This is a genomic window from Otariodibacter sp. (genome assembly GCF_029256985.1).
GTDB lineage: Bacteria > Pseudomonadota > Gammaproteobacteria > Enterobacterales > Pasteurellaceae > Otariodibacter.
Window position 1 is genome coordinate 1 of sequence record NZ_JARIDQ010000046.1, and the last position, 47,821, is coordinate 47,821.

At 33.8% G+C, this 47,821-nt stretch carries 55 protein-coding genes; 18 read left to right on the forward strand and 37 right to left on the reverse strand.

Features of this window, described 5'->3' with window-relative positions:
- The first annotated feature begins 157 nt into the window (after window positions 1-157).
- The 4 genes from Q1J40_RS04920 to Q1J40_RS04935 all read left to right on the forward strand — a co-directional run bounded on the left by Q1J40_RS04920 (window position 158) and on the right by Q1J40_RS04935 (window position 2,140).
- Entirely contained in the window at window positions 158-778 is a 621-nt protein-coding gene (locus Q1J40_RS04920) for an HNH endonuclease (protein WP_301098932.1), read from the forward strand.
- A gap of 9 nt (window positions 779-787) precedes the next feature.
- Window positions 788-1,159, forward strand: coding sequence for a DUF6985 domain-containing protein (locus Q1J40_RS04925; RefSeq protein ID WP_301098933.1), 372 nt, complete (start codon window positions 788-790; stop codon window positions 1,157-1,159).
- Between the two features lie 96 nt (window positions 1,160-1,255).
- Window positions 1,256-1,903: a HEPN domain-containing protein gene (locus Q1J40_RS04930; RefSeq protein ID WP_301098934.1), complete on the forward strand. Its 648-nt coding sequence runs from the start codon at window positions 1,256-1,258 to the stop codon at window positions 1,901-1,903.
- 36 nt (window positions 1,904-1,939) lie between these two features.
- Entirely contained in the window at window positions 1,940-2,140 is a 201-nt protein-coding gene (locus Q1J40_RS04935; protein WP_301098935.1) for a hypothetical protein, read from the forward strand.
- Window positions 2,141-2,198: 58 nt separating this feature from the next.
- Here Q1J40_RS04935 and fadD read toward each other — a convergent pair whose 3' ends face one another.
- The 10 genes from fadD to Q1J40_RS04985 form a co-directional block, all read right to left on the reverse strand.
- Window positions 2,199-3,896, reverse strand: coding sequence for a long-chain-fatty-acid--CoA ligase FadD (fadD, locus tag Q1J40_RS04940; RefSeq protein ID WP_301098936.1), 1,698 nt, complete (start codon window positions 3,894-3,896; stop codon window positions 2,199-2,201).
- Between the two features lie 11 nt (window positions 3,897-3,907).
- The gene (locus Q1J40_RS04945) at window positions 3,908-4,336 is read right to left on the reverse strand and encodes a SoxR reducing system RseC family protein (RefSeq protein ID WP_301098937.1); all 429 of its coding nucleotides are present in this window, start codon (window positions 4,334-4,336) and stop codon (window positions 3,908-3,910) included.
- Window positions 4,333-5,310 (reverse strand): MucB/RseB C-terminal domain-containing protein, encoded by a 978-nt coding sequence (locus Q1J40_RS04950; protein WP_301098938.1) that lies wholly within the window; start codon window positions 5,308-5,310, stop codon window positions 4,333-4,335. The genes Q1J40_RS04945 and Q1J40_RS04950 overlap by 4 nt, the downstream gene beginning before the upstream one ends.
- A gap of 84 nt (window positions 5,311-5,394) precedes the next feature.
- Window positions 5,395-5,781, reverse strand: a complete 387-nt coding sequence (locus tag Q1J40_RS04955; protein WP_301098939.1) for a hypothetical protein — start codon at window positions 5,779-5,781, stop codon at window positions 5,395-5,397.
- Window positions 5,782-5,797: 16 nt separating this feature from the next.
- The gene (locus Q1J40_RS04960) at window positions 5,798-6,532 is read right to left on the reverse strand and encodes a copper homeostasis protein CutC (RefSeq protein WP_301098940.1); all 735 of its coding nucleotides are present in this window, start codon (window positions 6,530-6,532) and stop codon (window positions 5,798-5,800) included.
- Window positions 6,525-9,410 (reverse strand): bifunctional [glutamate--ammonia ligase]-adenylyl-L-tyrosine phosphorylase/[glutamate--ammonia-ligase] adenylyltransferase, encoded by a 2,886-nt coding sequence (glnE, locus tag Q1J40_RS04965; RefSeq protein WP_301098941.1) that lies wholly within the window; start codon window positions 9,408-9,410, stop codon window positions 6,525-6,527. The genes Q1J40_RS04960 and glnE overlap by 8 nt, the downstream gene beginning before the upstream one ends.
- A gap of 86 nt (window positions 9,411-9,496) precedes the next feature.
- Window positions 9,497-9,793, reverse strand: coding sequence for a YciI family protein (locus tag Q1J40_RS04970; RefSeq protein ID WP_301098942.1), 297 nt, complete (start codon window positions 9,791-9,793; stop codon window positions 9,497-9,499).
- Window positions 9,794-9,805: 12 nt separating this feature from the next.
- Entirely contained in the window at window positions 9,806-10,258 is a 453-nt protein-coding gene (yciA, locus tag Q1J40_RS04975) for an acyl-CoA thioester hydrolase YciA (RefSeq protein ID WP_301098943.1), read from the reverse strand.
- A complete protein-coding gene (locus tag Q1J40_RS04980; protein WP_301098944.1) occupies window positions 10,248-10,796 on the reverse strand; it encodes a septation protein A in 549 nt (182 codons plus the stop codon). Before Q1J40_RS04980 ends, yciA begins: the two co-directional genes overlap by 11 nt.
- 6 nt (window positions 10,797-10,802) lie before the next feature.
- On the reverse strand, window positions 10,803-11,564 hold the full coding sequence (locus tag Q1J40_RS04985) for a hypothetical protein (protein ID WP_301098945.1): 762 nt from the start codon (window positions 11,562-11,564) through the stop codon (window positions 10,803-10,805).
- Window positions 11,565-11,681: 117 nt separating this feature from the next.
- On the opposite strand from Q1J40_RS04985, the gene yfbV reads away from it, so the two are divergent.
- Window positions 11,682-12,119, forward strand: a complete 438-nt coding sequence (gene yfbV / locus Q1J40_RS04990) for a terminus macrodomain insulation protein YfbV (RefSeq protein ID WP_301098946.1) — start codon at window positions 11,682-11,684, stop codon at window positions 12,117-12,119.
- Window positions 12,120-12,282: 163 nt separating this feature from the next.
- On the opposite strand, the gene Q1J40_RS04995 is transcribed toward yfbV, so the two are convergent.
- The 4 genes from Q1J40_RS04995 to pheS are packed head-to-tail and all read right to left on the reverse strand — an operon-like array spanning window position 12,283 to window position 16,535.
- Window positions 12,283-12,801 (reverse strand): NlpC/P60 family protein, encoded by a 519-nt coding sequence (locus Q1J40_RS04995; protein ID WP_301098947.1) that lies wholly within the window; start codon window positions 12,799-12,801, stop codon window positions 12,283-12,285.
- A gap of 27 nt (window positions 12,802-12,828) precedes the next feature.
- Window positions 12,829-13,116: an integration host factor subunit alpha gene (locus Q1J40_RS05000; RefSeq protein WP_301098948.1), complete on the reverse strand. Its 288-nt coding sequence runs from the start codon at window positions 13,114-13,116 to the stop codon at window positions 12,829-12,831.
- A 21-nt stretch (window positions 13,117-13,137) separates the two neighbouring features.
- The gene (gene pheT / locus Q1J40_RS05005; protein ID WP_301098949.1) at window positions 13,138-15,525 is read right to left on the reverse strand and encodes a phenylalanine--tRNA ligase subunit beta; all 2,388 of its coding nucleotides are present in this window, start codon (window positions 15,523-15,525) and stop codon (window positions 13,138-13,140) included.
- 26 nt (window positions 15,526-15,551) lie between these two features.
- A complete protein-coding gene (gene pheS / locus Q1J40_RS05010) occupies window positions 15,552-16,535 on the reverse strand; it encodes a phenylalanine--tRNA ligase subunit alpha (protein WP_301098950.1) in 984 nt (327 codons plus the stop codon).
- Window positions 16,536-16,843: 308 nt separating this feature from the next.
- On the opposite strand from pheS, the gene Q1J40_RS05015 reads away from it, so the two are divergent.
- The 3 genes from Q1J40_RS05015 to Q1J40_RS05025 all read left to right on the forward strand — a co-directional run bounded on the left by Q1J40_RS05015 (window position 16,844) and on the right by Q1J40_RS05025 (window position 19,475).
- Entirely contained in the window at window positions 16,844-17,524 is a 681-nt protein-coding gene (locus Q1J40_RS05015) for a TIGR00153 family protein (protein WP_301098951.1), read from the forward strand.
- A 12-nt stretch (window positions 17,525-17,536) separates the two neighbouring features.
- Complete coding sequence (locus tag Q1J40_RS05020; RefSeq protein WP_301098952.1) at window positions 17,537-18,799, forward strand: inorganic phosphate transporter; 1,263 nt, start codon at window positions 17,537-17,539, stop codon at window positions 18,797-18,799.
- Window positions 18,800-18,866: 67 nt separating this feature from the next.
- Complete coding sequence (locus Q1J40_RS05025; protein ID WP_301098953.1) at window positions 18,867-19,475, forward strand: TIGR04211 family SH3 domain-containing protein; 609 nt, start codon at window positions 18,867-18,869, stop codon at window positions 19,473-19,475.
- Window positions 19,476-19,505: 30 nt separating this feature from the next.
- Here the strand turns inward: Q1J40_RS05025 and iscX are convergent, their stop codons facing one another.
- The 10 genes from iscX to Q1J40_RS05075 all read right to left on the reverse strand — a co-directional run bounded on the left by iscX (window position 19,506) and on the right by Q1J40_RS05075 (window position 26,128).
- Window positions 19,506-19,700: a Fe-S cluster assembly protein IscX gene (gene iscX / locus Q1J40_RS05030; protein WP_301098954.1), complete on the reverse strand. Its 195-nt coding sequence runs from the start codon at window positions 19,698-19,700 to the stop codon at window positions 19,506-19,508.
- The gene (fdx, locus tag Q1J40_RS05035) at window positions 19,700-20,041 is read right to left on the reverse strand and encodes an ISC system 2Fe-2S type ferredoxin (RefSeq protein ID WP_301098955.1); all 342 of its coding nucleotides are present in this window, start codon (window positions 20,039-20,041) and stop codon (window positions 19,700-19,702) included. The genes iscX and fdx overlap by 1 nt, the downstream gene beginning before the upstream one ends.
- Before the next feature lie 8 nt (window positions 20,042-20,049).
- On the reverse strand, window positions 20,050-21,906 hold the full coding sequence (gene hscA, locus Q1J40_RS05040) for a Fe-S protein assembly chaperone HscA (RefSeq protein WP_301098956.1): 1,857 nt from the start codon (window positions 21,904-21,906) through the stop codon (window positions 20,050-20,052).
- 22 nt (window positions 21,907-21,928) lie between these two features.
- Window positions 21,929-22,573 (reverse strand): DUF2625 family protein, encoded by a 645-nt coding sequence (locus Q1J40_RS05045; RefSeq protein WP_301098957.1) that lies wholly within the window; start codon window positions 22,571-22,573, stop codon window positions 21,929-21,931.
- 32 nt (window positions 22,574-22,605) lie between these two features.
- A complete protein-coding gene (gene hscB, locus Q1J40_RS05050; RefSeq protein WP_301098958.1) occupies window positions 22,606-23,127 on the reverse strand; it encodes a Fe-S protein assembly co-chaperone HscB in 522 nt (173 codons plus the stop codon).
- Between the two features lie 11 nt (window positions 23,128-23,138).
- Window positions 23,139-23,462 carry an iron-sulfur cluster assembly protein IscA gene (gene iscA, locus Q1J40_RS05055; RefSeq protein WP_301098959.1) on the reverse strand — a complete coding sequence of 108 codons (324 nt, stop codon included), beginning with the start codon at window positions 23,460-23,462 and terminating at the stop codon, window positions 23,139-23,141.
- 95 nt (window positions 23,463-23,557) lie between these two features.
- Window positions 23,558-23,941 (reverse strand): Fe-S cluster assembly scaffold IscU, encoded by a 384-nt coding sequence (iscU, locus tag Q1J40_RS05060; protein WP_301098960.1) that lies wholly within the window; start codon window positions 23,939-23,941, stop codon window positions 23,558-23,560.
- Between the two features lie 22 nt (window positions 23,942-23,963).
- Complete coding sequence (locus Q1J40_RS05065) at window positions 23,964-25,184, reverse strand: IscS subfamily cysteine desulfurase (RefSeq protein WP_301098961.1); 1,221 nt, start codon at window positions 25,182-25,184, stop codon at window positions 23,964-23,966.
- Window positions 25,185-25,233: 49 nt separating this feature from the next.
- Window positions 25,234-25,683, reverse strand: a complete 450-nt coding sequence (locus Q1J40_RS05070) for an Rrf2 family transcriptional regulator (protein ID WP_301098962.1) — start codon at window positions 25,681-25,683, stop codon at window positions 25,234-25,236.
- 160 nt (window positions 25,684-25,843) lie between these two features.
- Window positions 25,844-26,128 carry a YfcZ/YiiS family protein gene (locus Q1J40_RS05075; protein ID WP_301098963.1) on the reverse strand — a complete coding sequence of 95 codons (285 nt, stop codon included), beginning with the start codon at window positions 26,126-26,128 and terminating at the stop codon, window positions 25,844-25,846.
- 228 nt (window positions 26,129-26,356) lie between these two features.
- On the opposite strand from Q1J40_RS05075, the gene Q1J40_RS05080 reads away from it, so the two are divergent.
- A complete protein-coding gene (locus Q1J40_RS05080) occupies window positions 26,357-27,799 on the forward strand; it encodes an outer membrane protein transport protein (protein WP_301098964.1) in 1,443 nt (480 codons plus the stop codon).
- A 66-nt stretch (window positions 27,800-27,865) separates the two neighbouring features.
- On the opposite strand, the gene Q1J40_RS05085 is transcribed toward Q1J40_RS05080, so the two are convergent.
- From Q1J40_RS05085 to Q1J40_RS05105, 5 genes are all read right to left on the reverse strand, one after another.
- Complete coding sequence (locus tag Q1J40_RS05085) at window positions 27,866-29,230, reverse strand: sodium-dependent transporter (RefSeq protein WP_301098965.1); 1,365 nt, start codon at window positions 29,228-29,230, stop codon at window positions 27,866-27,868.
- A 43-nt stretch (window positions 29,231-29,273) separates the two neighbouring features.
- Complete coding sequence (locus tag Q1J40_RS05090; RefSeq protein ID WP_301098966.1) at window positions 29,274-30,098, reverse strand: Dam family site-specific DNA-(adenine-N6)-methyltransferase; 825 nt, start codon at window positions 30,096-30,098, stop codon at window positions 29,274-29,276.
- A 2-nt stretch (window positions 30,099-30,100) separates the two neighbouring features.
- Complete coding sequence (aroB, locus tag Q1J40_RS05095; RefSeq protein WP_301098967.1) at window positions 30,101-31,189, reverse strand: 3-dehydroquinate synthase; 1,089 nt, start codon at window positions 31,187-31,189, stop codon at window positions 30,101-30,103.
- Between the two features lie 20 nt (window positions 31,190-31,209).
- Complete coding sequence (gene aroK, locus Q1J40_RS05100; RefSeq protein ID WP_301098968.1) at window positions 31,210-31,731, reverse strand: shikimate kinase AroK; 522 nt, start codon at window positions 31,729-31,731, stop codon at window positions 31,210-31,212.
- A gap of 234 nt (window positions 31,732-31,965) precedes the next feature.
- The gene (locus tag Q1J40_RS05105; RefSeq protein WP_301098969.1) at window positions 31,966-34,530 is read right to left on the reverse strand and encodes a penicillin-binding protein 1A; all 2,565 of its coding nucleotides are present in this window, start codon (window positions 34,528-34,530) and stop codon (window positions 31,966-31,968) included.
- A 143-nt stretch (window positions 34,531-34,673) separates the two neighbouring features.
- Between Q1J40_RS05105 and Q1J40_RS05110 the strand changes: the two genes are divergently transcribed.
- The 9 genes from Q1J40_RS05110 to Q1J40_RS05150 all read left to right on the forward strand — a co-directional run bounded on the left by Q1J40_RS05110 (window position 34,674) and on the right by Q1J40_RS05150 (window position 40,714).
- Entirely contained in the window at window positions 34,674-35,387 is a 714-nt protein-coding gene (locus tag Q1J40_RS05110) for a hypothetical protein (protein WP_301098970.1), read from the forward strand.
- The gene (locus Q1J40_RS05115; RefSeq protein ID WP_301098971.1) at window positions 35,369-35,875 is read left to right on the forward strand and encodes an HAD family hydrolase; all 507 of its coding nucleotides are present in this window, start codon (window positions 35,369-35,371) and stop codon (window positions 35,873-35,875) included. Before Q1J40_RS05110 ends, Q1J40_RS05115 begins: the two co-directional genes overlap by 19 nt.
- Window positions 35,876-35,884: 9 nt before the next feature.
- Window positions 35,885-36,403, forward strand: coding sequence for a hypothetical protein (locus Q1J40_RS05120; RefSeq protein WP_301098972.1), 519 nt, complete (start codon window positions 35,885-35,887; stop codon window positions 36,401-36,403).
- Window positions 36,404-36,412: 9 nt separating this feature from the next.
- On the forward strand, window positions 36,413-36,823 hold the full coding sequence (locus Q1J40_RS05125; protein ID WP_301098973.1) for a hypothetical protein: 411 nt from the start codon (window positions 36,413-36,415) through the stop codon (window positions 36,821-36,823).
- A gap of 10 nt (window positions 36,824-36,833) precedes the next feature.
- The gene (gene pilQ, locus Q1J40_RS05130) at window positions 36,834-38,138 is read left to right on the forward strand and encodes a type IV pilus secretin PilQ (protein ID WP_301098974.1); all 1,305 of its coding nucleotides are present in this window, start codon (window positions 36,834-36,836) and stop codon (window positions 38,136-38,138) included.
- A 78-nt stretch (window positions 38,139-38,216) separates the two neighbouring features.
- Window positions 38,217-38,633 carry a transcription antitermination factor NusB gene (gene nusB, locus Q1J40_RS05135; protein ID WP_301098975.1) on the forward strand — a complete coding sequence of 139 codons (417 nt, stop codon included), beginning with the start codon at window positions 38,217-38,219 and terminating at the stop codon, window positions 38,631-38,633.
- Window positions 38,634-38,643: 10 nt separating this feature from the next.
- Window positions 38,644-39,618: a thiamine-phosphate kinase gene (gene thiL / locus Q1J40_RS05140; RefSeq protein WP_301098976.1), complete on the forward strand. Its 975-nt coding sequence runs from the start codon at window positions 38,644-38,646 to the stop codon at window positions 39,616-39,618.
- Window positions 39,619-39,620: 2 nt separating this feature from the next.
- Window positions 39,621-40,091 carry a phosphatidylglycerophosphatase A family protein gene (locus Q1J40_RS05145; RefSeq protein WP_301098977.1) on the forward strand — a complete coding sequence of 157 codons (471 nt, stop codon included), beginning with the start codon at window positions 39,621-39,623 and terminating at the stop codon, window positions 40,089-40,091.
- Window positions 40,091-40,714: a LysE family transporter gene (locus Q1J40_RS05150; RefSeq protein ID WP_301098978.1), complete on the forward strand. Its 624-nt coding sequence runs from the start codon at window positions 40,091-40,093 to the stop codon at window positions 40,712-40,714. Before Q1J40_RS05145 ends, Q1J40_RS05150 begins: the two co-directional genes overlap by 1 nt.
- A gap of 212 nt (window positions 40,715-40,926) precedes the next feature.
- On the opposite strand, the gene kdsA is transcribed toward Q1J40_RS05150, so the two are convergent.
- The 8 genes from kdsA to Q1J40_RS05190 form a co-directional block, all read right to left on the reverse strand.
- A complete protein-coding gene (gene kdsA / locus Q1J40_RS05155; RefSeq protein WP_301098979.1) occupies window positions 40,927-41,781 on the reverse strand; it encodes a 3-deoxy-8-phosphooctulonate synthase in 855 nt (284 codons plus the stop codon).
- A gap of 30 nt (window positions 41,782-41,811) precedes the next feature.
- Window positions 41,812-42,660 carry a SirB1 family protein gene (locus Q1J40_RS05160; RefSeq protein ID WP_301098980.1) on the reverse strand — a complete coding sequence of 283 codons (849 nt, stop codon included), beginning with the start codon at window positions 42,658-42,660 and terminating at the stop codon, window positions 41,812-41,814.
- Window positions 42,648-43,517, reverse strand: a complete 870-nt coding sequence (prmC, locus tag Q1J40_RS05165; protein ID WP_301098981.1) for a peptide chain release factor N(5)-glutamine methyltransferase — start codon at window positions 43,515-43,517, stop codon at window positions 42,648-42,650. The genes Q1J40_RS05160 and prmC overlap by 13 nt, the downstream gene beginning before the upstream one ends.
- Before the next feature lie 3 nt (window positions 43,518-43,520).
- The gene (prfA, locus tag Q1J40_RS05170) at window positions 43,521-44,603 is read right to left on the reverse strand and encodes a peptide chain release factor 1 (protein ID WP_301098982.1); all 1,083 of its coding nucleotides are present in this window, start codon (window positions 44,601-44,603) and stop codon (window positions 43,521-43,523) included.
- 120 nt (window positions 44,604-44,723) lie between these two features.
- The gene (hbs, locus tag Q1J40_RS05175; protein ID WP_301098983.1) at window positions 44,724-44,996 is read right to left on the reverse strand and encodes a non-specific DNA-binding protein Hbs; all 273 of its coding nucleotides are present in this window, start codon (window positions 44,994-44,996) and stop codon (window positions 44,724-44,726) included.
- Between the two features lie 139 nt (window positions 44,997-45,135).
- A complete protein-coding gene (locus tag Q1J40_RS05180; protein ID WP_301098984.1) occupies window positions 45,136-45,726 on the reverse strand; it encodes a YjaG family protein in 591 nt (196 codons plus the stop codon).
- Between the two features lie 2 nt (window positions 45,727-45,728).
- Window positions 45,729-46,799, reverse strand: coding sequence for a uroporphyrinogen decarboxylase (gene hemE, locus Q1J40_RS05185; RefSeq protein ID WP_301098985.1), 1,071 nt, complete (start codon window positions 46,797-46,799; stop codon window positions 45,729-45,731).
- 63 nt (window positions 46,800-46,862) lie between these two features.
- A complete protein-coding gene (locus Q1J40_RS05190; protein ID WP_301098986.1) occupies window positions 46,863-47,675 on the reverse strand; it encodes a D-hexose-6-phosphate mutarotase in 813 nt (270 codons plus the stop codon).
- Between the last annotated feature and the right edge of the window lie 146 nt (window positions 47,676-47,821).

The following is a 47,821-nucleotide window of genomic DNA, read 5'->3' on the forward strand; positions in this document are numbered from 1 at the left end:
AAAGAGATAATTAAGGAAGAAATAGATAAAACTGAGAATATGGAATATGTTGTACAGTTTACTAAAGAACAATTATCAAATCATTTAGATAATATACCGAATGAATTAGAACTCATTGTTAAAAATAGTTTACGTAATAAATATTAAGGATACATTTATGAATGAAAAATTGTGGAATTCTGATATAAGTGAGAAGACTGTTTTCAAGAAACCCTCTGATTCTCCTTGGAATGATAAAGACTTATGGAAGATTAAATCAGAAAATTTAACCACTCCATCACCAGAAAAAATTTATTACCTCCGTTCGCCTGATACAAATGGGAGATGGACTGGAGAAAAAGGTGACTCTGTTTGGATTCCCGATAGAGATTATCGTCCAGAATATAAGTCAAAATATAGTCGAGAAAATCCAGATAATCTAACTTGGGGAGAAATTCTCGACAAATATGGTATTGAAGGTATTGAATTTAAAGATGGTTATCCTGATTTTGGACCAATCTCTAAAATTGATGTCGAAATCGATGGATTTAGTTCTGATAGACTAAAAAACTTCGCAAAAGCTGATGAAAAAACAGCAGAACAATGGACAAAAGAAGGAAAAGACGGCAAGGTCTGGACTGCGGAAGATGTCAAAAATTGGCGTAAAGAAAATAACTATACTTGGCATGAGTGTGAAGATTGTAAAACTATGCAACTCGTTCCAACAGAAGTTCATAATAATATTCCGCACTCAGGTGGAATATCTGAAATTAAAAAACAAGAAAACTCAACTAATTAGGGAATCTATATGAATACATCAGATCTTATTTTTGATTATGGTTGGAGAAAAAATTCAACTATTAATTTTCAACAAGTAACTAAACCCATTCAACTTGTATTTTCTGCTAAAAAAGGGCAAGGAATTTCAGATGAGCAAACAAAAGCATTTGAATATTTTTCCAGTCAAACAAAAGTTTTTGAAGATAAAATAGTAAAATTATTAGATGATTATATTCAGAAATATCAAATTTCAGAAAAAAATGCTACACCAAGAACTTTATTATTTAATCGAGATGGTTCGTTTGGATTACTCTGTGATTGTGATTGGGATATAGAAAATGGTATTGCAATTGTTCTATCTCCTACAGAATATATTACTATTCAAGATGATTTCCTTTAAAATCATATAAACCTTAGGGATGCAACTCTTGCATCCCTATATTCCTTGTTTATAATCCATATTATCCATTCTATCAATAAGGAATATAACGTGTGTATGCCCCTCAATTTATTAGAAACCTATTTCAAAACCCATCGAGATACCGAACACTATCCCGACAATCTCCGTCTCCGTATCCATCGTTCGTTAAGTTGGTTAAAAATGGCGGAAGAGGCTAAGGATTTGGATACGCAATTTATTGCACTTTGGATTGCGTTTAATGCGGCTTATGCACGAGAGCTTGATGACATTAGGGATCGGGCAATATTCAATGAGTTTTTATTGCGTATTTGTTCCTTCGATAAAGACCATACTATTTACGATATTGTTTGGAAAAAATTCTCGCAATCTATCCGCTTGTTATTAGATAACAAGTTTGTGTTCCAGCCTTTCTGGGATTTCCACAATGGTAAGATTAGTGAGAAGGAATACCTTGTTGCAGAAGTAAAAGAGCGTGAGCGTTTCCTTTCTTCATTAGAAAAGCAAAAAACCGAACGTATTTTAGACGTAATGTTTAGTCGCTTATATACCTTGCGTAATCAAATTATTCACGGGGGAGCGACGTATCAAAGTAGTGTAAATCGGGAACAATTACGGGATGGTTGTAACATTCTTTCATTACTAATACCTGCAATGTTACAGATTATGATGGAAAATCATTCGGAGATTGATTGGGGTAAGCCGTTTTATCCTGTCGTCAATTAATAGTCATAACTCCAAATTTAGATAAGAAGGTGTAAGATGTCGTTACTTATTGGTCAGCCTCATATTCAGTTTTGTCCAAAATGTGATTGGAAAAATAAGATGATTGTTAATTCAGACTGCCTAACTATCTCTAAATGCCCGAAGTGTGGAGCAGATTTGTCTTTGAAAGCCGTTTCTGATCTTTCGTGGGTAGAGAAATTAGCCTATAAACTTTCATCTAATACTAGACCATTTTAACGAAACTACAAAAAACGCCCTTTCGGGCGTTTTTATTCTTATAATATTATTTGTTACTTTATTGGACATTTAATTGTTTTTTAATTCTGTCTATTTCTTCATCTCTTAATATCCTGCGAAGAATTTTTCCTACATTACTTTTGGGTAATTCTTCTCTAAACTCAATTTCTCGAGGAATCTTATAACCTGTTAAGTGCTGTTTACAATATTTACGCAATTCTTCTCGAGTTAGGGTCTCATCCTTTTTGGTAGCGAAAACCTTGATACATTCACCCGATTTTTCACTAGGAATACCAACAACTACGACTTCATTAACTTTAGGATGTGAAGAAATTACCTCTTCAATTTCGTTGGGATATACATTAAAACCAGACACAATAATCATATCTTTTTTGCGATCGACAATACGTAAATTAAGATCTTGTCCCATTTCAACAATATCTCCTGTTGCCATCCAACCATCTTTAAGTACATCAGCAGTATCTTCTTCTCGTTGCCAATATCCTTTCATTACTTGAGGACCTTTCACCCATAATTCACCACGCTCGCCTTGAGAAACATCATTACCTTCATCATCTACAATACGAATATCAGTATTAGGTACGGGGATACCAATGGAACCTGAATATTCTGTTGAATCACTACGTGTTGCTGCTATAAGTGGTGAACACTCAGTCATTCCATATCCTTCAATAATATGACATCCTGTTGTTTCATGCCAACGCTCAGCAACTCTACGTTGCACAGTGGCACCACCACCTACAGTCATTTTTAGATTAGAGAAATTCACTTCTTTAAAATGTTCATTGTTTAATAAAGTATTGAATAGCGTATTAACTCCTGTTATTGCTGAAACACGGTATTTTTTTAATTCTTTAATAAACCCAGATATGTCTCTAGGGTCTGTAATTAATAATCCTGTCAAACCTAATTCAATAAATAACAGGCAATTTACAGTCAATGCAAATACATGATACATTGGTAATGCAATAACACCTATTTTACCTTCACCATTAGGAATTAATGGATCAGCTACCCATTTTGCTTGCATCATATTTGCTACAACACTACCATGGGTTAGCATTGCGCCTTTCGCTACTCCTGTAGTTCCACCAGTGTATTGTAAAAAAGCAAGATCATCTGGATGTAATTCAGGTTTAACATATTGGCGTAGTTTACCAATACTTAAGGCTTCACGAAAACTTGCAGCATGAGGGAGTTTATATTTAGGAACTAATTTTTTAACATACTTAACCACAAAATTAACTAATGTACGTTTACCAAAAGAAAGTTGATCGCCCATTCTTGTTAAGATTACATGTTTTACTTCCGTATTAAATACAACTTTTTCTAGTGTGGCAGCAAAATTTGAAATGACGACTATAGCCTTTGCACCACTATCATTTAGTTGATGTTCTAATTCTCTAGGGGTATAAAGTGGATTCACATTAACAACAACAAGTCCTGCTCTTAATGCACCAAACAACGCAATAGGATATTGCAATAAATTTGGCATCATTAATGCAATTCGTTCACCTTTTTCTAGGCATAATTCATTTTGTAAATACGCAGCAAATGCTCGACTACGTTCTTCTAACTTCCTATAGGTCAATACCTTTCCCATATTAATATAGGCTGGAATATCTGGATGGCGACGCACAGCTTTTTCAAACATTTCAACTAAAGAACTATATTGGTTCGGGTTAATAGTTGTCGGCGCCCCATCTGGATAGTTTTTCAACCAAATTTTGTCCACGGGATTTCTCCTTAAATTTTTCTCAAAAAAACTGGGATAAATTGCCCCATTGATTTTTTTTGTAATATTTTTTTCATTCCAGCAAATAAGCTGGCTGTAGTAATAAACATAATAAGTGCAACTACTAATTCATTCTCTATCCATTGAGAAAATAGTAATGCACTCCCGATAAATACAATAAGAGGAATGCCATACATCCCAAAAACACTTAATAATAAATTTCGTTCAGTCAATCCAATCTCAATCTTATCACCAATTGATAAAGGCTGATTGACCTTCAAATCAAATTCTAATGCGGATTTTTCTCCTGCCAAAGCAGATAAAGTTTGAGTTCCACAAGTACCACTACTGGCACAGCTACCACATCCCGATTTGTGTTCACACACCACTGTTGCAATACCATTGGTATAATTTACAACTGTCGCATACTCAAGCATCATTGTTTAGCTTCCTTAATTGGCTGATTTTGTTGAATATCTTGTACAATATGACGAGCAGAAACTAAAGGTATTTCACCAACAATGACGACATCTTTATCTCCAATTGTTTGGCTATAAATACTGATTTTTCCTTGACGCCAAAATTGTTCATTAAAAATAATACCCTTATTTTGTACCAAATATATAGTAAAAGACACCAGCCCATCACTATACAATTGACTTTCAACTTGCTCATTTTCTATCAATATTCCTGATAAACGCTGTGTACCCGATGTAATTTTCTTAAATCCTTGTGGTATCCATTTCGGTTCCCAATTTAATGATGGTGAATTCTTTTTCTCATCAACAATTACGCTGGGTAAAATCAGTGATGTAATAGGTTCAATAATATGCATAAACTGATTATCTACAGTAGATTTTAGTACTTTAAATTGCTCTAATATATTTCCATCTCGATCTAATAAATCTGCTCTAAGCAATAAATAATTTTCCTCATCAATCCATATTTCATGCTGATAACGAAAATCATCCTTTGGTACAATTCTAATTACTCTGGCTAAACGATTTGCTACTCGCTCTCTACCTACATCAATAAAATTATACCCGTCTAATTGATTAAAATCAGTATATAAAAGGATAGGTAAATTATCTAAAATATGATTACTTGCAAGACTAAATGGCTGAAATTCTCCAAAATAACTCACTCGATTATCTCTTAAAATAATCTCTTCACGTGCTTTATCTAATTGCAATAATTGCGCATACTCTTTTCCTAAATAATTCGCATGACGATACCGCAATGAATCAACTTGTTCACCTTGTTGTACCAGATAAAATAACTCATAATTAAGCATTTTGTGAGCTGATGTCATTGCATTCAAATAAGCAATCGGAGTTTTGCCACCTTCGGCAAATCCCATAACAGACATCCCTAATAAAAGTAAGAATGTTACTACTTTATAAATTTTCATCATTTTTTATTTTATAATAAGTAAAGCGATAAGATTGTAACAAAATTTTTCAAAATTACCTGATAAATTAATCAATTGAATGCACAATCACCAACAAGCGTAGCAAAAACGAGCAAATCCGAATCTACGCCAATCATCATCATAATAGTGCATCCTCATCCACTCTAATTTTTCTTCAGCAATGTGATTTTGTAATGCTAATTTATAACAGGCTTGAAATATTGGATTATTTACTTTTTCTAAGTACTTTTGCTCAAAAGCTTTCTGCTCTTCTTCATTACGATTAAGAGGTGGATTAAATTTTTCATGCATTAATTCTGCCGTTTGCATATCACATTGTTGAGCTAAATTTACTTGTAATGCTTGTTCTGCTCTAATTCTTTTTGCATCTCGTATTGCTTGTTGTTCTGGTGTAAGACTACAAGCGGTAAGGCTAACAATAGCTAGTCCTAATAAGATGATTACTTTATTCATACTCTATCTCCTATTACTATCCTATTCTATGCAGTATTGTTGATAATTTCTGATCATCTAAGACAGTTAATTTTTGTTCTTGTTCTGCCTCATCATTCCCCATGCTTACTTGATTAAATTGTTTCATTTCGCTCAAGCGTTCGCTTTTAGCTGAGAAATGAATTTGAGGTACTTGAGTACATTTTATGATTTCAGTCACATTTTCCGAGTTGATGCCACAACCCGCCATAATTTGAATTTGATTTTGAGACTTGTCGACTAATTGTTGCAATAATGGGATACCCTCAAAAGCTGTTTTTGCTTGTCCTGAAGTTAAAACACGATCACAACCAAGATTAATTAGTTGAGATAAAGCAAGAAAAGGATCAGTACAGAGATCAAAAGCTCGATGGAAAGTTATCTTCATTCCCTTTGCTACAATTAACAAGCGTTTAATCGTTTGAATATCAATCTGTGCCAAAGGGGTTAATGCACCAATAACAATATTTGTTATCCCACAATTCTGCGCCATTTCAATATCACTAAGCATTGCTTGGACTTCATATTCACTGAAAATAAAATCGCCAGCTCTAGGGCGAATCATTACAGCAATGGGAATTTTGGAGATTGCTACTGCTTGTTTTAATAAACCATAATTTGGCGTAATACCGCCAACTGATAATGCCGAGCAAAGCTCTATTCGATCAATGGGAAATTGATTGGCTGTAATCACAGATTCTAAATTATCAACACAAACTTCTATTTTAGGCATTGGCTTCTCGCTGAAATAATCTTTTCCACATAGATTTAACGTAACGACTCTCACGTTCAAATTCTTCACTATCAACAATGGCAGGCTGATTCACAAGATTGAGGTGATGGACTTTATTGCGTAAGGTTGTATAGCAATATTTAAGTTGCTCACTTTCTTCTAAGGAAAGGATACCACTTTCTGCACAGCTTTCAAAAATACGAACGTTATCCGACCATACTGCAACTTGTGGATAAGTATTGGCATAATTTAGAACGAGATATTGAGCGATAAATTCAATATCCGTGATGCCACCTAGATCTGTTTTTAAGTGAAATCGCCCATCTTCAGTGTGGCTCAAATGAGCATACATTTTTGCACGCATGTTACAAATATCTTCCACCAACTGACCGCTTGTTCTTGCCATACCTAACACATTTTGACGAATAGTTTCAAAGTGTTGACGAAGTAAGGATGAACCGTAAACTGCTCTTGCTCGCACTAATGCTTGAGATTCCCATGTCCACGCTTCATTTTTCTGATAGTCTTCGTAAGCTTCAAAAGTGCTCACTAATAAGCCTGATTCACCTGATGGGCGAAGTCGCATATCAATTTCATACAATACACCTGCACTGGTATTAAGATTAAAAATACTGTTAATTTTTTGGGCAAGTTTTAAATAAAATTGATGGCTTGAAATTGCCTTTTTCCCCCCTACGGTTTGACTATTTTCTGGTGCATTATGTAGGAATACTAAATCCAGATCGGAATTATAGCCCAACTCAATTCCACCTAATTTACCATAGCCAATCACCATAAAATCTTGTTCATTTTCGGCTAAATGCTCAGGGATACCAAAGCGTTTTGACACTTGCTTCCACGCTAAATTAACCACTGCTCCTAAAATAGCTTCCGCCAGATAAGTTAAGTGATCACTAATTTTCATCACAGGTAACACACCTAAAATATCTGCTGAGGCAATATGCAATATCTGACTTTGCTTAAACTGGCGAAGCGCATCAATTAATGCCTCCTCATCCTCTTCTGGAATTCGTATTAAATATTCTTGCAATGTAATTGCATACTCTTCCAAAGGAATAACTTGGGTTAAAGAATTTTGAACAATCAATTCATCCAACAGCATTGGGTGACGAGCAATTTGTTCAGCAATCATCACTGATTGACTACATAGCGTAAATAATTGCGGTAAAATTTGCTCTTTTTCGAGTAATAACTCTAAGTAGGTCGTGCGAGTGTTGATCTTATCAATAATATTTAAAATTCTAGGTAATAACGTAAGGTAGTTCTTTTGTTGAAAAACTTGATCTACGACCACTGGAAGTAATTTTCTTAAAACTTCTCGCCCCCTCACACCAATCGGACGTTTAATCCACTCTTGAAAAGTCGTTGAGAAGATATGAAATATAGCGGAATAATCTGTTGGTTCCACAGGATATTGAGCTAAATTCGTGGCGACATCTTCTTGCGTAATTTGATAATTGAGAATATCTCGCCACATACTTAATTGAAGTGATTGAGAATGCTCATCTGCTGAACATTCCTGTTCATCATCTTCGCCAATTAACTCATTAAATATATTTCTAATCTGTAGTTGATGATGTTGCAACTGAATCAGAAATACTTGCCAATTTTCACTCCGACAAGCAAAGGCAATACGTTGTTGATCTTGCAGATCCGTTGGTAAGGTTTGAGTTTGCTGATCGTTGATCGCTTGAAGGGTATTTTCAACCTGTCTTAAAAATAAATAGCCTGATTTTAAAGTCTCAATTTGTTGGGATGTTAATAAATTTAATGTGGCTAAATGCGGTAATACTGTAAGTAAGCTACGTTGTTGTAAAATTTTATCTCGGCCACCACGGATCATTTGAAAAGTTTGCACAATAAACTCAACTTCTCGAATACCGCCCGCCCCTAGCTTAATATTATCTTCCAATCCTCTGCGTAGCACTTCTCGGCTAATTTTTTGTTTCATTTCTCGCAAGGATTGGATAGCACTAAAATCAAGATAGCGACGATAAACAAATGGACGCAACATCTGCTTTAAATATTTGTGATTGATGTTCGTAAGATCTTCACCCAGAATTTTAGCTTTGATCATCGCATAGCGTTCCCAATCTCGCCCTTGCTCTTGGTAATAGTCCTCCATTGCTGAAAAGCTGAGTACCAAAGCGCCGCTTTCGCCAAAGGGGCGTAAGCGCATATCAGTACGATATACAAAACCATCTAGGGTAATTTCATCTAACGCACGGATAAGCTTCTGCCCAAGTCGAGTAAAAAACTTACTGTTATCTATTGATTTTCTCGCACCAACTGTTTCACCAACATCAGGATAAGTAAAAATCAAATCAATATCAGAAGAAAAATTAAGCTCTCTTCCACCTAATTTACCCATCCCTAAAATTAATAATTCTTGTTGTTCACCTAACTCATTCATTGGCGTACCATAATCTTGGCATAAACGCTCAAATAGCCAATCTCTTGTGGCTAAAATAATGGTTTCGGCAAGATCAGATAGGGTTTCAAAAATCTGTTGAGGGGAGGCTAAGTAATTAGATTGTAAGTAACTTAATTTTGCCATTTCTCTATAGCGATATTGGCGTAATATTTTATGCAAACTTTCTTCACTATCAATCATCTGTAATTTTTGTGATAGTTCATTTTTGTATTGCACTGCATCACTTAACATTGGAATATTGTGTAACCATTCCATCAATAAATCAGGCTGTTTTTGTAATTGCTGAAAAACAAAATCAGACATCGCAATCGCAGTTACAAGCGGTTCGATTGTGTCTGTTTTTTGCAAATTTTCTGATATATGATGAATTGAAAATAATTCTACTAGTTTTTGCTCTGCGGATGAGAAAAGTGTCGTTTGCATACGAAACCTGAAATTAAGCTAGAAAGGAAGTAAAGGTAGGTTTACAGCATTTATAACCTACCTATCGCAATATGTTTTAGTGTGATTTAGAACACCTTTTTGAAAGGTTTAATGATAACCTCCCCATAAACACCGGCTTCAACGTAAGGATCTTCACTTGCCCATTGTTTTGCAGCTTCTAAAGAATCAAACTGAGCAATGACAGTTGAACCTGTAAAGCCAGCATCTCCAGGATTTTCATCATCAATAGCTGGATTAGGGCCTGCTGTTAATAAACGGCCTTCAGCTTGTAATTGAGATAAACGTGCTAAGTGCTGTTCCCTTACAGCTAAACGTTGAGTTAAAGTATTTGGTAAATCTTGAGCAAAAATCACATAATACATTACTTTATTCTCCTACGAATTTTGAGTCGGCAAGTCCGCTAAAACCATATCAAGTTCAGGATTGTTGTCTGTAGGTATTGGTCTTGGTCGCCCTTCTTTATCAACAGCAACAAAAGTAAATAACGCTTCAGTAACACAATAACGGTCTCTTGAGTTTTCTATTACTTTCTTAATCCAAACTTCAACTTTTACCTTTAATGAAGTACGACCAACTTTAACGCAACGACCATAACAACAAACAACATCTCCCACTGCAACTGGGCGTAAAAAAGAAATAGTATCAACAGAAGCAGTTACGACTCTACCGTGAGCAATCTCTTTGGCTAAAATAGCTCCGCCCATATCCATTCTTGACATTAACCATCCACCAAAAATATCACCGTTCGCATTAGTATCTGTTGGCATTGCGAGCGTTCTTAAAATCAATGCACCGTCTGGTTGGCGAAGATCATCTTTATTTTCCATTATTTTCCTCTTGTAATTTTAAGTGTGGATATAAATAAATAACTGTAACCAATGTGGCAACAAGACTTAGTCCTGTTAATCCAAAAACCTTAAAAGTTGTCCAAACATCATCAGAAAAAAATTGACCAATAATAATATTAATTACCATGCATAAAATAAAAAATCCTGCCCAACCTAAGTTAAGTGTTTCCCAAGTCGATTGAGGTAAGGTTAATTCTTTGCCTAATAATGCCTGAATAATTGGTTTTTTAAATCCAAACTGACTAGTTAACAATACAACCGCAAATAAGGCATTAATCAATGTAACTTTCCATTTTAGAAAAGTAAGATCATTAAAATATGCAGTTAACAAGCCAAAGATGATAACTGAAATCCCCATTATCCATTGAGATTTTTCAATCTGCTTATAAAGTATTTTAAGTAAAATAAGCTGAACAACAGTTGCCACAGAAAGAACAATAGCACCTTCTTGGATACCATAAGTTTTATAAATAATAAAAAATAAAATTAATGGAATAAATTCAAGTAATTTTTTCATTTTATCTTACCTCTTACCTTGCACAATGGGTAACTCCCGATAAATTTGATAAAAACGGAAGCTAAATATCACCATAAAAACATTAATAAAAGAGCCTACTATTTGAACTACTAATATACCTATATCACCATTTGTTTGCCCAATTAATAAATTGATTAAGAGCGGAAGTAAATAGGTAATTCCACAAAAGACAGAAAGTAATTTCATTTTTGCTCGGCTCATTGCCCAAGTTAATCTCAATGTCTCACTGATACTTTTTCTAGGAGATTCAACTAGATAAACATAGGTTACTAATGAATATTTAACAAAAATAAATACACCTAACACCATCACTACAATTCCCATTATGGGTAAAGAGTTACCTGTCGCAACCGATACACCAGATAACGAAGAAGCAAATGCTAGTGGCATAACCATAATTAAATTTAAAAAAATGACTGGTAAAAATCCTTTTAATGCACCACCAATATTACTAAAGAAAGAACGGTATTGTCCTGCATTAATCGATTTAATATTTAAAATTAGTAAGATATTCACCCATATACTTAGTACTGCCCAAATAATACTAGAGGCAAAAGCAAGCATATTAATATCTTTCATAGAAGAAACTGACTGCATATTATCTTGAGAAATAGTACTCGTAGGTAAAAAATAAATACCAATTAATTGCAAAATAACCAATAATCCAACTCCAAAAAGAGAAAAATTTGCTTGATTACGCATAAAATTCCAACTTTCTTGTAGCAATCGCTGAAAATTGATAGGCATTCTGAAATTCCTTATATCAAATCATCAAAAATGTTAGGAAGTATAGCAACAGTTTAGTTATTTCGCTATGATAGATTATTATCAAATTTATTATTGATGAGTCAGGAAGAAACCCATATGTTCAGTATATTACAAGCAGGACAGCACTACTTAAATACATTTCCTAATCAAAAGAAACTTAACCTATTCTTACCTGATTATAGATTAGTCCGCTTAGTGAAATTCTCATCACGCATCATGCCAGCTTTTGCTTGCTTTGCTATCGTTTGGCAGTTTGGATTTGCCGATCCAGAGCAATCTATCACTGCAAATTCGATTATTACAGCGCTTTTTGCATTAAGTATTCCTTTCCAAGGATTATTTTGGCTAGGAAAACGTGCAAAATCCCCTTTACCTCTCTCTTTATTAGAGTGGTATGAAACACTTCGTCAAAAACTTATCCATGAACAACATAAAAAAATAGCAGATCAAGCGGTTCCTTCCTATCAAGATTTTGCAAATTTACTCCAATTAGCTGAAAAAACTTGGGGTGATGCCTATTTTGATGAACTATAAAATAAAAAGAGCCTCTAAACAGAGGCCACTTAGAAAGTAAAATAATCAATTTGGTTGCCTAATACAACACTTTGGTATGTTAACTATAAACCAGTCTAAACACCAAAAAGTCTCAAATTTTATTCTATTTATTCTTAACTTTATGATCCGTATCATATTTTAGTTACACTCTTCGGGCTTGCCAGTAAGTTTTACTCCAATAGGGTGAATTTAAATCTGAATAAATAACTCCACCTTTTGTAGATGCATGTAAAAATTTGCCATTTTGAGCATAAATACCAACATGGTATCCATTAGGTCCTCTACCAGTTTTGAAGAAAACCAAATCTCCAGGTCTTAAGTTCGATTTTGAAACCTTATTCCCTTCCTTAGCTTGATCTTTTGTCATTCTTGGTAAATTCAACCCAAATAACTGACGAAAGGTAAGTTGTACAAATGCTGAGCAATCCACACCATTTTTAGTTGTACCACCAAGCACATACCGTGTGCCCTTCCATTCTTGGTGCTGATCACTTAAACCACTAATAACAAAAATAGGATCTGAAATATTGCCTTGAGATAATGGGTAAGAATTAACTCTCTTCACATTATGTGAAGAAACTTGTCTATCCACTGTACTACTACACCCAACTAAAGTTAATACGGATACAATACTCAATAGTGCTATTTTATTAATAATCATGGTCGTTAATTATCCTACCTATCCGTATTACTTTAAATGCTCTACACGCTCGCGAAATTTTTGCCCAGGTTTAAAAACTACAACACGACGAGCAGAAATAGAAACATCTTCGCCTGTTTTAGGATTACGGCCAGGTCTAGCTCTCTTATCTCTAACAGAAAAGTTACCAAATCCTGATAATTTGACTTCTTCACCGTGCTCTAATGCAACACGAATTTCTTCAAAAAATTGTTCAACAAACTCCTTTGCCATACGTTTGTCTAAACCACATTTTTCTACTAAATTTTCTGTAATTTCAATTTTGGTCAGTGACATAACTAATCCTTAATCTAAAATCTAATCTCTTAGATAAGCATTAAAGCGCTGTGCTAATGCTTCTACTACAAACTGAACTACTGCATTAATTTGATCTTCTTCAAGTGTTTTTTCTGTATCTTGAATCACTAAACTGATTGCTAAGCTTTTCTTACCTTCAGCTAAATTTGTGCCTTGATATACATCAAATAAATTTACAGCAATAAGTTTTTCGCCACCAACTTCACGACAAATATCTAAAATATCGCCTGCTGGTATATAATTATCTACGACAATTGCAATATCACGTTTGTTCGCAGGATAGCGAGAAATTTCTTTACCTTGAGGAATAATTTTTTCCATTAATGCAGAAGCCAATAACTCAAAAACAACTGGTTTACCTGATAAACCTAGAGCTTGAATAATTTTTGGGTGAACTGTTCCAATAAATCCAATCTCTTTTCCTTCTAGCATAATTGCAGCAGATTGCCCTGGGTGTAATGCAGGAAAAGTTTTAGCGACAAAACTCACTTTATCTCTTATAGAAGTTAAAGATAATACGCGTTCTAAATCACCTTTTAAATCGAAAAAGTCTACTAATTCAGCTTTCTGTTCCCAATAAACTGATTTCTTATCCCCAACAATAGCCCCACCTAAAACCATTTCTTGACGAATTCTGCTCTCTGCAGAATCATCTGGAATGAAACGTAATCCATGTTCAAAAATACGCACACGATTTTGTTGACGATTTTGATTATATTCAATAGTGGTAAGTAATCCTGATAATAAAGAAACACGCATTGCCGACATTTCACTTGAAATCGGATTTGGTAAAATTAATGCATCTTGTTCTGGATGTAGTAACTTCTGAATTTTAGGATCAACGAAACTATAAGTCACAACCTCTTGATAGTCACTATCAACTAACGCTGTTTTAAGGCGAGAAACATCCAATAATTTCTCTGGAATTGCACGCATTTTTAAGTGAGCTAAAGGTGCATTATTTGGAATACTGTTATAACCATAAATTCTAGCCACTTCTTCAATTAAATCTTCTTCAATTTCAATATCAAAACGCCAGCTTGGTGATTGAACCGTCCAACTGTCATTTTGGTAAGTTGCATTAAGACCTAAACGTTCAAAAATATCATTTACAGCCTCTGTTGATACATGATGGCCAAGTAATGAGTCTAATTTTGAACGGCGAAGAACAACTTGGTTTGATTTTGGTAAATGAGATTCACTTACTGATTCAACAATTTCACCTGCTTCACCACCACAGATTTCAAGTACTAATGCAGTTGCTCTTTCCATCGCCTTATGAGCCAACTCAGGATCTACACCACGCTCAAAACGATGAGATGCATCTGTGTGTAAACCATACTGTCTTGCACGGCCTGTAATTGCTAATGGAGCAAAGAAGGCAGATTCTAAAATAATATCTTTAGTTTCAGTATTTACACCACTCTCTTTACCGCCAAAAATTCCTGCCATTGCAAGCGGTCCGTTCTTATCAGCAATTAGCAACGTATTTGCTTGTAATTTCGCAGTAGATCCATCTAATAGAACAAGTTCCTCACCTTCTTTTGCCATTCTCACTTGAACTGGTTGAGCAACTTTATCCATATCAAATGCATGCATTGGTTGTCCTAATTCAAGTAAACTTAAATTAGTAATATCAACAATTGGATCTATTGAACGAATACCACAACGACGTAATTTTTCTTGTAACCATAATGGTGAAGCCGTATTTACATTCACATTTTTGACTACACGTAATAAATAACGAGGACAAGCTTCTGGTGCTTGTAATTCAATTGAAACTTTATCATCAATTGTTGCTTTAACTGACTCAATAATAGGTGTATTTACTTGAACTTGATTAATTACACCAACCTCACGAGCAATACCTGCGATACTTAAACAATCTGCTCTATTCGGTGTTAAGCTGATCTCTATAACTTTATCATCTAAATCTAAATATTGTCTAAAATCAGTACCAACAGATGCATCCGCTGGTAACTCAATTATTCCACTATGATCTTCTTTTATGCCTAATTCAGAATAAGAACATAACATTCCTTCAGATGGCTGACCACGCAACTTCGTTTTTTTGATCTTAAAATTACCTGGTAAAATGGCTCCTTCTGTCGCACAAGCAACTTTTAAACCTTTGCGACAATTAGGTGCTCCACAAACGATATCAAGTAAACGCTCACCACCTACATTTACTTTAGTTACTCGTAATTTATCAGCATCAGGATGTTGCTCACATTCAACAATTTCACCAACCACAACACCATTAAATTCACCCGCTACCGAATCAACACCATCAACTTCTAACCCAAGCATCGTAATTTGGTCACATAATTGTTCTGTATCAATCGTAGGATTTACCCACTCACGTAACCAAGATTCACTGAATTTCATTTATCTATCCTTATTTCTTTATTCTATTACTTAAACTGCTTTAAAAAACGTAAATCATTTTCAAAAAATGAACGTAAATCTGTTACGTTATAGCGAAGCATTGTTAAACGCTCAACCCCCATACCAACCGCAAAACCTGAATACTCATCGGGATCAATACCAACATTACGTAAAACATTAGGATGAACCATTCCACAGCCTAATACTTCAAGCCACTTACCATTTTTACCCATAACATCAACCTCTGCTGAAGGTTCAGTAAAAGGAAAATAAGATGGACGAAAACGCACTTCTAAATCTTCTTCGAAAAAAGTGCGTAAAAAATCATGTAATAAACCTTTTAGCTCTGTGAAATTTGCATGCTTATCAACATAAAGTAATTCAATTTGATGAAACATTGGAGTATGTGTCTGATCATAATCATTACGATATACACGGCCTGGAGCAATAATACGAATAGGCGGTTTCACTTTTTCCATCGTACGAATTTGTACACCTGAAGTTTGAGTACGCAATAATCGTTGAGCATCAAACCAAAACGTATCATGATCAGCTCTTGCTGGATGATGTGCTGGAATATTTAATGCATCAAAATTATAATAATCCGTTTCAATTTCAGGGCCATTCTCAACACTGAAACCTAATTCAGAAAAGAATTTTGCCACACGTTCAATCGTAATTGAAACAGGATGTAACCCACCTAATGCAACCGCTCTACCAGGTAAACTAACATCAATAGATTCATTTGCTAATTTTGCATTTAACTCTGCTTCTTCTAATTCTGCCTTTTTAGCATTTAACACTTCTTGAGCTTTTTGTTTCGCCTCATTGATTTTGGCACCTACTTTTGGACGCTCTTCAGCAGACACGTCTCGCAATCCTTGCATTAAAGCTGTGAAATGCCCTTTTTTCCCAAAATATTCAACACGAAGTGCATCAAGTTGATTAATTTCTTTTACTGCCGAAATCGCTTCTATTGCTTGTGAAACGATATTCTCTAGGTTTTGCATACCCATCCTCTAAGTTTATGTTCAAAAATAATACAAACACCATTTCATTGGCGACATTTTCAGATAGTAATACTTCTGTTAAAACTTGTAAATTCAAAAATCATAAAATATATAACTAAATCATTGATTTTAATGTGTAAGACTCAGTATATTTTACCAACTATTTATTAATAATAATTTTATTTTTAATCAAAAATAGCTGGATAATCATTCAATTACTTAGAATAAATCACTTTTAGTTCGTGATCTTCATTTCAACATCAAGTAAAATCGATTCGAAATTTACTAGTAAACTGGGAGATCGCCTTATGGCAATGAATAATATCTTAGGATTATTCGCTCATTCACCACTAAAACCATTACAAAAACATTCTAAAAAAGTGACTGAATGTTGTGGGTTATTAGTTCCTTTTTTTACTGCTACCTTTAATGATGACTGGAAAGAAGCTGAAAATATTCGTCGCCAAATTATTGATCTAGAAAGAAGAGCTGACTCTTTAAAGCGTGAAATTAGATTAAAATTACCTCGCGGATTATTTATGCCAGTTGAAAGAACTGATTTACTCGAATTAGTTACACAACTTGATAAGCTAGCAAACTATTCTAAAGATATTTCTGGAAGAGTTATTGGAAGAAAGCTTCTTATCCCCTCAGAAATGCAAAATTCTTTTTTACATTTTCTTGATCGTAGCTTAGATGCAACCAAACAATCAGATAAAGTAATTAATGAAATGGATCAGTTGCTTGAAACAGGATTTAGAGGCCGAGAACTTAATTTTGTTAATGATATGATCTTAGAGTTAGATAATATCGAGGATGATACTGATCAGTTACAAATTGTACTACGTAGATCATTATTAAGTATTGAAAATAACTACAACCCTGTTGATATTATGTTTCTTTATAAAATTATTGAATGGATCGGAGTACTCGCAGACCAAGCTCAGCGTGTTGGATCTCGAATTGAATTAATGCTCGCTCGCTCATAAGAGGAAAACACCATGGAAATGATTCATCAATATGGCTTTATTCTACTGCTGATTACTGCCGTATTCGGCTTTGTTATGTCTTTTGGTATCGGTGCAAATGATGTAGCAAATGCAATGGGAACATCTGTAGGTTCGGGTGCTATTACCCCAAAGCAGGCTGTTTATATTGCATTAATTTTTGAATTAATGGGAGCTTATTTCGCTGGAGGTGAAGTTGCAGAAACAATAAAAAGTGGAATTATTTCGGCAGATACTTTTGCAGGACGCCCTGATATTCTTATATTGGGTATGATGTCATCTTTATTCGCTGCTGGACTTTGGTTAATGATTGCCTCTCATAAGGGTTGGCCTGTATCCACAACTCATTCGATTATTGGTGCAATAGTTGGTTTTGCGTGTATTACTATTGGAACCGAAGCTGTACAATGGGGACAATTTAGTGGAATTGTTGGGAGTTGGTTTATTACCCCAATTCTTGCAGGTATCGTGGCGTTCTTTATTTTTATTTCTACACAAAGATTAATATTTGATACTACTAATCCGCTAAAAAACGCACAAAAATATGCACCTCTTTACGTAGGATTAACAATATTTATCATTTGTATTGTAACGCTTGACAAAGGTCTAAAACATATTGGTTTAAACCTTAGCTATAGTCAAACAATTCTAATTGCTTTTGTACTATTAATCATATCTGCTATAACTTGCTTTTTATACCTTCGTAGTCAGAGTTTCCTTGAACGTGTTAAAAGAGGTGGGTTTGATGGAGTAGAGAAAGTATTTAATTTATTGATGATTATAACTGCTTGTGCAATGGCGTTTGCTCACGGCTCAAATGATGTTGCTAATGCAGTAGGTCCACTCGCTGCAGTGGTATCAATTGTTGATAATGGTGGTATCATTGAAGGTAAAACGATTATGGCTCCTTGGATTTTACCATTAGGTGCAATTGGTATTGCGATGGGGCTAGCTATTATGGGAAGTAAAGTAATGAGTACTATTGGTACAGGTATCACTGATTTGACCCCAAGTCGAGGATTTGCTGCTCAATTTGCTTGTGCCATCACTGTTGTTCTTGCATCAGGAACAGGTTTGCCTATTTCAACAACTCAAACACTAGTAGGTGCTGTGCTAGGCATCGGATTTGCTAGAGGTATTGCAGCTTTGAATTTGGGTGTTATTAGAAATATTGTTGTATCTTGGGTTATTACTCTTCCTGCTGGTGCCATTTTTTCTATTATTATTTACTACATTCTCCATATAATTTTCAACTAATATTCAATAATAAAAGAGAAGTACGCGATAAAGAGTATTTCTCTTATATTTTTATAAGGATTCTAGCATGCAAAAAGTATTCTCAATCTTGTTAGGTTGTTTAATATATATAATTTCATTACCTTCAATTGCTGAAACATTATATGTCACAGATAACTTACATACATATTTACGTAAAGGTGCTGGTGATCAATATAAGATATCAGGCACCATTCAAGCAGGAGAGCAGGTTTTAGTATTAGAAAAAAAAGAACGTTATTCATTAATTCGGGATGAAAAAAATAGAGAAGCTTGGATTCTAAATAGTGAACTTTCTACTACTCCTAGCTCAAAAAAATTAGTACCTCAGCTCCAACAACAAGTAGAAGAACTGACAGTAAAATTAAATAAAATTGATGGAGATTGGCAACAACGTACATCAGAAATGCAAAGACGTGTAAAGCAAGCAGACCAACAAAGTAGTGAGTTACTTGATCAAAATGCAAGGTTGAAACGAGAGCTAGATATTCTGAAAAATAAAAATCGAGAATTAGAGACTATGCAAGATGCAGAAGCTCGAGAAATTATGATTCAATACTTTATCTATGGTGGTAGTGTTCTTGGAGTAGGATTATTACTTGGCTTGCTTATTCCTGTTATTATCCCTCGTCGTAGACGTAATAGTGAATGGATATAGGCAAATAGGTGGGGAATCCCACCTTATTTTTTATTCATATTCTTCTATCCATTTTAAAAGAATAGCTTCTAAAATAGATTCATTTGATTTCTGAGGATCATCATCAAACCCTTCTAATTCACAAATCCATTGATGAAGATCGGTAAAGCGTACAGTTTGTGGATCTAAATCTGGATCTCTGTCATACAAAGCCCAAGCAATTTCTTGTGTATCTGTCCATTTCATTAGTGTGTTGCCTCATTAACTTGATTTAAATTATATCGAGGAATCTCTACGACAATATCTTCGTCACCAATTATGCTTTGACAAGACAAACGGCTTTCCATTTCAAGCCCCCATGCTTTATCTAGCATATCCTCTTCTTGTTCACTCGTTTCATTAAGAGAATCATAACCTTCCCTAATTACAACATGGCAAGTTGTGCAGGCACAAGAGCCATCACAAGCACTATGGATCTCAACTCCTGCATTATGAGCAACTTCAAGTAGGTTATCCCCCGGCTGTGCATCTACCACCATTCCTTCTGGGCAAAATTCTTCATTCGGAAGAAAAATAACTTTTGGCATAATATCCTCTATTTAATAATTTCATCAACAGCTTTACCTGCTAATGCTTTTTGAATTGATAAATTCATTCGTTTAGCTGCAAATGCTTGTGTTGCGATATCAACATCTTTGATTCCTTGTTGAATCGCTTTAAGATCAGTACCTTTCTTTGTTTCAATCAAACGAGCTAATTCACGCTCGATAGACTTAAATTCATCAACTGATAACAATTTATCACCATGTTCTTGTAAAGCAACAATCACACTATCAATCACACGATCCGCATCGACCCGTGCTTCAGCTAATTGACGAGCTTGAATATCTTCTTTGGCATTACTCATCGAAGATCGGATCATGTCTGTCACCTCTTCATCCGTTAATCCATAAGATGGCTTAATTTGGATCGATGCTTGAACCTTGGTTGATTTTTCCATTGCAGTAACACTTAATAAACCATCCGCATCAACTTGGTAAGTTACTCGAATATGAGCCGCACCTGCTACCATAGGTGGAATACCTCTTAGGGTAAAACGACCTAATGAACGACAATCGCTGACTAACTCACGTTCACCTTGTAATACATGAATTGTCATCGCAGTTTGACCATCTTTAAATGTAGTAAATTCTTGAGCTTTGGCAACTGGGATCGTGGTATTACGTGGAATAATTTTTTCAACCAATCCTCCCATCGTTTCAATACCCAGTGATAAAGGCACAACATCTAACAATAACATTTCAGAATCTGGTTTATTCCCTACAAGAATATCAGCTTGAATTGCCGCACCTAATGCCACAACCTTGTCTGGATCAATCGAAGTCAGAGGAGTTCTTCCAAAAAACTCTCCCACTTGCTCTCTTACAAAAGGAACACGTGTAGAACCACCGACCATAACCACTTCTTTGACTTCACTTGCCGTAATACCCGCATCTTTTAATGCTCTACGACAAGTCATTAAAGAGCGTTTTACAAGCGGTTGGATCAGTTGATTAAATTGTAAACGGGTAATCTCACCCTCCCAATTTGCAAAATGTAGTGAATAACTATCCGCTTGTGATAATGCAATCTTAGCTTCACTCGCTAAAGTCAATAATTCACGTTGTTGATGAATATTCTCAATTTTTATACCAGATTGATCGACTATCCAATTCGCTAACAAGTGATCAAAGTCATCACCACCTAAAGCGGTATCACCGCCTGTCGATAGCACTTCAAACACGCCTCGACTTAATCTCAAAATAGAAATATCAAATGTACCACCACCTAAATCATAAACAGCGATAACTCCTTCTTGCTCACTATCAAGCCCATAAGCAATTGCAGCAGCTGTTGGCTCATTGAGTAATCTCAATACATTAAGCCCTGCTAAACGTGCAGCATCTTTAGTACTTTGACGTTGTGCATCATCAAAATAAGCTGGTACAGTAATTACTACACCCGATAATTCTCCATTTAATCGTTTTTCCGCTAACCTATTCAAATATTGTAGAATATCTGCCGATACCTCAACAGGACTTTTTAAACCTTGTGCCGTCTCTATTAATGGCAGGCCGTTTTCACTTTCGATAAATTTATAAGGTAATTTTTTATCAGATTGCTGTATATCTGCTAAACTACGGCCGATAAAACGCTTTACAGAAATTACAGTGTTCTGCGGATCAATGCTCGCTTTTGTAATAGCCTCAACTCCTACTGTTTTCTGTCCTGTGGCATAATGAACAACTGAAGGAACCAGTGTTCTTTCTTGCTCATCAAGTAATACATTAGCTTGGCCACTTCTGACACTTGCGACAAGTGAATTAGTTGTACCTAAATCAATCCCCACTGCTAAACGATGTTGATGAGGAGCTGCTGTTTGACCGGGTTCTGCAATTTGAAGTAATGCCATTTTATTTATATCTCTTTTTTATTTAATTAACGGAATAGCCGAAACTGTATTTATCATCATTAGCAAAAGTTGCCTGATAGTGTCGTTCAATAGGCTGTACTATCTTAGTATCATGATTAATCATTTGATCGCCTCTCACAGGTTGAATGTCTAATTCCCAATTTGTCCAACGTAATGAATGATAAAAACTACTTATATTCGCAGTCAGCACCCAACCTATAAATTGAGAATAATTCAAGCCGATACTTTCCCATTTTTGTTTTCTAGGGTGATAGTAATAAACTATTCCAACCTTTTCACCTAGCCCACCACCATTGATAGCAAAATAACCACCAATAACATCATCTGCAACTAATAAAAATAATGGTCGTTCACCTGATGATTCAAATGTTTTACCAAAATTCCACTCAAAGAAACCTCTTGGTAATTTAGGGCTACCTGAGCCAAGAATACGCAACCACCCATTATCGACAAGAATACCACCTGTTTCATAAATAACAGCGCCTAATGGCATTTTAGTTGAAAGTTGCATACCTACTAACTCTTTACCTGCTGATTCAATATCTTTGGGCAAAATTTCATATTGGTTTTTTGCAGCATCAAACCACGAATGCATAATTTTCCAAGCGGAGTTTTCTTTTTCAAGTAATTCTTCTAAGGTTTTCATCTTAATCAATTTTTATATCACTAACTTAATACTTAGTAGTCAAATAGCTTTTCTTCAACTTGTTCAATTTCTTGTAATAATTTTTTTATAAAACGTAATCTATCTGTTGTCGATAATGCTTGTGACCATTGTTGAGCATTCAATTCATTTTCTAATTGCATCAAAGTAGAGTGCTGTATATTTTCTATTTCTGAAGAAAAAATTGAGAGTTCATTTTCATCTTTTGTTAATTCAATTTCTTCTAACCGTTCTCGCCATTCCATCTGTTGCATTAAAAAAGCAACATCATTTGTACTTTTTTTTTCAATATCCTGCTCTTTATTTGTATGATATTGAATAATAGCTTCTGCTCTTAAAATAGGATCTTTTAAAACTTGTAGCGCATCATTAATTTCTGCTGATTTTTGCATGGCTAGTCGCTGTTCTTGTACCGAATGTGTTACAAAATTATCAGGATGTAACGATTTTTGTAAAGCAAGATAACGCTCGGATAGCAAAGAAGAATCTAAGCTAAATTGAACAGGTAAATCAAAAAGTGAAAAAGGATTTAACATGTCAAGTCCTCCTAAACGTGGAAACTTTCACCACATCCACATTCATTTTTAATGTTCGGATTACTATATTTGAAACCTTCATTTAATCCTTCTTTTACATAGTCTAATTCTGTTCCATCGAGATAAACTAAACTTTTAGCATCAACAATAATCTTTACGCCATGCTGTTCGAATACTTGATCATCTTCATTTAATACATCAACAAATTCTAAAACATAAGCTAAACCAGAACAGCCTGAAGTCTTTACCCCTAGTCGTAAACCAATTCCTTTTCCTCTGTTATCTAGAAAAGTTCTTACTCGATTTGCTGCGGTCTCTGTTAAAATAATACTCATACTCTATCCTCTGCGAATGAATTGAATTAGAATGCAAAAATAAAAGCGGTCAGTTTCTGCAAAAAAATCACAAAAACCGACCGCTTACCTAAAAATTATTTCGCATTTTTTTCTTTGTAGTCAGCAATTGCTGCTTTAATTGCGTCTTCAGCTAAAATCGAACAGTGAACTTTCACCGGTGGTAACTCTAACTCTTCTGCAATTTGACTATTTTTAATGGCTGCTGCTTCATCCAATGATTTACCTTTTACCCATTCAGTAATTAATGAACTTGAAGCAATTGCAGAACCACATCCATAAGTTTTAAATCGAGCATCCTCAATGATACCACTATTATTTACTTTAATTTGAAGTTGCATTACATCACCACAAGCAGGTGCTCCAACCATACCTGTTCCTACATCTGCCGATTTTTTATCTAGTGAACCCACATTTCTTGGATTCTCATAATGATCGATAACTTTATCACTATATGCCATATTTAGATTCCTTTATTGTAAATTAGTGATGTGACCATTCAATTGTATCAAGATCAATACCTTCTTTATACATGTCCCAAAGAGGTGATAAGTCACGAAGTTTCTGTACCGATTGTTTAACAAGCTCAATCGTATAATCAATTTCTTCTTCTGTTGTCCAACGTCCTAATGAAAAGCGAATTGAACTATGTGCTAACTCATCATTACGCCCTAATGCACGAAGCACATACGATGGCTCTAAACTTGCTGATGTACAGGCTGAGCCTGAAGAGACAGCAATATCACGCAATGACATCATCATGGATTCACCTTCAACAAAATTGAAACTGATATTTAAATTACTATCAACTCGTTTACCATCTTCCATAGAACCATTTACATAAACTTCTTCCATATCCTTAAAACCATTATATAAACGATCACGTAATGCTTTAATTCTCGGCATTTCTTCTGCCATTTCTTCTTTAGCAATACGGTATGCCTCACCCATTCCAACAATTTGGTGTACAGGAAGCGTACCTGAACGCATACCACGCTCATGACCACCACCGTGGATAATAGCTTCTAATCTTACTCTTGGTTTACGACATACGAATAACCCACCAATTCCTTTAGGTCCATACAGTTTATGACTAGAAAATGACATTAAATCAATATTCAATGCTTTCACATCAACCGGTAATTTACCTACACTTTGGGTCGCATCAACATGAAAAATTATCTTTCTTTCTCTACACATTTTCCCAATTTCAGCTATTGGCTGAATTACACCAATTTCATTATTTACATGCATTACTGAAATTAAAATAGTGTCAGGGCGAATAGCGAGTTCTAATTTTTCTAAATCAATTAACCCATCAGCTTCTGGGTCTAAATAAGTCACCTCAAAACCTTCACGTTCTAACTGGCGACAGGTATCTAATACAGCTTTATGCTCAGTTTTAACCGTAATTACGTGCTTACCTTTCGTTTGATAAAAATGAGCAGCCCCTTTTATAGCTAAGTTATCTGACTCTGTTGCACCTGATGTAAAAACAATCTCTCTAGAGTCCGCACCGATTAAATCTGCGATTTGGTTACGAGCGATATCCACCGCTTCTTCTGCTTCCCACCCGAATTTATGTGAACGAGATGCAGGATTACCGAAAATCCCATCTTTGGTCATATATTCCATCATTTTTTTTGCAACACGTTCATCCATTGGCGTAGTTGCAGCATAATCTAAGTAAATTGGTAATTTCATTGTTACTCCTGAACGATAAGTAAGATTACAGTAATTTTAATCTTTACTTTTAATGGCTATGGTGATCATGGCAATGAGAGATAGTACAATCATGATCACTATGCTCTTCAATCAATTCTTCCAAAGTGATTTTATGTAAAAATCCCTCTATCTGATCTTCTAATCTTTCCCACAAAGAATGAGTTAAACATAAATTATTGTTGCTACAATTACCATTGCCTTTACATTTTGAAACATTAATACTTTCGTTTACGGCTGCAATAATCATACCTATATTAATATCTTGAGGTGATTTCCCTAGTTGGTAACCACCGCCAGGTCCACGAACACTGTTCACAATACCTTCACGACGTAATTGAGCAAATAGTTGTTCTAGATAAGAAAGAGAGATAGATTGACGTTCAGAAATATCCATTAGGCTGACGGGCAATGACTTACCATGCAAAGCAATATCCAATATTGCCGTAACTGCATAGCGACCTCGAGAAGTTAATTTCATACTTCAACCTTATATTTAAGAATGACTAATCAATGGTGTAAATTTTATATACCATACTAAATTAGTCAAGTATCTTGAGCAATTTAAAGAGATGATTTTACAAATACATAAAATAGTTTTTATCAATAAATGCTATCTTAACTCATTTTTAATTTAGCTATTACCGAGTCGAAAGTTGAAAAATCATAGCTTCAGCTTGGCAACTGAAATCAAAATTAGCGTGCAATTCATATCCATTTTCAGTTTTAATAATTTTACTAGTAATTGAACATGGTTCTGATTCTGCAGTCCGAGCTTTATTAGTTAAGTAAGATAATGCTTCCTCTGCCTCTGTTTTTGTACTATATAAATGAGAAAAATCAACAGCACAATCACTATTGTCAATAACAGTTCCTACATCTACACAACAACACATAGGGCTTTCATTTGCTTTATATTTAGACATATTTTTACCTCAAATTGTATATTACCTTGCTCCTATCGATTCTACTATTCTTATAAAATAACATCAAACTCAATAATCAATCTCTTAATAACTGGTCGGAACTCTACTTATTTAAACCGAATTTCATTGAATGGTAATAAGTAACTACCTAAAATTACCTCAATTTATTATTTTTATTACTTAACAATATATTTTGAAATATTTTTCTATTAATTTTTAAGAGGTTTTATGACTAAGTTTACCCAAACAGCTATCGCATCTCTAGTCTCTATTTTTACTGGTAGTGCATCTGCAGCCGCATTTCAACTAGCCGAAATTTCATCATCAGGCTTAGGACTTGCTTTTGCAGGTAATGCTGCAGTTGCAGATAATGCATCAGTAGTGGCAAGTAACCCTGCATTAATGACAAAATTCAAAAATATTGAAGTTTCAGCAGGTAGTATATTAGTTGATTCAGATGTCCATATTAATGGAAAGTTTGCTTCATCTTCAGCAAAAGCAAATCAAGAAAACATAGTTCCAAATGTTGTTGTACCAAATGCTTATATTGTAATGCCTGTAAATGATCGTTTTTCTATTGGCGGTGGTATAAATATAAATTATGGATTAAAGTCTGAATATGCATCTGACTACAATGCTGGTTTTTTTGGTGGAAGAACAGACCTATCAGCGATTAATCTAAATCTTAGTGGAGCTTATAACTTAGGTTATGGTTTCAGTATTGGGGTTGGACTTGATGTTGTCAAAGCAAAAGCTGAATTAGAACGAAACTTAGGACTAATAGGTAAAGCTGCTGCTCTTCAAGCAAAACAAAAAGCACAACAAGCTGGTATGGCAGCACAACAGGCTGGTGCTACAGCTCAAGAATATCTTAGTGCAGGTCGTATTCAAGAAGCACAAGTTGCTATGGCTCAAGCTAATCAATTTATGGCACAAGCTAATCAAGCTGCAATAGCTGCCCAACGCTATGCTACAATGGAAAATGAAACTATTATTCACAGACTTACTGGTGATAAATGGGCATTAGGATGGAATGTTGGATTATTGTATGAGTTCAATGAGAAAAACCGTATCGGATTTGCATATCATTCTCCAATAAAAGTTAAATTCAAAGGGCAATACTCAAATACATTATTAATGCCAATCCCCACTATTGTAGAAATAGATAATATTACAGGTGGAGTAACTATTCCGGGAGCGTTAACACTTAAATTACCATCATTTTGGGAAATTTCAGGTTACCATAAACTCACAGATAAATTGGCTGTGCAATATAGCTATAAAAGAACAAATTGGAGTACTTTTAAAAGCTTAGAAGCAACTAGTCTTCAAACAGGAAATATTTTATTCCATAAAACAGAGAATTTTAATGATGCCTCTCGAATTGCAATTGGTTTATCTTATGATTTCACAGAAAAATTAACTGTTCGCACAGGTATTGCTTACGATGAAACTGCAAGTATTAGTAATCCATCAATTTCTATTCCTGATACAGATCGTACCTGGTATTCGATTGGTGCAACATATCGATTTACACCAAACATGTCTATTGATCTTGGCTATTCATACATCAAAGGAAGTAAAAATAACTTTAATGAAGATGGCCTCGTGAATTTCAAAACAGCTGCGAAAGCTAACCTTTATGGATTAAATATCAATTACAAGTTCTAGACAATTATCACGTAAAAGACCAAGTTTTTAAACTTGGTCTTTTTTATCTTATGATTAAATTAACAACTATAATGAACTAAAGAAAATAATTGCAATTATTATTGGAATAATATATTTCACATAGTTAAACCACAGAGATGTAAATAATTTTCCTGCTCCTAACTCTTCCTTAGCTTCATCTTTTAAAACAAAGCCGACAAAGATAGCACTACCTAATGCTGTTAATATAAATAAAATATTACCACTAATATAATCGAACGCATCAAAAATACTTTTACCCACAATAGTAATATCTTTCCATTCACTATCTCCCAGTATAGAAGGAATATTACCAAGTACAAAAATAGCGCCTAAAGTAACTAATATAGCTATTTTACGCCCCATTTGGGTCTTTTCTTGTAAGGCTGTAATTATTACTTCACAAATAGTTAATGAAGTAGTTAATGCAGCCACAATTAATAAACTAAAGAAAATAATAGCAAAAACTGTTCCTCCCCACATATGAGAAAATACGATAGGCAAGCTTTGGAAAACTAAGGTAGGTCCAGAATTAGGAGCAATCCCAAAACTAAACAAAGAAGGAAAGATCATAAATCCTGCGAGTAACGCAATAAAAGTATTTAATACCCCAGTAATCATAGCTGTTTTAACCAAATTCTCTTTTTTATCTAAATAGCTCGATAATGTAATTAATACTCCAAAACCTAAACTCAATGCAAAAAATACTTGTCCTAGAACAAAGACAAATAACTTAGGTGTTATTTTTGAAAAATCGGGCATAAGATAAAAATGAATACCTTCCATTGCACCTGGTAAAGTTATATTTCTGATTACCATAATAATCAGGAAAATAAACAATAGAGGCATCAAATACTTAACAGATTTTTCAATCCCATCAACAATTCCTTTGGCCAAAATAACATAGTTTACAATAACAAAAACTGCGGTATAACCAATAATTGTAAGAGGATTATTAAAAATACTACTTTGAAAATATGTGGATGCAATATCTGCTGAAATTGGAGTCGATATATCTAAAGAACCAGTGATAAAACTTATAATATAATTAATGACCCATCCTCCAAGAACCATATAGTAAGCTAATATGCCAAATGCTCCCAATAATCCCATATAACCTAATATTTTCCATCCTTGATGAATATTTCTACCATTAACTCTACCTGCAAAAGCGTCTATTGCATTAACTTTAATTCGTCTTCCAATTACGTTCTCAACTAAAATCATAGGAATTCCAATCACAATCATAGCAAGGCAAAAAAGTACAACATAAGCACCTCCACCATTTTCTCCAACAAGGTAAGGGAAACGCCAAGTAGCTCCAAAACCAACAGTTGCTCCCGCTACTGTCATGATATATGTCAAACGGTTTGACCAAGACTGTCTTTCTATATGGTTATATTGTTCTGTCATTTGTACTCCGAGTAATATTGTTATGATAACTAGTTATAAATAATTAAGAAAAAAATGCAAAGAGTTCGTCTACTCTTACACGAGAGTGGGGATTCTGTCCAATATGTCGTTGAACTTTAAAGGTCGTAATTTCAGCATTTTTATAAATTTCTCGTGTAAAAGCTGTATCATGATTAGAAATTAATACAGGTATATTTTTATTTTGAGCTTGTTCTGCATAATAAACCAGTAATCGTTGTTGTTCTAAGCTAAATCCGCCACCCGCATATTGTGTAAAATTGCTTTCTTGTAAAATGGGTGCATAAGGCGGATCACAATACACAACACAATCCTCGACTTTATCTAAAAGATATTCAAAAATATCTTCAAACCTAGAACAAATAAATATTGCATGTTGAGCCTTCTCTGCAAAATATCGAAGCTCTTTTTCTGGGAAGTAGTGTTGACTATATGCTCCGAAAGGAACATTAAATTGGTGTTTTTTGTTGTAACGGCATAATCCATTAAAGCCAAATCGATTTAAATAAAGGAATAGGGTAGCACGTCTAAAAATATCATCTGATAAATTAAACTCTTTACGACATTTATAATAAAATGCGGGAGTATTCGCTTCAGAGTTATCAAAAAGTAATTTTACATCTGATATATAAGCATTCACATCTTGCTTAATAACATTAAATAAATTGATGAGATCTGGATTAATATCAGCTAGTATATAGCGTTCAAACTCTGTATTAAGAAAAACAGAGCCTGCTCCTACAAAAGGTTCAACTAAACAAGATCTATCAGGTAAACGATGAGCTATATCTTCAACTAAACGATACTTTCCACCAGCCCATTTTAGAAAAGAGCGTTGCTTAGGTTTCATATTTATAACTGACTAAAATAATCAATAGCTTGCACCACTTTATCTTCTGAAATATTAGTAGTGATATAAGCAACACCAAGAGATTTTAATAAGATTAAACGTAACTCTCCATTTAATACTTTCTTATCTCTTTTCATATAAGGCAAGTACTCTTTAGAAAGCATGCCATCAGGAGAGTAAGTTGGTAAATTAGCCCGAGCAAGTAATAGTTCTAATCGAGCTACATCATTTTCCGTAATATCACCATTCAAATAAGATAAAGCCGCAGCTTCTAACATTCCTACTGCAACAGCTTCACCATGTAACCAATTTCCATAACCTAAGTGAGTCTCAATAGCATGTCCAAAAGTATGCCCAAAATTTAATAATGCACGATCACTATGTTCTTTTTCATCTTGTGCAACAATTCTCGCTTTTAATTGACAACAGCGCTCAATACAATATATAAGTAGTGAAGATTCTAAACTAACAAGCTTATCTATGTGTTTTTCTAACCATTCGAAAAATTGAACATCAAAAATAGTACCATATTTAATAACTTCAGCCAGTCCTGCACTTACTTCTCTTCTTGGCAAGGTGTTTAGCGTATTAATATCGATAATTACAGAGATTGGTTGATAAAAGGCTCCAATCATATTCTTACCAAGAGAGTGATTAACCGCCGTTTTTCCCCCCACTGAAGAATCAACTTGTGCAAGTAATGTGGTTGGGATCTGAATAAATCTTACACCTCTCTGATAAGAAGCGGCTGCATATCCTGCTATATCACCAACTACACCGCCACCTAATGCTATAATTGTCGTATCTCTACTGTGATTTTTTTCAAGCAAGGCAGTAAAGATTAAATTTAGAGATTCTAATGTTTTATACTTTTCACCATCTGGTATAAGTACATGATCAACATGGCACCCTAATTTAAATAATGTATTTTCAACTGTTGAAAGATGATATTTCGCAATAGTAGGATTAGAAACAATCATTACTCTATCACCAGAGTTTAGAGGGTAAAAACTCTCAACATCTTTCAACAGATCTTTACCTATAATTATAGAATATTTTCTATCCTTTAATTCAACATCAACTGTCAACATCAGTACACCTTTATATTTACTTACTGTAAATTATCAATCATTTCAATAATCTTAGTTGCAACAACTTTTGCTGTTTGTTCATCTGTTTGTAATGTAATATCAGCAATTTCTTCATATAATGGATTGCGTACTTTAGCAAGTGCTTGTAAAACCTGATAAGGATCTTCATTTTGTAATAACGGGCGCTTTTTATCTCGCTGAGTACGCTCAAATTGTTTATCTACAGATGTTTCTAAATACACTACGATACCACGAGCAGATAAAGCATTACGATTATCTTTAGAAACAATAGAGCCTCCACCAGTTGAAAGAACTAATCCTTGAGAATGAGTTAATTCATTGATAACCCTCTCTTCACGCTTACGAAATCCCTCTTCTCCTTCTATATCAAAAATCCAGTCAATATCAGCACCTGCACGCTCTTCAATTACAGCATCAGAATCTAAAAAATCCATATTTAGCATTTGTGCAAGTTGACGACCAATTGTACTTTTACCTGCTCCCATAGGACCGATTAAAAAAATATTACGTTTTTCTGCCATTCTTTTTTCTTTTCATATTTAAAAATTAATAACTTAATTTGTGGTAAAAGTATCGAAAAAACAGACCGCTTGTAAAAACAAGCGGTCTGTTATAAGTTAAAATTTACAAAAAGTGATTATAAATAATACACTTATATACTAATTAAACCACAAATCGCCCAAAGAGAAAGATTAGGATATTATCGCAATAAATCCCCTATCTTTTCAACCTAAACCGTACCTGTCAGATAAAATTTAGAATAATTCATTGCTTTGGTTCCCGTTTGATGGAGATACTCCTGAGCTAGAATTACTATTATTAATTTGGTAGCCTTTTTCAACAATAAATCTTCTGGTTGGTTCCGTTCCTTTAATAAAATATTCAGTTAAGCTATTACCCAAAAGTCCTGTTGCAGCATCAATTTTTACTGTCACAATATTTGGTGGCAAGACTTCTTTTCTTTCAGGTTTATCTTTTAATACTGATTTCATGTATTCAATCCAAGCAGGTAAAGCTGTTTGAGCTCCTGCTTCTCCTCGACCAAGATCACGTTTGTTATCATCAAAACCAACATATACTGTTGTAACTAAATTGGCACCAAAACCTGCATACCACGCAATTTTTGAATTATTTGTAGTACCTGTTTTTCCCCCAATATCTTGACGTTTAATTTGACCAACAATACGATGACCAGTTCCTCTCCAGCTCTGACCTGGTTCTCCTGTAATAGCTGTATGCAATGCACTTCTCATAAGAAAAGCGATTTCACCACTAATTACTCGTGGTGCATGACGTTTTTCTTGAGTATTTTTTGCAGAAGTTGCCATTAAATTAGGAGCTTCTTCTTTTTGGGTAATATCAATATCCAAACCAGGAACAACGTCAGTAACATCATCATTATTCATACCTTGAGCTGGTTGATCATTAACTTTAACAAAGTCAAAATAGTTTGGTTCAGGATAAACAACTGGAATATCATTACAAGTTAAACAAGCTACTGGTGGATTAGCTTTAAATATTTCTTGGTCATTTCCATCCACTATACGTTCTATTAAATAAGGTTCAACTAAATAGCCTCCATTATCGAATGTTGCATATCCTCTAGCCATTTCAAGTGGTGTAAAAGATGCAGCACCTAATGCTAAAGCTTCTGTTGCTTGATATTGTTTACGATCGAACCCAAATCTTTGTAAATAATCAGCAATATAGCTAATACCTGTCATCTGTACAGTTCTAACCATCATAACATTTTTAGATTTGCCAAGACCTACACGTAACCGTAATTTACCTTCATAAATATTAGGTGAATTTTTAGGTGACCATGGTTTTTGTCCTTTTTTAACAATCGTAATCGGTTCATCACTTAATATTGTTGCTAAACTCAGCCCTTTATTTAAAGCAGCTGCATAAATAAAAGGTTTTATGGAAGAACCTACCTGAACCAAAGATTGAGTTGCACGATTAAAGCGACTTTGTTCAAAACTAAATCCACCTACAATTGCTTCAATAGCTCCATTATTACTATTTAATGAAACTAAAGCCGAATTAACTTCTGGAATTTGTCCTAGCTCCCAATTTCCGTTATTATCTTGCTTGACCCAAATTTGTTCTCCTACATGAATCACATCTCGTACAGAACTAGGTATCTTACCTCTAGCAGAATCACTAATAAATTTTCTAGCCCATTTCATACCTGTTAATTTTAATTCTGTTTTCTCGCCATTAGTGAGTAGAATATTAGCTTTATCTTTTGTTGTACTTAGTACAGCTGCCCCAATAAAAGGCTCTGAATTAGGTAACTTGCTAAGATGATCAATAATAGCTTCTTCATCCCATGGTTCTTCATTAGGTTTCCAAAGTTGTTCTGCGCCTCTCCAGCCATGACGGCGATCATACTCGATAAGGTTATTGCGCAAAGAATTTTGAGCTTCTCTTTGGTCCTTAGATAGAACAGTAGCATAAACTTTGAACCCTTTAGTGTAAGCTGCTTCTTCGCCATATCGTTTTACCATCTCTTGACGAATCATTTCAGTTACATAATCAGCTCTAAATTCTAAAGCTGCACCATGAAATTTGGCAATAATAGGTTCTGCCTTTGCTTGTTCATATTGCTCTTGAGTAATCTTACCTACATCCAACATCCGACCTAAAACAACATTACGACGATTTTCAGCTCTTTTAACTGAAAATAAAGGATTCATCGTTGATGGAGCTTTTGGTAATCCTGCAATAATTGCAATTTCAGATAAGGTTAAGTCCTTTAACTCCTTTCCAAAATATGTCTTAGCAGCAGCAGCCACACCATAAGAACGATACCCTAAATATATTTTGTTAAGATAAAGTTCTAAAATCTCATCTTTCGTTAATTTTTGCTCAATTTCCAACGCTAGAATAGCTTCCTTAATTTTTCTTTCTATTTTCCTTTCTGGAGAAAGAAAAAAGTTACGAGCTAATTGTTGAGTAATAGTACTAGCACCTTGTTGATCTCCATTAGCAGAACGCCATAAAGCTCTTAAAATACCTTTAGGGTCTATTCCTTTATGCTCATAGAAACGAGCATCCTCAGTTGCAATAATAGCATCAACCAAAGCTGTAGGAATATCACCCAACTTGACGAAGATACGACGTTCTTCACCAACCTCACCAATTAATTTTCCATCCGCAGTAAAGATCTGCATTGGCCTCTGTAACTCTACATTTTTTAAAGTTACAACATCTGGTAAATCTTGTTTGAAATGCATATAGCCTAAACCTACGACAATGCATCCAAGAATAAATAATGTAAGAAAACTACTAAATATAATTTTTACGATCTTCATCGAAAAAGAGCCTTTTAACAAATGACTAAAACTAAATTTGCACCCAATATATACAAATGCATTAAATAAACAGGCTAATTATAAGCTAAAACTTAACAAAAAGCTGTTTTAATCGATTAATTTTCTATAAATAATGAGTAATCATGCTAAAAAGACTCTTAAACATAAATATATCCAAAACCATGAACGTACCTATACAAGTAGGTATTAGTGAAAATGATCACTATCATTGTATAGTATATATACATGAAGGTTCTATTGTTAACTTTTGGAGAGATAAATCAAAATCTTTAGCATCTATATTGGTAGACATACAAAATAATGAACCTCTCTTAAAATCAAAAAAACTTACAATTATTAGACCAGTATCCCATCACTACATTTGGCGAAAGTATGTTTTTTTGCCTTACCATTATTCTGATGCAATGTGCTATAAAAAAATCATAGAAATTCTCAAAACAGAACTTCCTGTAAGCTTAGATGATGTCTTTTTTGACTATTACTTAGAACGAAATAAATCTACATCAGCAATCAGAATAATTATTTATGCATTACGTAAAGAGTTTAGCAAATCCTTACTCACTAATAAGCGGACTATTTTAGATTGTGAATTGTACTGTTATTTAAGAGCATTTCACTATTTATCTACTTTTCCATACGATATGGTACACAAAAATTACTATAAGTTCAGAAATTATATTATTCAATTCCAATTAGATAAATTACTCATACAAGAAAATAATGATGCACTAAATGTACTAACTATAGAGCATATAAACAACAAGTTTAAACACATTCTGGATACCGATATATATTTATTAGCATTAGGGGCCTGTTTATGGAATGGCAAGGTATAAATTTAACAGATTATAACACAAAAAAATGGGTTAATAAATCTAAGCTAAATATATTTAAGGTAGTAATATTTATATTTATCTTACTTGTATTAATTTATTCATTATATGCATATCAGAAAAATATATATTCAGATTACATTATAATAAAAAACAGAAACTCAATATACAAAAATAAAATAACAAAGATAGAAAACAATATTATAAATTTTTCAAAGCCAAGCATAATAAAAAAAGAATACATACCAAAAGAAAAAATATCAGAAATAATAAATTACTTAAAAGAAATAAAAACATCAGGATCTTTACTAACTGTTAAAATATATAAACATAACAATAAAAACATACTTAATATAGAAGGAAATATAAATAATAAAGAAAAATTCACAGAAATTGAAGAGCAATTAAAGATAAAAAAATATCAATATACCATTGATAAATTTCAAACAATAAATACCCATAGCATATTATTTTCAATATCAATATATTAATTTTACATCATGCAAAAAAAATTAGAAAATTTATATACATCCCCATCAAAACAAACATATAAAATAATTAATTTTGTTAATAACAAATTTATATATATAGTATCAATTATAATACTAACAACTATTATTCTATCAACATTAAACTATGTGAGGTTAAAAAATATACTATATAGAGAAGTGGATATACAAAATAAATATAAAAAAAATATAAGAAATAAGTTAATAATATTATCTAAAGCACATAAAAGAAACCAAGAGAAAAAAGGAAAAAATAACAATATTTCAATTATTGATAGTAAGATAAAAGAAATAATAATAGAAAATGGAGGAGAATTAAGTAATTTACAATGGTACTTTGATAATGGTCAGAAGATAAATGTATTATCTACACAAAACACTAAAAAATCAATTAGTATAATAGAAGATATAAATAAAATAAAAAGCATAATGTACACCCAAATAATATTATCAAAAACAGATATAAATAAATCTATTGAATTAGATATAACACTAACAATTATACCCTAAGGAAATTATATGAAAAAAAACATGCTTATTTTTCTCTTTATTATATTAAATACATACAAATCTTATGCGGACCCTTTCTATAATGAAGAGGATATGAATAAAGAGAATATAAATGAACAGATTATATTAAAAAATAAGGAATTGTATTTAGATTGTAATAGAAAAGACAGTATAGAAACTATAAATATAGTAGAAAAATTTCAAGAACTGGAGCTAATAGGAATTATTGGAATAAATAATAGTTTTACAGGAATTTTACTAAATAAGAACTCACATATTATTGAGATAAAAAAAGATCAAGTTCTAGAACCATCGAAAATACAAATAACAGATATCAACTCAAAAGAAATAGAATATATAGATTGGAATAAAAGTAATAGTTGTAAAAAACCAACAAAAATAAAATTAGCAATACTATAGCAGAGGGAAAATGAAATACTTAAACCTAATTATAATATTTTTTATTCAAAATACATTTTCATCACCTATCACTATATCTTTGAGGAATGCACCAACAAAAGAAATACTCTCTCTACTTGCCATAGAAACTGGAAATAATATTATTATTAAAGATAACATAAACTCAAGAACAACATTACATATAAGAAAAAGTAATTTTAATAAAATTATAAATCAGGTAGCAAAAATAAATGATTTATCCATATATAAAAATGATAACATATATATAATTTCAAAAATAAAAAAATCAATACATAACTCAAATAATAACCAAAATGAAATTACTCCTAATATTAATGATAATCAAACTATTTCACCTGAATTCAAAACAAAAACAATTCAGTTATATCATTCAAAAGCTTCAAAGATTATAGAATCTATTACAAAAGGAAGTGGAAATATTTTATCTGAAGCTGGTTATCTACATTTTGATGATAGAAGTAATCAAGTCATCATAAAAGATAGTAAAAAATCAATTCAAAATATATCTAAACTTATAAAACAACTTGATATACCCATTCCCCAAATAGCAATCGAAGCAAGAATAGTGACTATTAGCAGTGAAAACTTAAAAGAATTAGGCGTGAGATGGGGACTCTTTTCTCCTACAGCGCAGCATCATACCTTTGCAGGAAATCTTGAAGGAAATGGAAGTGTAGTCAATAATCTTAATGTGAACTTCCCTGTTAGCAATGCAGCCTCTGCAGTTTTACAAATCGCTAAAATCAATGGTAGAGTACTTGATCTAGAATTAAATGCATTAGAACGTGAAAATCATGTAGAAATTATTGCAAGCCCTCGTTTATTAACCACAAATAAACAACAGGCTAGTATTAAACAAGGTACTGAAATTCCTTATGCTATTTATGATAAAAAAAGTGAAACTACAGATATAGAATTCAAAGAAGCAGTACTAGGATTAGAAGTCACTCCTCAACTTTCTAATGGTAATCAAATTTTGCTAGATTTGCTTGTTACCCAAAATGCTCCCAATAGTCAGCAAGGTGTAAATGAACTTACAACGATAGATAAGCAAGAATTAAAAACTCAAGTTATTGCACATCATGGTGAAACTATAGTATTAGGTGGAGTATTTCAACACCTTATCTCAAAAAGTGAAAATCGAGTACCTGTATTAGGTAGCATACCTGTTATAAAACACCTATTCAGTCAAAGTAGAGATAAAATATCAAAGCGAGAACTTATTATATTTGTCACTCCTTATATCATTGAACCTCAATCAACAGTAAAAATCAAGAAATCTACGCATAAATAAGATGAACTATGATAGAATACTCGGCTATTTTTAATAATAGATAAATGGCTAATATTTACGCTATAAATTTGAGGTTTTATGAAAGTTTCTCCACGTCGTCGCGCAAGAGAATGCGCAGTTCAAGCAATTTATTCTTGGCATATTTCACAAAATGAAATTGAACAAATTGAACTATCTTTCGTATCTGATCAAGATATGAAAGGAGTTGATATGCCTTATTTCCGAAAATTATTACGTGGTACAGTAGAGCACATTGAAGATGTTGATCTTTCCCTTCGCCCATTCTTAGATCGTGACGAAAACGAAGTTGATCCTATCGAGCGATCAATTCTACGTATGTCTGCTTATGAATTGCAATATGAACTTGATGTACCATACAAAGTAGTTATTAATGAAGGTATAGAGGTTGCTAAAGTATTTGGCTCAGATGATAGCCATAAGTATGTAAATGGCATATTAGATAAGCTTGCTATAAAAATTCGTAACAATCGCTAGGAATTAGGATATGGGTGAATTTGATCTAATTGCTAAATATTTTTCAAAGCATAAACAATCATCTCACAAAGATGTGATTCTATCTGTCGGAGATGACTGTGCCATTACCCAAATTAGACCAGAGCAAAATATAGCAATTACAACGGATACATTAGTTTCCGGTACTCATTTTTTACCTACAATATCACCTTCTGATTTAGCTTATAAATCTATTGCAGTTAATCTTAGTGATCTTGCAGCAATGGGAGCTACACCAATGTGGGCATCGCTAGCCCTTACTCTACCTTCCATTGATCATGACTGGCTATCTGAATTTAGTGATAGCTTATTTAATATTTTAGATCAATATAATGTTTCTTTAATCGGTGGAGATACAACAAAAGGGCATTTATCTGTAACAATAACTGTTCAAGGAGTTCTTGAACAACATCAGGGATTGTTCCGCCATAAAGCTAAATCAGGTGATTTTATTTTTGTATCAAATTATTTAGGTGATAGTGCTGCAGGTTTAGATTTACTCTTAAATCATTCAGAAAAAGTATACACTCAAGAAGAAAAATATCTTATTTACCAACATTTACACCCTATTCCACAAGTGGAATTAGGACAACTATTAACTTCATATAGTCAATGTGCCATTGATATTTCTGATGGACTAATTGCAGATCTCAAACACATCTTAAATCGTAGTCAATGTGGGGCTGAAATATATATTGAAAACTTACCACTGTCATTAGCACTTCTTTCACATTGTGAAAAAAAAGAAGCTGAATTGTTTGCTTTAACTGGTGGCGAAGATTATCAATTATGTTTTACAGTTTCAGCAAATCAGCGAAATAGTCTAGAGCATATATTGAAAGAACAAGGTTTTCATTGTACTTGTATCGGAAAAATAACGGATGAAATCAATCAAATTAAATTATTTGATAAAGGCAATGAAATTATGCTACCCCATCACATTGGTTTTGATCATTTTAGTAAATAACCATGAAAATTAATTTAAAAAATCCAATTCATTTACTTGCAGTAGGTTTTGGTTCAGGATTAATTAAACCAGCCCCTGGTACTTGGGGTTCATTATTAGGTACATTAATTGCAATACTGATATGGAATCTAACCGCTTCTATTGCTGTTTTTATTGCTCTTACCGTAGTATCATTTTTATTTGGATGTTATGCATGTCAAAAAACTAGTGAGGATACCCAAATTCATGATGATGGACGAATTGTTTGGGATGAAATTGTTGCGATATTTTTTATTTTTAGTTTTCTGCCACAATATAATTTCATTTACTACACCCTAGCTTTCGGTATATTTCGTATATTTGATATTTGGAAGCCTTACCCTATTCGCTATATTGATGTAAAGATTTCTGGTGGCTTAGGCATTATGCTTGATGATATAGTTGCTGCGGTCTATACTAGCTTGACCCTGTATTGTTTTTTTAGGATATTTTAATGTGGACGATATTCTTTGTACAACTAGCAGGATTAATTAGTCCTGGCCCTGATTTTTTATACGTCACCCGCAAAGCCATGGGAGATTCTAGAAAAAATGCCATACTAGCTAGCTTGGGGATAACACTAGGTATCGCCTTCTGGTCACTTCTTGTGATATTTGGACTTGCGATAATTAATAATATCATCCCTAATTTCCAATATATTTTAATGTTATTTGGTGGAGCTTACTTAGCTTATTGCGGATTGAAGATGGTGCAAGTCACCAAAAATACACAACTCTCAAATAAAAAAACAGAAGAAAAGAAATCTATCTGGAAAGAAATACTTGGTGGGTTACTTATCAATCTTTCTAATCCAAAGATCATTATTTTCTTTAGTAGTGTTCTAGCGGGTTATGTATCAAATCTATCTAACATACAAGATATTTTATTAGTTCTTTTTATCTTAACAGGTAGTGGTTTTGCTTATTTTTCTCTTGTCAGTCTTTTGTTCTCACACAATAAGATTCAGTTATTTTATATCAAATATAGCCATTACTTAGATAACATGGCTGGTGTTATTTTTATAATTTTTGGGGTAAGCTTAATTTATGAGGGAATTGTCTTACTTTTTTTCCAGTAAATGATAAATATGTAGAGTTATACCACTAATTTGCTAGAAATTATAGAAAGGATTTAAATCTTATAAACAACCTCTTCAGTTCTAATGTTCATAGATATAAATAAAAAATAGACCAACCCCCTTACTTTATACTAGGAAGTTGATCTACTTTTACTACTTATAATTTAACAAAACATATTCATTACCTGAATATACATTGATTATTAACCTTATTACTTAGATGTGTCTAATTCAGGTAATGATTTAATTAAATCATCAACAGCTTTCATTTGGCTGATAAAACCTTCCAGAGCTGAAAGCGGAAGTGCTGATGGGCCATCACATTTTGCTTGGTCTGGGTTTGGATGTGCTTCGAGGAATAAACCGGCTAACCCTACTGCTAAACCAGAACGAGCTAATTCGGTGACTTGATCACGACGTCCACCCGATGCAGCACCAAACGGATCACGACATTGTAGTGAGTGTGTTGCATCAAATATCACTGGGCAACCTTTTGATACTTTTTTCATAATGCTGAAACCTAGCATATCAACCACTAAATTATCGTAACCAAAGTTTGAACCACGTTCACATAAAATAACTTTATCGTTACCACATTCTGCAATTTTCTCGACAATATTACCCATTTGTCCTGGGCTTAAAAATTGTGGTTTTTTAACGTTGATTACAGCCCCTGTACGAGCCATTGCTTCAACAAGATCCGTTTGACGAGCTAAAAATGCAGGTAACTGGATAATATCCACCACATCAGCAACAGGCTGACATTGGTAAATTTCATGCACATCAGTAATAATTTTTACACCGAATGTCTCTTTTAATTCTTGGAAGATTTTTAATCCTTCTTCCATACCCGGTCCACGATATGAATGAATCGAAGAGCGATTTGCTTTATCAAATGACGCTTTAAAAATATAAGGTACACCTAACTTTTGTGTAACTTCAACGTATTTCTCACAAACTTGCATTGCCATATCACGGCTTTCTAGTACATTCATTCCGCCAAAAAGAACAAAAGGTTTATCATTTCCGATTTGGATATTATCTAGCTGAATTGTTTTTGAATTCATGGTTGTTCCTTAATCAACAATCAATGGATATTAGTGAAGCACGTTGGCTTTACTCTGTTTTTCTAAATTTGCGATCTCTAATTTTAACATCATCGCCGAAGGATCATCAGGGCATTGATCAATAAAATAGCTCAGATCATCACAAGCTGCTTGGAAGCAATCCATACTAGCTAATACCATTCCTCGATCTCTAATTTCGTATGGATCTTCAGGTGTTAACATCAAACGATATTCAATTAATCGTAAAGTTTCCTCATACTTCCCTTCCCTGGTAAGAGCCATTTTAAAAATGGTTTCTAAACGTTCTAGTACTTCTTCTTTCGTCGCTATTTGTAAAAACTCACGCTTTAATTCAACACCAAATCCTAATTCACCTTCAAGCCATTTGCTCATTTTGTCAAAACTAAGATAAGAACCATCCCAAGGATTAATAAAACGTGTTTCTTTTCTACCTGAATTATGCGTTATTTCTGCTCGTACAATAAATTGTGTCGGAAAATTAACGGGATAAAGCGGTAAGTCTAATACTGAGGCTAAATACAATAAAATTGCCCCGAGCGAAACAGGCATACCACGATGACTACGTAAAATTTTATGTAATAGTAAATTATCCGTATAAAAATACTCTTCCGAATGACAATGAAAACCTTGTTCTTGATATAAAAAATACAAGAGTTGATCGATACGCTCATCATCATTCGTACCATTAACTTCATAACGTGCTTTTTTGACTAACGCTGAAACTAAGCCATAAATTTGTGGTTCGCTCACATCTGGATCAATTAAAGTTGCGAGTCGAATTAATTCTTTGTATAAAAACCGCTGAAGTTCGTTACGTTCTTTTTGTGAAAATTCAAATGATTTAATTATTTCGTCCATATTGCCCACGTTACTCTATCATTACCGCCATAATCTTGAGCGGTTTGAGGTGAATCCCATTTATTTTGCTTAAATAATTCTCTGACTTTTTCTGCTTGTTGCCAGCCATGTTCTAAAATCAAAGCACCATGATTAGTTAAATAAAGCGGTGCGTTTGTGATAATTTTTTGTAAATCTGCCATTCCATTTTGTGAGGCGACTAACGCAGATAAAGGCTCAAATCTTACATCCCCTTGCATCAAATTACTATCTTGTTCATCAATGTAGGGCGGATTACTTACAATGAGGTCAAAATAGTGATTTTGCAAGGCTTTAAACCAATCACTTTGTAAAAAAGTAACATTTTTAAACCCCAATTGTTGCTGATTCTGTTGAGCTAACTGTACAGCATCAAGAGATTTATCTACTCCAATAATATGAACTTGATTTTTTAATTCGCTGGCAAGTGCTAATGCAATCGCTCCTGTTCCAGTTCCTAAATCTAGGATTTGCAAATATTCTTTAGAATCTAACCGCTTGTAAACCAATTCTAAGGTAATTTCAACTAATCTTTCTGTATCAGGGCGAGGAATAAGAGTAGCTGGTGAAACTTTAAGTGGTAATGACCAAAACTCTCGCTCACCAAGGATATAAGCAATAGGTTCACCTTTAATTCGACGTTGCAAAAAATTTTCTAATTGTACTAATTCTATTTGAGTTAGCTCTGTTTCTGAAAAAGCAAAAATTGCAGATTTAGTCCGCTTTGTGACCGCTTGTAATAACACATTAGCATCTAGTTTCGCATTTAAGAAAGGATCTTGCTGAACATTATCACGTAATCGTTGTTCAGCAAGTGTTAACCATTGTTGGTAATTCATTACTTATAATTGTTCTGACAACGCAGCCAATTGATCCGCTTGGTATTCCGTGATAATTGGTTGAATTAATTCATCAATTTTTCCATTCATTACTTCATCTAAACGATAAATCGTCAAATTAATACGATGATCAGTCACTCGTCCTTGTGGGTAGTTATAAGTTCTAATTTTATCTGAACGATCCCCTGAACCTAATAAGTTACGGCGAGTATCCGCTTGCTCTTGTGCTTGCTTTTCTTGCTCTGCTTGTACAATACGAGATGCTAATACAGACATAGCCTTAGCTTTATTTTTATGTTGTGAACGCTCATCTTGACACTCAACGACAATACCTGTTGGAATATGGGTAATACGTACCGCTGAATCTGTAGTATTAACGTGCTGACCACCCGCCCCTGAAGAACGATAAGTATCAATACGTAAATCTGCAGGGTTAATTTCAGGTAATTCTGATTCAGGTAATTCTGGCATTACCGCTACAGTACAAGCAGAAGTATGAATACGCCCTTGAGATTCTGTTTTTGGTACACGCTGTACACGATGTCCACCCGATTCAAATTTAAGCTGACCATAAACACCTTCACCACTAATTTTAACGATAATCTCTTTATATCCGCCTTGCTCACTTTCACTTGCTGAAAGCTCTTCAATACGCCAACGTTTACTCTCTGCATAACGACTGTACATACGATAAAGATCGCCTGCAAAAATACCCGCTTCATCGCCACCTGTCCCTGCACGAATTTCAAGATAAGCGTTATATTCATCATTCGGATCTTTAGGTAATAATAGAATTTGCAATTGTTGTTCTAATTGATCAATCTCAGCTTTATTTTGTTCAATTTCTTCCTGAGCCATATCCTTCATATCCGGATCATCAAGCAATAATTGAGCCTCTTCAATATCGCTATTTAATTTATTCCAACGGGTAAATGTTCCTACCACTTCTTCTAATTGAGAGTATTCTTTGGAATAAGCTCGAAATTTGTCTTGATCATTGATAACTGAAGGATCGCCGAGTAATGCTTGTAATTCTTCGTAACGCTCACTTAAACTTTCTAACTTACTAATAATAGATGCTTTCATTGGTTTATATATAATTAAAGGTTGAAAATACGAATACCGCTATTGTAACGGAAAAGCTATATTATAGAAATGCAAAAAGCCTAGATAAGATCTAGGCTTATAATAAAACTAATTGATTAATTATTTCACTAAATCTTTTAGTGCCTTACCAGCAACAAATGCTGGCACATTAGCAGCTGGAATTTCAATTGCTTCATTTGTTTTTGGGTTACGACCTGTACGTGCTTTACGGTGGTTTACTTTAAAAGTACCGAAACCGATAAGTTGTACAGAATCACCTTTTTTTAGGCTACCTGAAATTGCTTCTAATGTTGCTTCTAATGCCGCTTTTGCGTCTTTTTTACTTAATTCTGCACTTGTTGCAATTGCATCGACTAACTCAGTTTTATTCATGGGTATTATCCTCTAAAGATTTTATTTATAAATGGCAGTACCTGCCTAAACTCTTATTTTGCTGTAATGCTGAGATAGCTTAATTCAAACTACGCTATTCTCAAAGCAAATAATGCAAAAATTGTTACATAAATCACGTTTAATGGTCAATATTTAATCCAATATTACTTATGCCACTCTCACGTAACTCATTTTTTAGAGAAAGAATAAGTTCTATATCTCTTTCTTCTACTTCATTAAGTAAACGATAAATTTGCCATTGAATATCTAATTCTTCTTCAATTTCACTAGATTCTTTCAATTCTTTTTCATCTAGTTCACGATTTAATTCTGTTTCTAAATAAGTTGCAACAGTACTTAATGAAAGCTGGCTTATTTTAATTGCCTGTTCTAATGTTTCCCCTGCAATAATCGCATGCAATAATTCAGAAAGCCCTACACAAGCATCTTCTGCAGGGAAAACACCATAAAAATCAAATTCATTTACATCTGGAATAATTTCTTCTAATTTTTCTAACTGATTTTCAAAATTAATTTTTGCGCCTTTAACAGTAAGAAACTCCCACACAAGATTCAAAATATTTTGAAAAACTTTTGCATGATCTACTCGCTCAGTCACTTCACAAAATAGCTGAAAATTAGGGTACATACGTTCACAGAGACACGCCATAAATGTAAGATGTTGCCAACTTTCAAATCGTTCCATCCTTTTATGAATTGGATTTCGCATAACTAATCCTCTTGATGATATTGCTTAGAATATTCATGAACAGTATCAACAAGTATTTTTGGACTCTCTTCAGGCACATCCTGATGTATACCATGCCCTAAATTGAAGATATGTCCAGTTCCTTGTCCAAAACTATCTAGAATGGATTGTACTTCTTGCTCAATTTTTTCTGGATTTGCATATAATACACTTGGATCCATATTACCTTGTAATGCAACTTTATGTCCTACCCGTGCTTTGGCATTAGCAATATCAACTGTCCAATCTAATCCTATTGCATTACAACCAGTATCAGCAATAGATTCTAACCATAATCCACCACCTTTAGTAAATAAGGTTACTGGTACTTTTCTCCCTTCATTTTCACGAATAAGGTTATCGACAATCTTATGCATATATGGCAATGAAAAATACTGATAATCTTTATGAGCAAGTACTCCACCCCAAGTATCAAAGATCATTACAGATTGAGCCCCAGCTTTGATTTGTGCATTCAAATAAAGAATAACGCTGTCCGCCAGTTTATCTAACAGGCTATGCAATAAATTTGGGTCCGTATAAAGCATTTTTTTGATTTTTGTGAATGCTTTACTGCTTCCCCCTTCAACCATGTAGGTGGCTAATGTCCAAGGGCTACCAGAAAAACCGATCAATGGTACTTCACCTTTTAATTCTCGACGAATCGTGCGTACCGCATTCATTACATACTGTAACTCACTTTCAGGATCAGGAATGGGTAAATTATCAATATCAGCTTTACGCTCAATTGGATTAGCAAATTTAGGACCTTCACCTGTCTCAAAACTTAGTCCAAGTCCCATTGCATCTGGAATTGTTAGGATATCAGAAAAAAGAATCGCAGCATCTAAAGCATAACGACGTAACGGTTGTAATGTTACTTCACAAGCTAAATCTGCATTACGACAAAGTGTCATAAAATCACCCGCTTCTGCACGTATTGCTTTATATTCTGGTAAATAACGCCCTGCTTGACGCATCATCCACACTGGTGTCATATCAACAGGTTCTCGTAATAGTGCCTTTAAATAGCGATCATTTTTTAAATCAGTCATAACTTTTTTCCATTTAAATAAAAGTGTCCCATAGAACAAATATGGGACGAATAATATCATAATTTAGTTTGATTTCACGCTAATCTTGGCCTGAATCATTTGACCTTGATTCAGAGATGTATGGATTCGTGCAGTTTCTGCACAAACCATGGTTTTATAACCGGTATCAGTCATATTACTCGTTTGCTTATGCCAAGGATTCCACACAACAACTTCTGTTGAATTAATATGTTGCACCTCAATTTGACGTTGGTAACCTTTATCTACAATAGTAGTGACTGCATTTTCAACGGAATACATTTCATCAACATTTTCTGCAATTAATCTTGGGGATGAAACAGATTCTTGTTGGTGTGTCAAATGATTGAACACAGTTGTTGGTAATCCATGTAATTCTACTTGGCTAATATCTGCAATATTAAAATAACTATGTAAGGCTGGATTTGCCTGTCCCGAACCTTGATGAGTCAATGTTAATGTACAAGTGTCTCCTAATTCCATTGCCATTTGAGCATCAAGCCCTTGTCCATTCTCAGATTTTAAATCAAATCGTAAGAACACTTTATCTTTTGTAATTTCATACTGATTGAATTCCCATAAGCGAATACGTGCAGTGCCGTGGAAAGGCTCGCCTAGACTACCAAACCAAGGATAACAAATTGGAACCCCACCTCGAATCGCACTACCTAATTTGAATGGTTCAATTTCACTCAACCAAAAAACATCTTGGTCAGTATGTTTTGGTTGCCAACTGAATAAATGAGCACCCTGAAGAGCGACCTTTGCTTTCACTTTTGGATGATTGATTTCTAGTACTGGAATCTCGTTATATTCGAATAAGCTTAATTCAGGTGTGATTTGTTGAATCTTTTTCATTTTGTACTCCTTAATCTACTATCAATAATTTATACAAGCGGTCAGATTATCGCACTATTTTGCAAAAATGAGGTAAAAAATAGGGATACCAATTGGCATCCCTCATTCAAATTAATTAGCTAAATATTGTTTTGCAACATTAATCG

Excerpts from the sequence above, each read along its gene's own strand:
- Q1J40_RS04920 (WP_301098932.1), top strand. The coding sequence starts at position 158 with ATGAATGAAAAATTGTGGAATTCTGATATAAGTGAGAAGACTGTTTTC.
- Q1J40_RS04925 (WP_301098933.1), top strand. The coding sequence starts at position 788 with ATGAATACATCAGATCTTATTTTTGATTATGGTTGGAGAAAAAATTCA.
- Q1J40_RS04930 (WP_301098934.1), top strand. The coding sequence starts at position 1,256 with ATGCCCCTCAATTTATTAGAAACCTATTTCAAAACCCATCGAGATACC.
- Q1J40_RS04935 (WP_301098935.1), top strand. The coding sequence starts at position 1,940 with ATGTCGTTACTTATTGGTCAGCCTCATATTCAGTTTTGTCCAAAATGT.
- Q1J40_RS04945 (WP_301098937.1), bottom strand. The coding sequence starts at position 4,336 with ATGATGCTTGAGTATGCGACAGTTGTAAATTATACCAATGGTATTGCA.
- Q1J40_RS04950 (WP_301098938.1), bottom strand. The coding sequence starts at position 5,310 with ATGATGAAAATTTATAAAGTAGTAACATTCTTACTTTTATTAGGGATG.
- Q1J40_RS04955 (WP_301098939.1), bottom strand. The coding sequence starts at position 5,781 with ATGAATAAAGTAATCATCTTATTAGGACTAGCTATTGTTAGCCTTACC.
- Q1J40_RS04960 (WP_301098940.1), bottom strand. The coding sequence starts at position 6,532 with ATGCCTAAAATAGAAGTTTGTGTTGATAATTTAGAATCTGTGATTACA.
- glnE (WP_301098941.1), bottom strand. The coding sequence starts at position 9,410 with ATGCAAACGACACTTTTCTCATCCGCAGAGCAAAAACTAGTAGAATTA.
- Q1J40_RS04970 (WP_301098942.1), bottom strand. The coding sequence starts at position 9,793 with ATGTATTATGTGATTTTTGCTCAAGATTTACCAAATACTTTAACTCAA.
- yciA (WP_301098943.1), bottom strand. The coding sequence starts at position 10,258 with ATGGAAAATAAAGATGATCTTCGCCAACCAGACGGTGCATTGATTTTA.
- Q1J40_RS04980 (WP_301098944.1), bottom strand. The coding sequence starts at position 10,796 with ATGAAAAAATTACTTGAATTTATTCCATTAATTTTATTTTTTATTATT.
- Q1J40_RS04985 (WP_301098945.1), bottom strand. The coding sequence starts at position 11,564 with ATGCCTATCAATTTTCAGCGATTGCTACAAGAAAGTTGGAATTTTATG.
- yfbV (WP_301098946.1), top strand. The coding sequence starts at position 11,682 with ATGTTCAGTATATTACAAGCAGGACAGCACTACTTAAATACATTTCCT.
- Q1J40_RS04995 (WP_301098947.1), bottom strand. The coding sequence starts at position 12,801 with ATGATTATTAATAAAATAGCACTATTGAGTATTGTATCCGTATTAACT.
- Q1J40_RS05000 (WP_301098948.1), bottom strand. The coding sequence starts at position 13,116 with ATGTCACTGACCAAAATTGAAATTACAGAAAATTTAGTAGAAAAATGT.
- pheT (WP_301098949.1), bottom strand. The coding sequence starts at position 15,525 with ATGAAATTCAGTGAATCTTGGTTACGTGAGTGGGTAAATCCTACGATT.
- pheS (WP_301098950.1), bottom strand. The coding sequence starts at position 16,535 with ATGCAAAACCTAGAGAATATCGTTTCACAAGCAATAGAAGCGATTTCG.
- Q1J40_RS05015 (WP_301098951.1), top strand. The coding sequence starts at position 16,844 with ATGGCAATGAATAATATCTTAGGATTATTCGCTCATTCACCACTAAAA.
- Q1J40_RS05020 (WP_301098952.1), top strand. The coding sequence starts at position 17,537 with ATGGAAATGATTCATCAATATGGCTTTATTCTACTGCTGATTACTGCC.
- Q1J40_RS05025 (WP_301098953.1), top strand. The coding sequence starts at position 18,867 with ATGCAAAAAGTATTCTCAATCTTGTTAGGTTGTTTAATATATATAATT.
- iscX (WP_301098954.1), bottom strand. The coding sequence starts at position 19,700 with ATGAAATGGACAGATACACAAGAAATTGCTTGGGCTTTGTATGACAGA.
- fdx (WP_301098955.1), bottom strand. The coding sequence starts at position 20,041 with ATGCCAAAAGTTATTTTTCTTCCGAATGAAGAATTTTGCCCAGAAGGA.
- hscA (WP_301098956.1), bottom strand. The coding sequence starts at position 21,906 with ATGGCATTACTTCAAATTGCAGAACCCGGTCAAACAGCAGCTCCTCAT.
- Q1J40_RS05045 (WP_301098957.1), bottom strand. The coding sequence starts at position 22,573 with ATGAAAACCTTAGAAGAATTACTTGAAAAAGAAAACTCCGCTTGGAAA.
- hscB (WP_301098958.1), bottom strand. The coding sequence starts at position 23,127 with ATGTTAAATCCTTTTTCACTTTTTGATTTACCTGTTCAATTTAGCTTA.
- iscA (WP_301098959.1), bottom strand. The coding sequence starts at position 23,462 with ATGAGTATTATTTTAACAGAGACCGCAGCAAATCGAGTAAGAACTTTT.
- iscU (WP_301098960.1), bottom strand. The coding sequence starts at position 23,941 with ATGGCATATAGTGATAAAGTTATCGATCATTATGAGAATCCAAGAAAT.
- Q1J40_RS05065 (WP_301098961.1), bottom strand. The coding sequence starts at position 25,184 with ATGAAATTACCAATTTACTTAGATTATGCTGCAACTACGCCAATGGAT.
- Q1J40_RS05070 (WP_301098962.1), bottom strand. The coding sequence starts at position 25,683 with ATGAAATTAACTTCTCGAGGTCGCTATGCAGTTACGGCAATATTGGAT.
- Q1J40_RS05075 (WP_301098963.1), bottom strand. The coding sequence starts at position 26,128 with ATGTCTAAATATAAAGCAAATGAAAGCCCTATGTGTTGTTGTGTAGAT.
- Q1J40_RS05080 (WP_301098964.1), top strand. The coding sequence starts at position 26,357 with ATGACTAAGTTTACCCAAACAGCTATCGCATCTCTAGTCTCTATTTTT.
- Q1J40_RS05085 (WP_301098965.1), bottom strand. The coding sequence starts at position 29,230 with ATGACAGAACAATATAACCATATAGAAAGACAGTCTTGGTCAAACCGT.
- Q1J40_RS05090 (WP_301098966.1), bottom strand. The coding sequence starts at position 30,098 with ATGAAACCTAAGCAACGCTCTTTTCTAAAATGGGCTGGTGGAAAGTAT.
- aroB (WP_301098967.1), bottom strand. The coding sequence starts at position 31,189 with ATGTTGACAGTTGATGTTGAATTAAAGGATAGAAAATATTCTATAATT.
- aroK (WP_301098968.1), bottom strand. The coding sequence starts at position 31,731 with ATGGCAGAAAAACGTAATATTTTTTTAATCGGTCCTATGGGAGCAGGT.
- Q1J40_RS05105 (WP_301098969.1), bottom strand. The coding sequence starts at position 34,530 with ATGAAGATCGTAAAAATTATATTTAGTAGTTTTCTTACATTATTTATT.
- Q1J40_RS05110 (WP_301098970.1), top strand. The coding sequence starts at position 34,674 with ATGCTAAAAAGACTCTTAAACATAAATATATCCAAAACCATGAACGTA.
- Q1J40_RS05115 (WP_301098971.1), top strand. The coding sequence starts at position 35,369 with ATGGAATGGCAAGGTATAAATTTAACAGATTATAACACAAAAAAATGG.
- Q1J40_RS05120 (WP_301098972.1), top strand. The coding sequence starts at position 35,885 with ATGCAAAAAAAATTAGAAAATTTATATACATCCCCATCAAAACAAACA.
- Q1J40_RS05125 (WP_301098973.1), top strand. The coding sequence starts at position 36,413 with ATGAAAAAAAACATGCTTATTTTTCTCTTTATTATATTAAATACATAC.
- pilQ (WP_301098974.1), top strand. The coding sequence starts at position 36,834 with ATGAAATACTTAAACCTAATTATAATATTTTTTATTCAAAATACATTT.
- nusB (WP_301098975.1), top strand. The coding sequence starts at position 38,217 with ATGAAAGTTTCTCCACGTCGTCGCGCAAGAGAATGCGCAGTTCAAGCA.
- thiL (WP_301098976.1), top strand. The coding sequence starts at position 38,644 with ATGGGTGAATTTGATCTAATTGCTAAATATTTTTCAAAGCATAAACAA.
- Q1J40_RS05145 (WP_301098977.1), top strand. The coding sequence starts at position 39,621 with ATGAAAATTAATTTAAAAAATCCAATTCATTTACTTGCAGTAGGTTTT.
- Q1J40_RS05150 (WP_301098978.1), top strand. The coding sequence starts at position 40,091 with ATGTGGACGATATTCTTTGTACAACTAGCAGGATTAATTAGTCCTGGC.
- kdsA (WP_301098979.1), bottom strand. The coding sequence starts at position 41,781 with ATGAATTCAAAAACAATTCAGCTAGATAATATCCAAATCGGAAATGAT.
- Q1J40_RS05160 (WP_301098980.1), bottom strand. The coding sequence starts at position 42,660 with ATGGACGAAATAATTAAATCATTTGAATTTTCACAAAAAGAACGTAAC.
- prmC (WP_301098981.1), bottom strand. The coding sequence starts at position 43,517 with ATGAATTACCAACAATGGTTAACACTTGCTGAACAACGATTACGTGAT.
- prfA (WP_301098982.1), bottom strand. The coding sequence starts at position 44,603 with ATGAAAGCATCTATTATTAGTAAGTTAGAAAGTTTAAGTGAGCGTTAC.
- hbs (WP_301098983.1), bottom strand. The coding sequence starts at position 44,996 with ATGAATAAAACTGAGTTAGTCGATGCAATTGCAACAAGTGCAGAATTA.
- Q1J40_RS05180 (WP_301098984.1), bottom strand. The coding sequence starts at position 45,726 with ATGCGAAATCCAATTCATAAAAGGATGGAACGATTTGAAAGTTGGCAA.
- hemE (WP_301098985.1), bottom strand. The coding sequence starts at position 46,799 with ATGACTGATTTAAAAAATGATCGCTATTTAAAGGCACTATTACGAGAA.
- Q1J40_RS05190 (WP_301098986.1), bottom strand. The coding sequence starts at position 47,675 with ATGAAAAAGATTCAACAAATCACACCTGAATTAAGCTTATTCGAATAT.